Origin of the sequence: Corynebacterium sp., from assembly GCF_030532325.1 — a bacterium.
In the GTDB taxonomy this organism is placed as follows: Bacteria; Actinomycetota; Actinomycetes; order Mycobacteriales; family Mycobacteriaceae; genus Corynebacterium.
Map to the genome: position 1 here is coordinate 1 of NZ_JAUNLS010000004.1, position 55,554 is coordinate 55,554.

The 55,554-nt window shown below is 65.5% G+C and carries 52 protein-coding genes and 1 pseudogene (1 of these 53 only partly in view); 32 read left to right on the forward strand and 21 right to left on the reverse strand.

Translation table 11 applies throughout. The features are described 5' to 3' along the window. Positions 1-265 (reverse strand): annotated as a pseudogene (locus tag Q4E25_RS03260) (HNH endonuclease); the annotation flags it as partial. A gap of 213 nt (positions 266-478) precedes the next feature. Between Q4E25_RS03260 and Q4E25_RS03265 the strand changes: the two are divergent. Together Q4E25_RS03265 and Q4E25_RS03270 are read left to right on the forward strand one after the other, a co-directional pair. Then, on the forward strand, positions 479-1,291 hold the full coding sequence (locus Q4E25_RS03265; protein WP_303153998.1) for a metallophosphoesterase: 813 nt from the start codon (positions 479-481) through the stop codon (positions 1,289-1,291). Beyond that, positions 1,285-1,959: a 4'-phosphopantetheinyl transferase gene (locus tag Q4E25_RS03270; protein WP_303153999.1), complete on the forward strand. Its 675-nt coding sequence runs from the start codon at positions 1,285-1,287 to the stop codon at positions 1,957-1,959. Before Q4E25_RS03265 ends, Q4E25_RS03270 begins: the two co-directional genes overlap by 7 nt. 3 nt (positions 1,960-1,962) lie before the next feature. On the opposite strand, the gene truB is transcribed toward Q4E25_RS03270, so the two are convergent. After that, a complete protein-coding gene (gene truB, locus Q4E25_RS03275) occupies positions 1,963-2,856 on the reverse strand; it encodes a tRNA pseudouridine(55) synthase TruB (RefSeq protein ID WP_303154001.1) in 894 nt (297 codons plus the stop codon). Positions 2,857-2,893: 37 nt separating this feature from the next. Between truB and Q4E25_RS03280 the strand changes: the two genes are divergently transcribed. The 3 genes from Q4E25_RS03280 to Q4E25_RS03290 all read left to right on the forward strand — a co-directional run bounded on the left by Q4E25_RS03280 (position 2,894) and on the right by Q4E25_RS03290 (position 6,751). Further along, positions 2,894-3,919: a bifunctional riboflavin kinase/FAD synthetase gene (locus Q4E25_RS03280; RefSeq protein ID WP_303154004.1), complete on the forward strand. Its 1,026-nt coding sequence runs from the start codon at positions 2,894-2,896 to the stop codon at positions 3,917-3,919. Between the two features lie 132 nt (positions 3,920-4,051). Beyond that, positions 4,052-4,321 (forward strand): 30S ribosomal protein S15, encoded by a 270-nt coding sequence (rpsO, locus tag Q4E25_RS03285; protein WP_303154007.1) that lies wholly within the window; start codon positions 4,052-4,054, stop codon positions 4,319-4,321. Positions 4,322-4,477: 156 nt separating this feature from the next. Then, positions 4,478-6,751 (forward strand): polyribonucleotide nucleotidyltransferase, encoded by a 2,274-nt coding sequence (locus Q4E25_RS03290; protein ID WP_303154009.1) that lies wholly within the window; start codon positions 4,478-4,480, stop codon positions 6,749-6,751. On the opposite strand, the gene Q4E25_RS03295 is transcribed toward Q4E25_RS03290, so the two are convergent. After that, positions 6,748-7,377: a hypothetical protein gene (locus Q4E25_RS03295; protein ID WP_303154010.1), complete on the reverse strand. Its 630-nt coding sequence runs from the start codon at positions 7,375-7,377 to the stop codon at positions 6,748-6,750. The two genes, Q4E25_RS03290 and Q4E25_RS03295, sit on opposite strands and share 4 nt — an antisense overlap. Positions 7,378-7,434: 57 nt before the next feature. On the opposite strand from Q4E25_RS03295, the gene dapB reads away from it, so the two are divergent. The 7 genes from dapB to Q4E25_RS03330 all read left to right on the forward strand — a co-directional run bounded on the left by dapB (position 7,435) and on the right by Q4E25_RS03330 (position 17,374). Continuing rightward, a complete protein-coding gene (dapB, locus tag Q4E25_RS03300; RefSeq protein WP_303154013.1) occupies positions 7,435-8,181 on the forward strand; it encodes a 4-hydroxy-tetrahydrodipicolinate reductase in 747 nt (248 codons plus the stop codon). Next, entirely contained in the window at positions 8,181-8,930 is a 750-nt protein-coding gene (gene thyX / locus Q4E25_RS03305) for an FAD-dependent thymidylate synthase (protein WP_303154015.1), read from the forward strand. The genes dapB and thyX overlap by 1 nt, the downstream gene beginning before the upstream one ends. 61 nt (positions 8,931-8,991) lie before the next feature. Beyond that, positions 8,992-9,900 (forward strand): 4-hydroxy-tetrahydrodipicolinate synthase, encoded by a 909-nt coding sequence (gene dapA / locus Q4E25_RS03310; protein ID WP_303154017.1) that lies wholly within the window; start codon positions 8,992-8,994, stop codon positions 9,898-9,900. A gap of 2 nt (positions 9,901-9,902) precedes the next feature. Next, complete coding sequence (locus Q4E25_RS03315; RefSeq protein WP_303154021.1) at positions 9,903-12,008, forward strand: ribonuclease J; 2,106 nt, start codon at positions 9,903-9,905, stop codon at positions 12,006-12,008. A 30-nt stretch (positions 12,009-12,038) separates the two neighbouring features. Then, positions 12,039-12,677 (forward strand): TIGR03085 family metal-binding protein, encoded by a 639-nt coding sequence (locus tag Q4E25_RS03320; protein WP_303154023.1) that lies wholly within the window; start codon positions 12,039-12,041, stop codon positions 12,675-12,677. 110 nt (positions 12,678-12,787) lie between these two features. Beyond that, entirely contained in the window at positions 12,788-16,027 is a 3,240-nt protein-coding gene (locus tag Q4E25_RS03325) for a DNA translocase FtsK (protein ID WP_303154025.1), read from the forward strand. A gap of 228 nt (positions 16,028-16,255) precedes the next feature. After that, the gene (locus tag Q4E25_RS03330) at positions 16,256-17,374 is read left to right on the forward strand and encodes a TerC family protein (protein WP_303154028.1); all 1,119 of its coding nucleotides are present in this window, start codon (positions 16,256-16,258) and stop codon (positions 17,372-17,374) included. A 23-nt stretch (positions 17,375-17,397) separates the two neighbouring features. Here Q4E25_RS03330 and Q4E25_RS03335 read toward each other — a convergent pair whose 3' ends face one another. Then, on the reverse strand, positions 17,398-17,688 hold the full coding sequence (locus tag Q4E25_RS03335; RefSeq protein ID WP_303154030.1) for a YciI family protein: 291 nt from the start codon (positions 17,686-17,688) through the stop codon (positions 17,398-17,400). An 80-nt stretch (positions 17,689-17,768) separates the two neighbouring features. On the opposite strand from Q4E25_RS03335, the gene pgsA reads away from it, so the two are divergent. The 4 genes from pgsA (at position 17,769) to Q4E25_RS03355 (ending at position 20,190) form a co-directional block, all read left to right on the forward strand. Beyond that, positions 17,769-18,350, forward strand: a complete 582-nt coding sequence (gene pgsA / locus Q4E25_RS03340; RefSeq protein ID WP_303154033.1) for a CDP-diacylglycerol--glycerol-3-phosphate 3-phosphatidyltransferase — start codon at positions 17,769-17,771, stop codon at positions 18,348-18,350. Next, a complete protein-coding gene (locus Q4E25_RS03345; protein ID WP_303154034.1) occupies positions 18,347-18,832 on the forward strand; it encodes a nicotinamide-nucleotide amidohydrolase family protein in 486 nt (161 codons plus the stop codon). Before pgsA ends, Q4E25_RS03345 begins: the two co-directional genes overlap by 4 nt. A 44-nt stretch (positions 18,833-18,876) precedes the next feature. Continuing rightward, a complete protein-coding gene (locus tag Q4E25_RS03350; RefSeq protein ID WP_303154036.1) occupies positions 18,877-19,254 on the forward strand; it encodes a helix-turn-helix domain-containing protein in 378 nt (125 codons plus the stop codon). Between the two features lie 81 nt (positions 19,255-19,335). After that, on the forward strand, positions 19,336-20,190 hold the full coding sequence (locus Q4E25_RS03355) for a PspA/IM30 family protein (protein WP_303154038.1): 855 nt from the start codon (positions 19,336-19,338) through the stop codon (positions 20,188-20,190). Here the strand turns inward: Q4E25_RS03355 and Q4E25_RS03360 are convergent, their stop codons facing one another. The 3 genes from Q4E25_RS03360 to Q4E25_RS03370 are packed head-to-tail and all read right to left on the reverse strand — an operon-like array spanning position 20,191 to position 22,135. Continuing rightward, positions 20,191-20,805 carry an energy-coupling factor transporter transmembrane protein EcfT gene (locus Q4E25_RS03360; protein ID WP_303154039.1) on the reverse strand — a complete coding sequence of 205 codons (615 nt, stop codon included), beginning with the start codon at positions 20,803-20,805 and terminating at the stop codon, positions 20,191-20,193. 10 nt (positions 20,806-20,815) lie between these two features. Further along, the gene (locus Q4E25_RS03365; RefSeq protein ID WP_303154040.1) at positions 20,816-21,508 is read right to left on the reverse strand and encodes an energy-coupling factor ABC transporter ATP-binding protein; all 693 of its coding nucleotides are present in this window, start codon (positions 21,506-21,508) and stop codon (positions 20,816-20,818) included. 3 nt (positions 21,509-21,511) lie between these two features. Then, positions 21,512-22,135: a biotin transporter BioY gene (locus Q4E25_RS03370; protein WP_303154042.1), complete on the reverse strand. Its 624-nt coding sequence runs from the start codon at positions 22,133-22,135 to the stop codon at positions 21,512-21,514. Positions 22,136-22,282: 147 nt separating this feature from the next. Between Q4E25_RS03370 and Q4E25_RS03375 the strand changes: the two genes are divergently transcribed. The 5 genes from Q4E25_RS03375 (at position 22,283) to Q4E25_RS03395 (ending at position 26,850) form a co-directional block, all read left to right on the forward strand. Further along, a complete protein-coding gene (locus Q4E25_RS03375; protein WP_303154355.1) occupies positions 22,283-22,498 on the forward strand; it encodes a DUF3046 domain-containing protein in 216 nt (71 codons plus the stop codon). A 260-nt stretch (positions 22,499-22,758) separates the two neighbouring features. Further along, positions 22,759-23,889: a recombinase RecA gene (recA, locus tag Q4E25_RS03380; RefSeq protein WP_303154045.1), complete on the forward strand. Its 1,131-nt coding sequence runs from the start codon at positions 22,759-22,761 to the stop codon at positions 23,887-23,889. Between the two features lie 26 nt (positions 23,890-23,915). Further along, a complete protein-coding gene (gene recX / locus Q4E25_RS03385) occupies positions 23,916-24,536 on the forward strand; it encodes a recombination regulator RecX (RefSeq protein WP_303154048.1) in 621 nt (206 codons plus the stop codon). A gap of 86 nt (positions 24,537-24,622) precedes the next feature. Beyond that, positions 24,623-26,161, forward strand: coding sequence for a tRNA (N6-isopentenyl adenosine(37)-C2)-methylthiotransferase MiaB (miaB, locus tag Q4E25_RS03390; protein WP_303154357.1), 1,539 nt, complete (start codon positions 24,623-24,625; stop codon positions 26,159-26,161). Between the two features lie 38 nt (positions 26,162-26,199). After that, positions 26,200-26,850: a hypothetical protein gene (locus Q4E25_RS03395; protein ID WP_303154051.1), complete on the forward strand. Its 651-nt coding sequence runs from the start codon at positions 26,200-26,202 to the stop codon at positions 26,848-26,850. Between the two features lie 15 nt (positions 26,851-26,865). Here the strand turns inward: Q4E25_RS03395 and Q4E25_RS03400 are convergent, their stop codons facing one another. From Q4E25_RS03400 to Q4E25_RS03415, 4 genes are all read right to left on the reverse strand, one after another. After that, positions 26,866-28,521, reverse strand: a complete 1,656-nt coding sequence (locus Q4E25_RS03400; RefSeq protein WP_303154053.1) for an alpha-keto acid decarboxylase family protein — start codon at positions 28,519-28,521, stop codon at positions 26,866-26,868. 27 nt (positions 28,522-28,548) lie between these two features. Continuing rightward, a complete protein-coding gene (locus Q4E25_RS03405) occupies positions 28,549-29,136 on the reverse strand; it encodes a TetR/AcrR family transcriptional regulator (RefSeq protein WP_303154055.1) in 588 nt (195 codons plus the stop codon). Positions 29,137-29,254: 118 nt separating this feature from the next. After that, positions 29,255-30,292, reverse strand: coding sequence for a GNAT family N-acetyltransferase (locus Q4E25_RS03410; protein ID WP_303154058.1), 1,038 nt, complete (start codon positions 30,290-30,292; stop codon positions 29,255-29,257). Between the two features lie 53 nt (positions 30,293-30,345). After that, positions 30,346-31,662, reverse strand: coding sequence for a DUF349 domain-containing protein (locus tag Q4E25_RS03415; protein ID WP_303154059.1), 1,317 nt, complete (start codon positions 31,660-31,662; stop codon positions 30,346-30,348). A gap of 129 nt (positions 31,663-31,791) precedes the next feature. On the opposite strand from Q4E25_RS03415, the gene Q4E25_RS03420 reads away from it, so the two are divergent. Genes Q4E25_RS03420 through dapF form a run of 3 tightly spaced genes read left to right on the forward strand, consistent with a single transcriptional unit; the run spans position 31,792 to position 34,179 of the window. Further along, positions 31,792-32,436: a hypothetical protein gene (locus Q4E25_RS03420; protein ID WP_303154061.1), complete on the forward strand. Its 645-nt coding sequence runs from the start codon at positions 31,792-31,794 to the stop codon at positions 32,434-32,436. Then, positions 32,430-33,329: a tRNA (adenosine(37)-N6)-dimethylallyltransferase MiaA gene (gene miaA / locus Q4E25_RS03425; protein WP_303154063.1), complete on the forward strand. Its 900-nt coding sequence runs from the start codon at positions 32,430-32,432 to the stop codon at positions 33,327-33,329. The genes Q4E25_RS03420 and miaA overlap by 7 nt, the downstream gene beginning before the upstream one ends. Before the next feature lie 10 nt (positions 33,330-33,339). Beyond that, positions 33,340-34,179 carry a diaminopimelate epimerase gene (gene dapF, locus Q4E25_RS03430; RefSeq protein ID WP_303154066.1) on the forward strand — a complete coding sequence of 280 codons (840 nt, stop codon included), beginning with the start codon at positions 33,340-33,342 and terminating at the stop codon, positions 34,177-34,179. On the opposite strand, the gene Q4E25_RS03435 is transcribed toward dapF, so the two are convergent. Continuing rightward, positions 34,176-34,700 (reverse strand): hypothetical protein, encoded by a 525-nt coding sequence (locus tag Q4E25_RS03435; RefSeq protein ID WP_303154069.1) that lies wholly within the window; start codon positions 34,698-34,700, stop codon positions 34,176-34,178. The two genes, dapF and Q4E25_RS03435, sit on opposite strands and share 4 nt — an antisense overlap. A gap of 21 nt (positions 34,701-34,721) precedes the next feature. Beyond that, positions 34,722-35,465, reverse strand: a complete 744-nt coding sequence (locus Q4E25_RS03440; protein ID WP_303154359.1) for a hypothetical protein — start codon at positions 35,463-35,465, stop codon at positions 34,722-34,724. Between the two features lie 178 nt (positions 35,466-35,643). Here Q4E25_RS03440 and hflX point away from each other — a divergent pair, with 178 nt between their 5' ends. Continuing rightward, positions 35,644-37,134: a GTPase HflX gene (gene hflX, locus Q4E25_RS03445; protein WP_303154070.1), complete on the forward strand. Its 1,491-nt coding sequence runs from the start codon at positions 35,644-35,646 to the stop codon at positions 37,132-37,134. 63 nt (positions 37,135-37,197) lie between these two features. Then, positions 37,198-38,490 (forward strand): uracil-xanthine permease family protein, encoded by a 1,293-nt coding sequence (locus Q4E25_RS03450; protein WP_303154073.1) that lies wholly within the window; start codon positions 37,198-37,200, stop codon positions 38,488-38,490. A gap of 185 nt (positions 38,491-38,675) precedes the next feature. Here the strand turns inward: Q4E25_RS03450 and Q4E25_RS03455 are convergent, their stop codons facing one another. The 3 genes from Q4E25_RS03455 to Q4E25_RS03465 all read right to left on the reverse strand — a co-directional run bounded on the left by Q4E25_RS03455 (position 38,676) and on the right by Q4E25_RS03465 (position 42,178). Then, the gene (locus Q4E25_RS03455; RefSeq protein ID WP_303154075.1) at positions 38,676-38,945 is read right to left on the reverse strand and encodes an HPr family phosphocarrier protein; all 270 of its coding nucleotides are present in this window, start codon (positions 38,943-38,945) and stop codon (positions 38,676-38,678) included. A gap of 107 nt (positions 38,946-39,052) precedes the next feature. Then, positions 39,053-41,110, reverse strand: a complete 2,058-nt coding sequence (locus Q4E25_RS03460; RefSeq protein WP_303154077.1) for a fructose-specific PTS transporter subunit EIIC — start codon at positions 41,108-41,110, stop codon at positions 39,053-39,055. 105 nt (positions 41,111-41,215) lie between these two features. Next, the gene (locus tag Q4E25_RS03465; RefSeq protein ID WP_303154079.1) at positions 41,216-42,178 is read right to left on the reverse strand and encodes a 1-phosphofructokinase family hexose kinase; all 963 of its coding nucleotides are present in this window, start codon (positions 42,176-42,178) and stop codon (positions 41,216-41,218) included. 283 nt (positions 42,179-42,461) lie between these two features. On the opposite strand from Q4E25_RS03465, the gene ptsP reads away from it, so the two are divergent. After that, entirely contained in the window at positions 42,462-44,147 is a 1,686-nt protein-coding gene (gene ptsP, locus Q4E25_RS03470; protein ID WP_303154081.1) for a phosphoenolpyruvate--protein phosphotransferase, read from the forward strand. A 279-nt stretch (positions 44,148-44,426) separates the two neighbouring features. Here the strand turns inward: ptsP and Q4E25_RS03475 are convergent, their stop codons facing one another. Both Q4E25_RS03475 and lexA read right to left on the reverse strand, forming a co-directional pair. After that, on the reverse strand, positions 44,427-45,212 hold the full coding sequence (locus Q4E25_RS03475) for a DeoR/GlpR family DNA-binding transcription regulator (protein ID WP_303154083.1): 786 nt from the start codon (positions 45,210-45,212) through the stop codon (positions 44,427-44,429). Positions 45,213-45,574: 362 nt separating this feature from the next. Continuing rightward, the gene (lexA, locus tag Q4E25_RS03480; protein ID WP_303154084.1) at positions 45,575-46,282 is read right to left on the reverse strand and encodes a transcriptional repressor LexA; all 708 of its coding nucleotides are present in this window, start codon (positions 46,280-46,282) and stop codon (positions 45,575-45,577) included. Between the two features lie 421 nt (positions 46,283-46,703). Between lexA and Q4E25_RS03485 the strand changes: the two genes are divergently transcribed. Beyond that, a complete protein-coding gene (locus tag Q4E25_RS03485; protein ID WP_303154087.1) occupies positions 46,704-46,946 on the forward strand; it encodes a hypothetical protein in 243 nt (80 codons plus the stop codon). 193 nt (positions 46,947-47,139) lie between these two features. After that, entirely contained in the window at positions 47,140-47,598 is a 459-nt protein-coding gene (gene nrdR, locus Q4E25_RS03490) for a transcriptional regulator NrdR (protein ID WP_303154088.1), read from the forward strand. A gap of 24 nt (positions 47,599-47,622) precedes the next feature. Here nrdR and hrpA read toward each other — a convergent pair whose 3' ends face one another. Further along, positions 47,623-51,519 (reverse strand): ATP-dependent RNA helicase HrpA, encoded by a 3,897-nt coding sequence (hrpA, locus tag Q4E25_RS03495; protein ID WP_303154091.1) that lies wholly within the window; start codon positions 51,517-51,519, stop codon positions 47,623-47,625. Positions 51,520-51,624: 105 nt separating this feature from the next. Here hrpA and Q4E25_RS03500 point away from each other — a divergent pair, with 105 nt between their 5' ends. Continuing rightward, entirely contained in the window at positions 51,625-52,665 is a 1,041-nt protein-coding gene (locus Q4E25_RS03500; RefSeq protein WP_303154093.1) for a hypothetical protein, read from the forward strand. Here Q4E25_RS03500 and Q4E25_RS03505 read toward each other — a convergent pair. Then, positions 52,662-53,627: a hydrogen peroxide-inducible genes activator gene (locus tag Q4E25_RS03505; protein WP_303154096.1), complete on the reverse strand. Its 966-nt coding sequence runs from the start codon at positions 53,625-53,627 to the stop codon at positions 52,662-52,664. The genes Q4E25_RS03500 and Q4E25_RS03505 overlap by 4 nt on opposite strands. Positions 53,628-53,764: 137 nt before the next feature. On the opposite strand from Q4E25_RS03505, the gene Q4E25_RS03510 reads away from it, so the two are divergent. Together Q4E25_RS03510 and Q4E25_RS03515 are read left to right on the forward strand one after the other, a co-directional pair. Further along, the gene (locus Q4E25_RS03510; protein WP_303154099.1) at positions 53,765-54,358 is read left to right on the forward strand and encodes a peroxiredoxin; all 594 of its coding nucleotides are present in this window, start codon (positions 53,765-53,767) and stop codon (positions 54,356-54,358) included. A gap of 59 nt (positions 54,359-54,417) precedes the next feature. Then, positions 54,418-54,942, forward strand: a complete 525-nt coding sequence (locus Q4E25_RS03515) for a carboxymuconolactone decarboxylase family protein (protein ID WP_303154102.1) — start codon at positions 54,418-54,420, stop codon at positions 54,940-54,942. Positions 54,943-55,057: 115 nt separating this feature from the next. Here the strand turns inward: Q4E25_RS03515 and Q4E25_RS03520 are convergent, their stop codons facing one another. After that, positions 55,058-55,554: the 3' portion of a VIT family protein gene (locus Q4E25_RS03520; protein WP_303154104.1), read on the reverse strand. The gene runs 241 nt beyond the window's last position; only the last 497 of its 738 coding nucleotides appear in the window; its start codon lies beyond the right edge, outside the window; the stop codon is at positions 55,058-55,060.

A 55,554-nucleotide genomic window follows, 5' to 3' on the forward strand; every position in this document is an offset into this window, starting at 1 on the left:
CAGCATCCTTGCCCTTGACCTTCTTGGCATAAGACTCAATCAACTTCAGGGTGGATAGGCTGTGGGTGGTGGCCTGGGCTTTGCGCTGCCGCCTGGTAAATTTGGTGGGCCCGAAATACACCTGGGCCAGACGGGCAAGCTCCTCGGCCTCACGCTTACTGCAGCCGGCCTCCTCCAACTGGGCGGCCGATAGCCCGGCTGCCCCCTGGATGATGGCCATGCCCGCGGCCTGCGCGGCGAGATAAGCCTCTAACTGTTCATTCATGACCCCGAGACTAAAAGCCAGCGTCAAGGAAAAATAGGAAGAATTTCTCCGAAAGCCTCGATCTGTGGATAACTCCGCCCGACGCGCCCGCCCAGGGCGCGTTATCCACAGGCCCGCCGGCCCGGGGTGGCGCGCGGGGCGAGCATCCGGTAGAGAACCGGGCTGCCGCGTGTGATAGAAGTTAAGGGATAAATTTCGCGGAAGGAGGACCCCATGGCCACGTTGTGGGCAGTCTCCGATCTGCACGCCGCCGTCCCCGCCAACGCGGAGCGGGTGGACACCCTGCGCCCGCCGGACCCGTCGGACTGGCTGATTGTGGCGGGGGACGTCGCCGAGCGAACCGAGCTGGTCATCTCCACCCTGGCCAAGCTGCGCAACCGCTATGCCAACGTCATCTGGGTCCCCGGCAACCACGAGCTGTTCAGCCGCTCCCAAGACCTGCACCGCGGCCGCGACAAGTACGAGGCTCTGGTACAGGGCTGCCGCGAAATCGGCGTGGTCACCCCGGAGGACCCGTACCCGGTCTTTGGCGGCGTGACCATCGTCCCGCTGTTCACCCTCTACGATTACAGCTTCCGCCCGCCGGGGTTGAGCGTCGATCAGGCGCTGGAACGGGCCAAGATGCGCCAGATCGTCATGACGGATGAGTTCGCCATTGCGCCCTTCGCCGATATCCGCGCCTGGTGCTGGGACCGCCTGGCCTATTCCATCAAAAGGCTCTCGCGCGTCGAGGGCCCCACGGTGCTCATCAACCACTGGCCGCTGGTCCAGGAGCCCACCCTGCGCATGCGCTGGCCGGAAATCGCGCTGTGGTGCGGTACCCGGCACACCCGCTCCTGGCCGCGGCGCTACAACGCCCAGGCGGTGATCTACGGTCACCTGCACATGCCTACGCTGACCAACGTCGATGGGGTGGACCACATCGAGGTCTCCCTGGGCTACCCGCGCGAGTGGGAGGCCCGCAGCCACCCCCAGACCTGGCCCTACCCTGTGCTGAGCACCCGGGGCGGTGAGCGCCCATGCTAGAGCCCGAGCTCTTTCCCGACGCCGCACGCTACTGCTACGTTCGCACCGACGATACCTTCAGCGACCTGCTCAACTACCGCCACCTGGACCCGCAGGAGCAGTCCATCGTCTCCCAGGCCGTCGACGTGCGCAAGGCCGAGTTCGGTGACGCCCGCTGGTGCGCCCACCAGGCGCTCAAGGAGCTCGACTACACCGGTAGCGAGCCCATTCTGCGCGGCGAGCGCGGCATGCCCCTGTGGCCCCAGGGCTACATCGGCTCGATGACGCATACCGAGGGCCTGCGCGCGGCGGTCGTCGCCCCGACCAGCCAGGTCCGTTCCATGGGCCTTGACGCCGAACCCGCTGAGCCGCTGCCAGATCACGTGCTCACGATGATCGCCCGGGCAGGAGAGATGGCCCAGCTAGACCGCCTGGCAGAGCTGGGGCTCAGCTGTCCTGACCGCCTGCTCTTTTGCGCCAAGGAGGCCACCTACAAGGCGTGGTTCCCCATGACGCGGCGCTGGTTGGACTTTGACCAGGCGGAGATCGACCTGCGCTCGGACGGCACCCTCATCTCCTACATCCTGGCCCGGCCCACTCCGGTGCCCTTTATCACGGGCCGGTGGATCGTCCGCGACGGCTACGTCATCGTCTCTACCGTGGTCCCGGCCCTGGACTTCGGGGGCTAAGAGCTACAGCGTCGACGGCCGCGCCACAAAGACCGTGGCCAGGCGCTTGCCTTTCTCCTTGACCAGCGCGATGGAGCGGCCCTGCGGGTCCACGGCGGCGTGGATGCCGCTCAGCCCGCGCGGCTCGAGCCACTTGCCCATGGCCAGCGCCTCGGCCTCCTTTTGGCTGACATGGAGCACCGGGTAGCTGCGCGCCAGCGCCTCGTCCAGGCTAAGGGAGAGCTCGGGTGAGGTTTCGAGGGAGGGAAGCGGGTGGGCGTCGTCAAGCGTGAAGGGCCCCACCTCCGTGCGGCGCAGCGCGGTGAGGTGCCCGCCCACCCCGAGGGCCTCGCCGAGGTCGCGGGCCAGGGAGCGGATGTAGGTGCCCGAGGAGCAGCGCACGGAGACGTCAAGATCCACGAACTCGCCCGCGCGGCGCTCGGCGAGGATGTCGAAGCGGCTTACCGTCACCGGGCGGGCGGGAATCTCCACCTGCTCGCCCTCGCGCACCCGCTGATGCGCGCGCTTGCCGTCGATCTTGATGGCCGAAACCGCCGCCGGGCGCTGCATAATCTCCCCGCTCAGGGCTGCTACCTCGCGGGCAATCGCCTGCGAATCGACCTCCGCGGCGCTGGCGCCCCAGGTGGGCTCGCCTTCGGCGTCGTCGGTGTGCGTGGCCTGGCCGAGCCGGATGGTGGCCTCGTAGGCCTTGGTGGAGGCCACCATGTGCGCCAAGAACTTGGTTCCGCGCTCGATGCCCACCACCAGCACGCCGGTGGCCATGGGGTCGAGGGTGCCGGCGTGGCCTACCTTGCGGGTGTGGAAGTAGCGGCGGAGCTTGCTCACGACGTCGTGGGAAGTCATGCCCTGGGGCTTGTCCACGACGACGAGTCCGGAGCGTGCGAGCGGATCAGTCATGCCCTGCAGTCTAAAGCACGCACCCAGGTGGGATAGCATGGTGCCCGTGGATATTTGGTACGGCATCGACAACGTTCCCGCGGATGTGGGCCCCACCGCGCTGACCATTGGCGTCTTCGACGGGCTGCACCGCGGGCACCAGCAGCTCATCACCCGAGCGGTGGACTTCGCCCGCTCGCACTCGGTGACCTCCGTGATGGTGACCTTCGATCCACACCCGGTCTCCGTCTTCCTGCCGGAGCGCGCCCCGCTGGCCGTGATCACGCTGGAACGCCGCCTGCAGCTGGCGGAGGAGATGGGCATCGACGCCGTCCTCGTCATCGACTTCACCCAGGAGCTGCGCGGGGTGGGCCCGCGCGCCTACGTGGAGGAACTGCTCGTGGCCACACTGCACGCGCGCCACGTGGTGGTGGGGGAGAACTTCACCTTCGGCGCGGGCGCTGCGGGCACGGCCGCCCAGCTGCGCGAGTTCGGCGTGCAAGAGGGCTTCAGCGTTGACGTGGTGCCTTTGCTTGACGACGCCGGCGAGCGCATCTGTTCCACCAACATCCGCGCCGCGCTGGCCGCCGGGGATATTCGCCGCGCCAACTGGGCGCTGGGCCGCCACTTCACGGTGACTGGGCCGGTGGTGCGCGGGGCGGGCCGGGGCGGAAAGGAGTTGGGATTTCCCACCGCCAACCAGTACTTCCCGGAGTCGGTGGCGATTCCCGCCGACGGCGTCTACGCCGGCTGGTTTGTCATCGAGTCCACCGGCGCGCCCGTGGAGGGCAACATGGAGCCAGGCGTGGCCTACGCGGCGGCGATCTCGGTGGGCACCAACCCCACCTTTGGCGACGAGGAGCGCTCGGTGGAGTCCTTTGTGCTGGACCGTGACGCTGACCTCTACGGCCACGAGGCTACGGTGATGTTCGTGGAGCACGTGCGCGACATGGTGAAGTTCAACTCGGTGGAGGAGCTGCTGGAGGCGATGGCGCGGGACGTGGCCACCGCCCGCGATCTGCTGGCTGCCGACGCCAAGACCCAGGGCTGGGACCCGGAGGAGTTCTACCTGCCCGCGCGCTAGTTTTGGGCGCAGGTGCAGGCGAGATGTATAGTGATTGCTTGGCTTGTTTACTGCGGTCCGCAGCAGTTGCAGGCGGCGCCCGGCTGGGGCGCGTTATTTCATGTGGACTGAAACACTATAGGAGTTTATTCCATGGCTTTGAGCACCGAGAAGAAGGCTGAGATCCTCAAGGAGTACGGCCTGCACGAGACCGACACTGGTTCCCCGGAGGCCCAGGTCGCTCTGCTGACTTCCCGCATCAACACCCTGACCGAGCACCTGAAGTCCCACAAGCACGATCACCACTCCCGTCGTGGTCTGCTGCTGATGGTTGGTCGCCGTCGTGGCCTGCTGAAGTACCTGGCTGAGAAGGACATCGATCGTTACCGCGATCTCATCGCTCGCCTGGGCCTGCGCCGCTAATTTCCTAGCCGCTCTTTCACAGGCTTTAAGCCCCGATACCTGCACGGTGTCGGGGCTTGTGGTGTTTTATCTGCTAAAATCGTTCAGCGTTGTCACGTTGATACAGACAGGCGGCACCGATGATCGCCAGTGAAACCTCCAAGGAGATTCCTTTACATGAGCGCCAAAAACGCTGTTGAATACCTTATCGATGAAGATTACGGCGTCACTGAAGCCATCGCCACCCTGGATAACGGGGATTTTGGCACCCGCACCATCCGCTTCGAAACCGGCCAGCTAGCCCGCCAGGCGGGTGGCTCCGTCACCACCTACCTGGATGATGACACCATGCTGCTGGCCACCACCACGGCATCCCGCCAACCGCGCGAGGGCTTTGACTTCTTCCCGCTGACGGTGGACGTCGAGGAGCGTATGTACGCCGCGGGCAAGATCCCCGGCTCCTTCTTCCGCCGCGAGGGCCGCCCCTCCACCGAGGCTATCCTGGCCTGCCGCCTCATCGACCGCCCGCTGCGCCCCACCTTTGTCAAGGGCCTGCGCAACGAGGTGCAGGTGGTCATCACCGTGCTCTCCATGGACCCGGAGGAGTACTACGATGTGGTGGCCATCAACGGCGCCTCCGCCGCCACCCAGCTCTCCGGCCTGCCGGTCTCCGGCCCCGTCGGCGGCGTGCGCATGGCGCTGATCGCCGATGACAAGCACCCCAAGGGCCAGTGGGTGGCCTTCCCCAACCACGAGCAGCACGAGCGCGCGCTGTTTGAAATGGTGGTGGCCGGCCGCATCGTGGAGCGCCGCAAGGGCCGCAACAAGGTCAAGGACGTCGCCATCATGATGGTGGAGGCCGGCGCGGGCACGGACGTCGTCGAGCGCATCAAGCAGGGCGCGCCGGCCCCGCAGGAGTCCACCGTGGCGGAGGGCCTCGAGGCCGCCAAGCCCTTCATCAAGACCCTGTGCGAGGCGCAGGCTGGCCTGGCCGAGCGCGCCGCCAAGGAGACCCAGGAGTTCCCGCTTTTCCCGCCGTACAGCGATGATGTCTTCGCCGCCGTGGAGAAGGCAGCTTCGAAGAAGCTGGAGAAGCTGCTGACCATCCCGGGCAAGCAGGAGCGCGATGACGCCACCAACGAGTACATGGAGCAGATCGAGGCCAAGCTACTCGATGATCTCGATATCGACGACGACGATAAGGACGAGCTCTCCGCCGCCTCCAAGGAGATCCGCAACGCCTACAACGCGGTGATGAAGGAGATTGTGCGCAAGAAGATCCTCACCGAGGGCTTCCGCATCGACGGCCGCGGGGTGACCGATATCCGCGATCTCGGCGTCGAGGTCGAGCTGGTTCCGCGCGCTCACGGCTCCTCGCTCTTCGAGCGCGGTGAGACCCAGATCCTGGGTGTGACCACCCTGGACATGCTCAAGATGGAGCAGCAGATCGACTCGCTGACCCCAGTGACCGGCAAGCGCTACATGCACCACTACAACTTCCCGCCGTATTCCACCGGCGAGACCGGCCGCGTGGGCTCCCCGAAGCGCCGCGAAATCGGCCACGGCGCGCTGGCTGAGCGCGCCCTGCTGCCGGTGATTCCTTCCCGCGAGGAGTTTCCCTACGCCATCCGCCAGGTCTCCGAGGCACTGGGCTCCAACGGCTCGACCTCCATGGGCTCCGTCTGCGCGTCCACGCTTTCGCTGTACAACGCCGGCGTGCCGCTCAAGGCCCCGGTGGCTGGCATCGCCATGGGCCTGGTCTCCGGCGAGGTTGACGGCAAGGAGAAGTTCGTCGCGCTGACCGATATCCTCGGCGCCGAGGATGCCTTCGGCGACATGGACTTCAAGGTGGCCGGCACCTCCGAGTTCATCACCGCGCTGCAGCTGGACACCAAGCTCGACGGCATCCCCTCCAAGGTGCTGGCCGACGCCCTCGCCCAGGCCCGCGACGCCCGCGCGGCCATCTTGGACACCATGGCTGAGGTCATCGAGGGCCCGGATGAGATGTCCGCCCTGGCCCCGAAGATAACCTCGGTGAAGATCCCGGTCAACAAGATCGGCGAGCTCATCGGCCCGAAGGGCAAGACCATCAACGCCATCACCGAGGAGACCGGCGCGGATGTCTCCATCGAGGAGGACGGCACCGTCTACATCTCCGCCGCGACCGGCGAGGCCGCCGACGCCGCCATCGAGCGCGTCAACGGCATCGCCAACCCGCAGCTGCCGAAGGTGGGCGAGCGCTTCCTCGGCACCGTGGTCAAGACGGTGGCCTTCGGCGCCTTCGTCTCGCTGACCCCGGGCCGCGACGGCCTGATCCACATCTCCAACCTCGGCGGTGACGAGCGCATCGAGAAGGTGGAGGACGTGGTCCACGTGGGCGACAAGATCCAGGTGGAGATCGCCGACATCGACAATCGCGGCAAGATCTCCCTGGTCCCCGTCGAGGACTAATTCGGCAGATCAACCACGAGGCGGGTGGGCTTTTCGAGCACACTCACCGCGTGGGGAGCCTTAGCGTGAAGCCCGATCACAAACTGTGATTGGGCTTCAAACGTTGAGGTGTAGACCACCCCGACCACGTTGCCCGCACCGGGGAAGGTTTGTGGCGTGATGAACGCTGCTTCTTTTTCCGGGGTCGAGGGCCAGGGGGTACCCTCCACGCCGAGCACCAGCGCGGTGCTGCCGGGGTAGTCCACGGGGTGGCCCGAGCCCTGTGCGGCGGGGGAGTCAGTGTACTGGGTGTAGAAGCCCGGCGTGCCCTGGCCGGTGAATTCGATGACCACGCGGTCGAAGCCCTCGTGGTGGCCCACGCGGACGTCGACAGGCACCAGGTCCGCTGGCTCGCCCACGTTAAGAGGCTGGTCCTGCATGCTGGCGGTGCCCAGCATGGCGGCCGGCTTCGCCTCGGAGCTCGGCGCTGTGTTCTGTGGGGGCGTCGTCTGCGTGGTCGCCGCGCTTGATTCCGTGTGCGGGTCGCTGGTGGGGGCCGTGGTCAGCGGCGCGGGGGAGGAGTTCTCGGTGGAGGCGCAGCCGCTTAAGAGCAGGACGGCCGCGGCGAGGGGGAGATATGAACGCATAGTTCCAGCCTATCGGTAGGCTTAATACTTTGAAGGCGAATGATTAAGGAGCAGTCAATGACATTCAAGGTAGGAGTGCTCGGCGCGCAGGGGCGCGTGGGACAGGCCATCGTGGAAGGCGTCAACGCCGCCGAAGACATGGAACTCGTGGCGGAGATCAGCCGCGGGGACTCCCTGCAGACTCTGGTGGACAACGGCGCTGAGATCATCGTGGACTTCACCCAGCCCAGTGCCGTGATGGATAACCTCGAGTTCTGCATCGGCCACGGCATCCACTGCGTGGTGGGCACCACCGGCTTCGATACCGAGCGCCTGGCCCAGGTGGAGGAGTGGACCAAGGCCGAGGGGGCAGGCAACGTGCTCATCGCCCCGAACTTTGCCATCTCCGCCGTGCTCACCATGGTTTTTGCCGCGCAGGCCGCCAAGTGCTTTGAGACCGCCGAGGTCATCGAATTCCACCACCCAACCAAGCTCGACGCCCCCTCCGGCACCGCGGTACACACCGCCCAAGGCATCGCCGCCGCCCGCAAGGAGGCAGGCCTCGGGGAGATGCCGGATGCCACCGAGCAGTCCCTCGACGGCGCGCGCGGCGCCAACGTCGACGGCGTGCCGGTCCACGCGGTGCGCACCCGCGGCATGGTGGCCCACGAGGAGGTCATCTTTGGCGCTGAGGGCCAGTCGCTGACCATCCGCCAGGATTCCTATGACCGTTCTTCCTTCACCCCCGGCGTGCTGGTGGGCGTGCGTCAGATTGCGGATCACCCCGGCCTGACCGTGGGCTTGGAAAGTTTCCTGGGGCTCTAATGGCACGACCAAGCGATTTGGACGTCCAGCTCATTGCTTCCACCGCCTTCCACGCGCCCAGCGGGGTGGACTGGCAGGCGGATGAGGCGGCGTCGGACGGCGAGGCACTCGTCGAGTTCGCGGGGCGGGCCTGCTACGAGTCCTTCGACAAACCGAACCCGCGCACAGCCAGCAACCAGGCCTACCTGCGCCACATCATCGAAGTGGGCCACGACGCCCTGCTCGAGCACGCCACGGCCACCCTCTACATCCGGGGGCTGTCGCGCTCGGCCAGCCACGAGCTGGTGCGCCACCGCCACTTTTCCTTCTCGCAGCTCTCGCAGCGCTACGTGCACCCGGAGGAGACCCACGTGGTGCTGCCTGCGCTCATCGCGCAGGACGAGCAGCTCACCCGCTTGACCATGCAGGCCGTCGACGAGACCCGCTTTGTGTACAACGAGTTGCTCAGCGCTTTGGAGTCCAAGCTGGAGGATGAGCCTAACGCCCTGCTGCGTAAGAAGCAGGCCCGGCAGGCCGCCCGCGCGGTGCTGCCCAACTTGACGGAGACGCGCATCGTGGTCACCGGCAACTACCGCGCCTGGCGCCACTTCATCGGCGCGCGGGCCACGGAGCACGCGGACACCGAGATGCGCGAGCTGGCGGTGGCCTGCCTGGAGCTGCTGCGCGAGCAGTCGCCGGTTCTCTTCGACGATTTCCACATCACCACCCTGGAGGATGGCACCCGGATGGCCTCGAGCCCCTACGCCTAAGCCAAGCGCCACGCGGCCCCGATGCGCGGTTTTGCCCCAACAGCGGGTAACCTTGACGGCTATGAGCACAGGTATGACAGCACAGACAGGTGTCGACACCTTCGGGCGCATCGGCGTTGCCATGGTCACTCCCTTTGACCGTGAAGGCGCGCTGGACGTTGCGGTTGGTCGCCGTCTGGCGGCTCATTTGGTGGACAATGGTGTCGACTCACTCATCCTGGGAGGAACCACGGGTGAATCGCCCACGACCTCCCTGGAGGAGAAGCTCGAACTCTTGACCGCCGTGAAGGAAGAAGTAGGGGACCGCGCCAAGATCTGCGCGGGTGCGGGCACCAACAACACCGCCTCAACCATCGAGATGACTCAGGCCAGCGCCCAGGCGGGCGCGGACAGCCTCCTCGTGGTGACCCCGTACTACTCCAAGCCCTCCCAGGACGGTGTCTACGCACACTTCAAGGCTGTCGCCGAAGCGGTAGATCTGCCGATCTGCCTCTACGATATCCCTGGCCGCTCGGGCATTCCGATTGCGACGGAGACCATCCGCCGCCTTGCGGAGCTGCCGAACATCACGGCCGTCAAGGACGCCAAGGGCGATCTGGGCGCGGCCGCAGAACTTATCCAGGACACCGGCCTGGCGTGGTATTCCGGTGATGATCCCCTCAACCTGCCGTGGCTCAGCCTCGGCGCCTCCGGGTTCATCTCCGTGGTTGGCCACGCCGCGCCGCGCGCCCTGGCTGATCTCTACGTCGCCTTCGACGAAGGCGATCTTGCCCGCGCAAGGGAGATCAACGCACGAACTTTGACCCCGCTGATCCAGGCGCAGGCGCGTCTGGGTGGGGCAACACTAGCTAAAGCTGCTCTGCGTCTGCAGGGCATTGACGTTGGAGATCCTCGCCTGCCAGTAACCGCGGCCACCGCGGAGCAGGTGGAGGAACTCCGCCACGATATGGAAAAGGCTGGAGTCCTTTAAGAATGACTGAACCTCGTAACCGTTCCCGCAAGGTGACCCGCAAGGCGGGCCCGCCCGCGGAGACTGAGACCGCCTCGGTGGAGGCGGCTTCGCCGGTTTTCCAGGCGCCGACCCAGTCTGCGTCCACCGGTGAGAATGAATCCCGCTCCTCCAATGGCGGCGGCGACGCGAAGAATGACGCCGGCTCGAATGAGGGCGGCAACCAGCGCCGCGGCCGTTCCCGCGGCTCCCGCGGCGGCCGTGGCCGTGGCTCCCGCGGCGGGCACAACAACGGCGGCAATAACGGCAATAACAACGGCAATAACGGCCGTAACCGCAACAACAACCGCGGCCGCCGCAACGTGCCGAAGTCCATGCAGGGCGCGGATCTGACCAAGCGCCTGCCGGAACCCCCGAAGCAGCCGAAGGATGCCCTGCGCATCTACGCCCTCGGCGGCATCTCGGAGATCGGCCGCAACATGACGGTCTTCGAATACCAGGATGACTTGCTCATCATCGACTGCGGCGTGCTCTTCCCCTCCTCGGGCGAGCCCGGCGTGGATCTGATCCTCCCGGACTTTGGGCCGATTGAGAAGAAGATTCACAAGGTCAAGGCGCTCGTGGTCACCCACGCCCACGAGGACCACATCGGCGCGATTCCGTGGCTGCTCAAGCTGCGCCCGGACATCCCGATCGTCGCTTCGCGCTTTACCATCGCGCTCATCGCGGCCAAGTGCAAGGAGCACCGCCAGAAGCCGAAGTTCGTTGAGGTCAACGAGAAGTCCGATGTGAACTACGGCCCGTTCCGCGTCCGCTTCTGGGCGGTCAACCACTCCGTGCCGGACGCTCTGGGCATCATGCTGGGTACCCCGGCGGGCAACATCATCCACACTGGCGACATCAAGTTGGACCAGACCCCGCTGGATAACCGCCCCACTGATCTGCCGGCGCTGTCGCGCTACGGCGACGAGGGCGTGGACCTCATGCTCTGCGATTCCACCAACGCCAACATCCCGGGCGTCTCCGCCTCTGAGGGTGATATCCCGGCCACCTTCCGCCGCCTGGTGTCCAACGCGAAGCAGCGCGTCATCATCGCCTCCTTCGCCTCGAACGTCTACCGCGTGCAGGCGGCTATCGACGCCGCCGTGGCCGCCGGCCGCAAGGTGGCCTTCAACGGCCGCTCCATGATGCGCAACATGGAGATCGCGGAAAAGATGGGCTTCCTCAAGGTCCCGCGCGGCACCATCGTGCCCATCGATGAGGCCGCAAAGATGGCTCCGCACAAGGTCGTTCTCATCACCACCGGTACCCAGGGCGAGCCGATGGCGGCGCTGTCGCGCATGGCCCGCCGCGAGCACCGCCAGATCACCGTGCGCGATGGCGATCTCATCGTCTTCTCTTCCTCGCTCATCCCGGGCAACGAGGAGGCCGTCTTTGGCGTCATTAACATGCTGGCGCAGATCGGCGCCGAGGTGGTCACCAACAAGGAGGCCAAGGTTCACGCCTCCGGCCACGGCTACGGCGGCGAGCTGCTCTTCCTCTACAACGCTGCCCGCCCGCGCAACGCCATGCCGGTGCACGGCGAGTGGCGCCACCTGCGCGCCAACAAGGAGCTGGCCATCTCCACCGGCGTGGACCGCGACCGTGTGGTGCTGGCACAGAACGGCGTCGTGGTGGATCTGCGCAACGGCCGCGCGGAGGTCGTCGGCCAGATGCCGGTGGGTAACCTCTACGTCGACGGCGTCTCCATGGGTGATGTGGACGCCGATACCCTGGCGGACCGCACCAACCTCGGTGCCGGCGGCGTGGTGTCCATCACCTGCGTGATTGATAACCGCACCTCCCGCCTGTTGGAGCACCCGACGGTGGCCACCACCGGCTTTGCCGATGATGACCGCGGCGTGGTGCCCGAGGTGGCCAAGCTGGTGGAAAACACCATGAACGATCTCGCCGCTGAGGGTGAGAATGATACCTACCGCATGGTGCAGAAGCTGCGCCGTAAGGTGGCCAAGCTCATGGATTCCAAGTACAAGCGTGAGCCGGTCATCCTGCCGACCATCGTTCCCACCAACTCCGGCCCGCTGGTTGTGGACGATGACGAAGTCGAGGCTGCCCGCGAGTCGCTCTAACCCGCCGTAGCGTTCCTGCACCCCAGTTGTATGCTGGGGTGCATGTCGTTTTCTTCTGCTGAACGCGCACGCCTTGTTGCGCTTTTCCACGAACTAGGGCCGGATGCCCCCACGCTGTGTGAGGGCTGGACCACCCGCGATCTTGCCGCCCACCTCTGGGTGCGGGAAAACCGCCCCGACGCCGCGGGCGGCATGTTTATTTCCAAGCTGGCCCCGCGCCTGGAGGCCGCGACCGAGCAGGCGCTGCGCCGCGACTATGACGAGCTGGTGGACGCGTGGGGGAGGGGAGCGTCCAAGGCCAACCCCATGCGCTACCTCGACTCCGTGATTAACAAGGCCGAGCACTTTGTCCACCTCGAGGACGTGCGCCGCGCCAACGGCCAGGAGGAGGAGCGCGAGCTCTCCCGGGCCGCGCAGGAGGAGCTCTTCAAGGCGTTGAAGCTGGCCGCCCCGCGCTTCTTTGCCAAGTCCACCCAGCCGGTGGTGCTCTACCCGGAGGGCTTCGAGCGCATTGTCACCGCGGACAAGAACGGGGTGGCCGATAAGGGCGGCGCCGTCGTACGCGTGCACGGCTCGGCCCCGGAGCTGCTGCTCTGGGCTTTCGGCCGCGACGCCGCCCACGTGGAGATCGTGGGCGATGCAAACGCCGTCGTTAGGTCAAGCGTCTAGCCTGGATTGAGCGGCTCAACGGCGAGAAACCTGCGTGTGTGCGGAAAAATCGCCAACGAAACGCGTGTGGCGGATGTGAATAATGTGGTTATGCCACTAGAGTAGCCACTATGTCTGTCAAGAATGCTCCGTCTCGCGGCGGCCGGTCCTCCGCGCGCACCGCGCACCGATCGCGCCCCTCCGGCCGCTCCACGCCCGCCCGGGCGAGCTCGTCCGTTACCCGCGCTGCCGAGACCTCCACGGAGAGGACCGGCAGCGCATTTCGTGCTGTTGGCCGCGGGCTGGGTACCATGTTCGACGCCACCGCGCGGGGAGTCGGCAGCGTTACCCGCGGGGTGGCTGGGCTGAGGCCGAGCACTGACAATGAGGTAGATAACAACGACGATCTCTACGCCGACGACAATGTAAGGGAGCCAGGGGCAATTTCTGCACGAGGCGAATCAACCAAGAAGAAGAGCAAGGTAACCCGCGCTAAGGACGTCGAGCCCGCAGCGGAGCCAAAGCCCACTATCTCCAACCCGGATGCCGTGGCCCTGGTGCTCATCGGCATCGCCATCATCCTGGCCTGCGCTGTGTGGTTCCAGGTGGCCGGCATCATCGGCGTGTACCTCACCAACGCCGTACGCTATGTCATCGGCGCTGGCGCCTATGTGCTGCCCGTCGCGCTGGTGGCGGTGGCCATCGCGCTCATGATGGACGTCACCGGGCCTTCGGGCAAGTTCCAGCCGCGCGTGGTGGGCGGCACCGCGCTCATCATCGTGTGCATGCTGGGGCTTATCCACATCTTTGCCGGCGAGCCCGCGCTGACCTGGCAGAACAACGCCGCCGGTGAGGCGGGTGGGGCTATCGGCTTTGCAGTGGGCACCCTGCTCGTGGCCGCTTTCTCCGCCTACGTGGCCGTGCCGCTGCTTTTTCTGCTCATCGTCTACGGCGCGCTCAACGTAACCGGCATTACGTTGCGCCAGGCCTATGACTTCATCGCCGGTGAGGTGGATAACCTCATGGCCGGGCTGCGCGAGCGCAAGGCAGGGGATGTGGATAGCGGCGCCGCCCTTGACGACGACTACGGTCACGTCAGCGACAACATCGACGCCATCGCGGAGGGCACCCCGCGCCCGAAGCGTTCGCCGCGTCCGCGTCGCACGCCGGCATCCCGTCCGCGCCGCCTGCCCACCCCGATGGAGAACTACCCGGCCGACGGCGAGGCCACCGTCTCCTTCGACTCCTCCACAGCCAAGGCTTCTGCGTCCGCGCCAACTCCGGAGCCGACACCCGAGCCCGAGGCCTTGCTTGACGACGCCGGCCAGCCCACCACCGAGCTGACCACCCCGGTCCAGCACGGCCGCCCTGCCCAGAGCGCGGAACCAGCCCGCGAGCTCGACGACACCGACGAGTTCCCCGTCGTGCCGGAGGAGGCACCTGCGCCCAAGCGCCAGCCGCGCCGCTCCACCCGGGGAACCGCGGTGGGCGGCGCCGCCGGTGCGGCCCTCGGCGCTGCCGCGGCGGGCATGACTGCGGGGGCGGCCCAAGCGGCGTCGGCAAGCGCAGCAGCCCCGGCCAAGCAGGCCGTAGACGCTGCCGGTGACGTGGTCTCCGCGGCCCACGCCGAGGCCGTGCGGCTCTTCCAGCAGCGCTCCGGGCGCGACGCCACCACCGGCAAGGTCATCGACGAAGCCCCAACGGCGCCCGCGGCGGAGAATTCCGCCGAACCCGCCGCGCTGGATACCGTGGCCGGCGGTGGCTACGACGTGCCCACCACCGACCTGCTCACCCCGGGCAAGCCTGCCAAGGGGCACACCGAGACCAACGACCGCATCATCGAGGCCATCACCGAGGTCTTTGCCGAGTTCAAGGTCGACGCCCAGGTCACCGGCTTTAGCCGTGGCCCGACAGTCACCCGCTACGAGATCGAGCTGGGCCCAGGCGTGAAGGTCTCCAAGATCACCAACCTGCAGTCCAACCTGGCCTACGCCGTGGCGACGGATAACCTGCGCCTGCTCACCCCGATCCCGGGCAAGTCTGCCGTGGGCATCGAGGTGCCCAACGCCGACCGCGAGATGGTGCGCCTGCGCGACGTGCTCGACGCCCCGGCACTGGTACAGGACGCGGACCCGATGCTCATCGGGCTGGGCAAGGACATCGAGGGCGACTTCACCTGCTATTCGCTCCAGAAGATGCCGCACCTGCTGGTGGCCGGCGCCACCGGCTCCGGTAAGTCTGCGTTTGTCAACTCGATGCTGGTCTCGCTGCTCACCCGCGCCACCCCGGAGGAGGTGCGCCTCATCCTGGTGGATCCCAAGATGGTGGAGCTGACCCCCTACGAGGGCATCCCGCACCTCATTACCCCGATCATCACGCAGCCGAAGAAGGCAGCGGCCGCCCTGCAATGGCTGGTCGAGGAGATGGAGCAGCGCTACGCCGACATGCGCTCGGCCCGCGTGCGCAAGATCGAGGACTACAACCGCAAGGTGCGTTCCGGGGAGTACCAGGCCCCGGCCGGCTCCCAGCGCGAGGTGCGCCCGTACCCGTACATCGTCTGTGTGGTTGACGAGCTGGCGGACCTCATGATGACCGCACCGAAGGAGATTGAGGACTCCATCGTGCGCATCACACAAAAGGCCCGCGCGGCCGGCATCCACCTGGTGCTGGCCACCCAGCGCCCGTCCGTGGACGTGGTCACGGGCCTGATCAAGACCAACGTGCCCTCGCGTCTGGCCTTTGCCACCTCCTCGCTCACGGACTCGCGCGTCATCCTGGACCAGGGTGGCGCGGAGAAGCTCATCGGCATGGGCGACGCCCTCTTCATCCCCGCCGGCGGGCGCCCGGTGCGCATGCAGGGTGCCTTCGTCACCGACGAGGAGATCCAGGCCGTCGTCGAGGCCGCCAAGGCCCAGGCCTCGCCGAACTACACCGAGGGCGTGACCGACGATAAGACCTCGGATGCCAAGAAGGAGATCGACGAGGAGATCGGCAAGGACATGGATGATCTCCTCGAGGCCGTCGAGCTGGTGGTTACCTCCCAGCTCGGCTCGACCTCCATGCTGCAGCGCAAGCTGCGCATCGGCTTTGCCAAGGCCGGCCGACTCATGGATCTGATGGAATCCCGCGGCGTGGTGGGCCCCTCGGAGGGCTCCAAGGCCCGCGAGGTACTGGTCAAGCCGGAGGAGCTGGACACCATCATCTGGATGATCAAGGGCGCGGACCCCGCCGAGGCGCCGAAGGAAATCCAGGAGGGCATGGAAGGCTCGGAAGACTCGTCGGCTATCGGGGAAGCTGACGGGGAGGGGATCGCCGGCGAGGAGACCAAGGTGATCGACGCCACCTACAACCCATCGTCTGGCGCGTTCTAGGCCGGCCTGCCCCGTCGCCCGGGGCCGGGCTTTGTTGTGTATGATGAACGGGTCTAGGAGGGGAGTACCCCATTACACGGCGCTGATCGTCAGCACGGAAGCCCGGCAGTGGCAGAGTAAGTCGCAGCCAGGATCCCGGTCGCGTCGGCCCGCCCCGGCAGTTGCGTCGGCGCGGGTGGGGGAGACCTCCGGTCCCTTGTGCAACTTCGACCGGAGGATAATTTCACTATGCATGTGCCTCTCTGGATCTGGGCCATCACCATCGTGGTGGTTCTTGGGTTCTTCATCTTTGACTTTTACTCTCACGTCCGCTCCCCGCACGAGCCCTCCATCAAGGAATCAGCCGGCTGGACGCTGTTCTACATGGGCCTCGCCGTGGTCTTCGGCGGCATCGTCTGGGTGCTGTGGGATCACGAGCATGCCGCACAGTTCTACACCGGCTGGGTGACGGAGCTCGCGCTGAGCGTGGATAACCTCTTTGTCTTCTCGCTCATCATGGGCTCGTTTAAGATCCCGCGCCGCTACCAGCAGAAGGTGCTGCTCATCGGCATCGTGCTGGCGCTGGTCTTCCGCCTCATCTTCATCATGCTGGGCGCGGCCATCATCGCGGCGTGGTCCGACGTGTTCTATCTCTTTGCCATCTTCCTGCTCTACACCGCGGTTAAGCTCATCGTCGACGAGGCCCGCGGCGCGGAGGAGACAGACCCCAACGACATGCTAGTGGTTAAGTGGCTGCGCAAGGTCATTCACGTCACCCCGCGTTACCACGGCGATAAGCTCACGCACCGCGAGGAGACCGGCCCCAAGGCTGGCAAGCTGGCGCTCACCCCGCTGTTTGTGGCGCTGGCGGCCATTGGGCTTATCGACGTCATGTTTGCCTTCGACTCCATCCCGGCCATCTACGGCATCACGGCGGAGCCCTTCCTGGTGTTTAGCACTAACGCTTTTGCCCTGATGGGTCTGCGCCAGATGTTCTTCCTGCTTGACGGCCTGCTCGACCGCATTGTTTACCTGCCCTACGGCCTGGGCATCATCCTCTTCTTCATCGGCGTGAAGCTGCTCTTCCACGCCCTGCATGAGAACAACCTGCCGTTCATCAACGGCGGCGAGGACATCACCGGCGTGCCGGAGATCTCCACTATTGGCTCACTGCTGGTCATCGTCGGCGTGCTCGTGGTCACGGTGCTGCTCTCCCTGCTGCGGGATAAGCGCGATAGGGCCCAGGGCGGTATCTCCGTGAGCCACAACCACTACGATTGGGATGACTTTGGCAACAAGATCGTCCGCGACAAGAAGGGCGAGTACCTAGGCAAGGCCGCGGAGCTACCCAAGTCCCAACTCCCATAAAAAGGGACTGCTCGCTAGCAGTCTTAGAAGGAGTTGATGACCGGATTCCACTCGCGGAAGGAGCGCGCGGTGACTGCGCCTGCGGTGTAGAAGGGATCCTGGTCCATGATCTCGATGACGCGGGAGACAGCGGTGTCCTCGTCATCGAATTGGAGGACGATGAGCGCGCCTCCCTTGGAATCAGTCAAGGGGCCAGATCCGAGGATCTGGCCTTTGTCCTTGAGCCCGCCGATGAACTCGCGGTGCGCGGGGCGCGCCTTGGCGATGACCGGGTTCTCGGGCTTGTAGTCATAAGTCACTGCGAAGTATTTCATGGGCCCATCCTAGGCGCCCGGCCGCGGGCGGAGGGGGAGTTTCCTGCATTTCAGGGGAGGGAACCGGTAGTATGTGACAGGTGAATGACTCTCAGGCTCCGGATCAGCGTACCTCCTCCCAGACCCCGCCGCGGGCGGTGTCGAACTGGAATCTGCCGAATGTCCTGACCAGTCTGCGCATCCTCTTCATCCCCGTCTTCGTATGGCTGGTGCTGGCCCAGCACGAGTGGTGGGCCTTCGGCTGCTTCGTGGCGTTGATGATCACCGATAAGCTCGACGGGGACATCGCCCGTGCACGCGGCTTGATCACCGACTTTGGCAAGATTGCCGATCCGATCGCCGATAAGGCCCTCATGACGGCCGCCTTCATCAGCCTCAACATCATTGGCGCGCTGCCGGTGTGGATCACCGTGGTCATCCTGGTCCGAGAGTTTGGCATCACCCTGTGGCGCATGCTGCTGCTGCGTCAGGGCAAGGTGGTTCCGGCCTCCAAGGGCGGCAAGGCCAAGACCGCCCTACAGACGCTGGCCGTGGCGCTCTACCTGTGCCCGCTGCCGAGCTGGATGGACATCCCCTCCTTCATCGTGATGTTGGCGGCCGTGGTGCTCACTGTGGTCACCGGCGTGCAGTACCTCATCGACGGCAAGAAGCAGAACCAGTGAGCTCGCGTCAAGAACCCCAACAGGTCTTTGAGGCGCTGCGCGAGCGCGGCGAAACCCTCGCCTTCTGTGAGTCACTCACCGCCGGCCTGGCCGCGGCGACGATGGCCAGCGTTCCTGGTGTCTCGACAGTCTTGCGCGGCGGCCTGGTCACCTACGCCACCGAGGTCAAGGCGCATTTTCTCCACTCCTCGGTGGACAAGCTCGAAGCCCAGGGGGTGGTCTCCGTAGCTACGGCTGCGATGATGGCCCAGGCCGCGGCTCGCGAGACCCAGGCCGACTGGGGGATAGGGCTGACCGGGGTGGCCGGCCCGGACGTGCAGGAGGCAAAACCCGCGGGCACGGTGTGCATCGGCATCGTGGGCCCAGGCGTCAGCGCTCGCGGCGAGCTCTACCACCTGCCGGCCGGTTCCCGGCAGCAGGTGCGTGAGGAGGCCGTCGCCGCGGCCTTGAGCCTGCTGCTATCAACTTTGGAAAATTTTTGAGTGTTCCGGGAACAATAGCGGGTGCTGGGCCGTTGAACCCAGTGATGAACACTTCAGTAGCACTTCTTGACAAGCCGTTGGCGCCGCGGGCAACTGGGGCGCCGTCGGGTGCGGGGACGTCGACAAGCCGGCGCGCACCGGAGCCACTGTTGCGTGAAGCCCTCGGCATTACCCTGCGCGCCTTCCGCGCCGATAAGGGCGTGACCCTGCGCGAGCTCGCCGGTGTCGCCCGCGTATCCCCGGGCTACCTCTCCGAGCTGGAGCGCGGACGCAAGGAGGTTTCCTCCGAGCTTCTTGCCTCCGTGTGCCACGCACTCGACGTCAGCGTCTCAGACGTCCTCATTGAGGCCGCCGGTTACATGGCGCTGCCGTCGATGGATGAGGAACTCGCCTCCACCGCCCCGGCCGCGTCTGAGCTCTAGCGAACCCCGGCGTTGCGGCGGGGCTTCGCTACTATGAACCCGTAGAGAAATCACACGAAACCACATGAGGAAGGCCCTGATATGGCGAATCCATTCGTAAAGGCATGGAAGTACCTGATGGCACTCTTCGATTCTAAGATCGAAGAGAACGCTGATCCGAAGGTCCAGATCGAGCAGGCTATCGAGGAAGCACAGCGCCAGCACCAAGAGCTTTCCCAGCAGGCGGCAGCGGTCATTGGTAACCAGCGCCAGCTGGAGATGCAGCTCAACCGTCGCCTGAGCGAGATTGAGAAGCTGCAGCAGAACACCCGCAACGCCATCAACTTGGCGGATAAGGCTCGCGCGGAGGGCAACGAGCAGAAGGCCGTGGAGTACGAGAACGCCGCTGAGGCCTTCGCCGCACAGCTGGTCACTGCAGAGCAGTCCGTGGAGGACACCAAGAAGCTGCACGATCAGGCCCTGCAGCAGGCAGAGCAGGCTAAGAAGGCCGTCGAGCGCAACAGCATGGCCCTGCGCGAGAAGGTCAACGAGCGTTCCAAGCTGCTCTCCCAGCTGGAGCAGGCCAAGATGCAGGAGAAGGTCTCGGAGTCCCTCAACTCCATGAACCAGCTCACCGCCAATAACTCCACGCCCTCGCTGGACGCTGTGCGCGACAAGATTGAGCGCCGCTACTCCAAGGCCCTGGGCCAGGCGGAGCTGGCGGAAAACTCGGTGTCCAACCGCATGCACGAGATCGAGCAGGCCGGCGTGCAGCTGGCCGGCCACTCCCGCCTGGAGCAGATTCGCGCTGAGATGAACTCCCCGAAGGCCGTGGAAGGCAAGTCCCAGCAGGCCATCGGTGGCGCTCAGGGCTCCGGCTCTGCCGCTGACCAGGCTGCGCAGCCCGCGGCTGACGACGCCGTCCAGGCCCGCCTGCGTGAACTGCGCGGCGAGTAATTAGTCTCCGACTCCCCGCGCTTGCAGGGCCTCTCCCATGGCCCGCGCGCGGCGGATAGCACGGATGATAACGGGCGTGCCGAGCGCTGTGAGTGAGAAACCGGCGCCGCGCGCCTTGCGGGCATCCATCACCTCGGTGACGGTGCCCAGCATGAGGGGGAGCAACCGGATGGTCAGTGACATGGCCAGGGTGATGTTTTCTACCGGAACCCCGAGGCGGCGCAAGGGGGACAGGACCCGCTCAAAGGAGTCCATCATTTCTGCGACCTGCGTGGTCAGCGTGAGAAGTACCGCCGCCATGACGGCCGCGTAGACGGTGAGAAAAAGCACCACGGCGCTGCGCAAATCGTTCTGCCACCACTGGAAGGCGGCGAGCAGAATAAGCAGGAACAGCGGCGGGTAAAGCTGCCCCCACGCCACCGCAAGCGGGATGCGCGCCACCACAAAGAGCACGGCCACGCCAAAAACACAGACCCCAGCCCACAGCGGGGAGTCCACCCACACCGTGGTGCCCACGATGAACGCGATGAGCGCGAGAAACTTCACAGCCGCCGGCAGGCGGTGGATCGGGGTATCGGCTTCCACGTAGAAGCCCAGCGGAATGTTGTGTGGCATGGGGCTATCTCTAGAGCGGGCGCGAGGCCATGAGCTCGGTGTAGTAGGGGACGACCTCGGCGGGCGAGCCGTCGGCAGCGATGCGGTGCTCGTCGATGCACAGCACTCTGTCGAAGTCCGAGACGAAGTCGAGATCGTGGGTGACCACGATGAGCTGCTGCTCCAGCGCGGCGAATTCGCGGCGGATACGGTCGCGGTTACGCAGATCCAGCAGCGTGGTGGGCTCGTCGGCGATGATGAGCGTGGGTTCCATGACCACCACGGCCGCCAACGCCAAGAGCTGCTTCTGCCCGCCGGAAAGCGTGTGCGGGGACTGCTCGGCGTGGGGGCCAAGGTCAAAGCGTTCCAGCATGGCGTCGACACGCGCGGTGCGCTCCGCCTTGGACAGTTTGAGGCGGCGCAGTGAGAAGGCGATATCATCGCGCACGTTCGGCATGATGATCTGGTTCTCGGCATCGGAGAAGACAAAGCCGATTTTGCGGCGCACCTCCTTGCCGTGGGTTGCCACGTCCTGCCCGTCCACCAGCACTTGGCCCTCGGTGGGCTCACTTAGGCCGTTGATGAGCCGGGTGAGTGTGGACTTTCCGCCGCCGTTGGCACCAATGATGCCGATGCGCTGCTCGCGGAGATCCAGCGAGATGTTCTCTAGGACGGGCGCGTCCTCAAAGGCCACGCTCACGCCGCGGAACTCGATGTGTGGCACGGTTTAGACAGTGCCTTCCGTGATGGTGGTGGCAGGGGAGGTGGCAGTGCCGGACGCCTGCATCTTGGCGCGGCGGCCCATAAGATCCGGGAAGGCCGCGTGCACTGCCAGCGCGATGCCCACCATGACAGCGACCTTGATGAGGTCCGGAACCAGGAAAGGCACCTGTGAGGCAGCCGCTGCGCCTAGGCTCATACCTGCGCGGGCCATAAGGCCGAGGGAGCCGCAGGCGTACTGGACCAGCAGGCCGACGACGCCAGCCACCGCCAGTATGGCGGCCATGGCGCCCTTGGCGCGCGGGGCGCGGTAGGCAAGGAGACCAGCCACGGCGGGGGAAATGATGTAGCCCACGAGGTAGCCCACCGTGGGGCCGGCAATAGCACTTAGGGCGCTGCGGCCGCCGGCCAGGATGGGCAGGCCGATGAGGCCAAGCACGATGAGGAGAACTCCGGTGTACAGTCCGCGGCGCCCGCCCAGGACGAGTCCAGCGAGGATGATGACGGCGTTTTGCATCACGATGGGCACGCCAGCCACTGGGCTGGGGATGGAGACGAACGCAAAGACGATGATGAGGGCGGTGAAGACGGCTACGTAGGCGATGTCAGCCGCGACAGAGTTCTTTTTCATGCACAGCAGAATAGCGGCAAGGGTAACTGTGCAGCAAATGAGGCATTTTGAACGGTGTTCACCAGGGTGTTCATCGGTGCGCTTTCCGCCGTGATGCCATCAGGCCTGGTGTGGGCTCAGCAGCGAGAGGAAGCTAGACTGTCCGGCATGCGCTTGACGGAGTATCACCAGCTGATCGTCGACGAGTTCGGGGAGGCTGAAGGTAAGTGGATTAGCCATTCGCATGTCCTGGCTGACTTTGGTGCGACGGCCGACGAGCTTATCGAACGCGGCGTCGATCCCGCGCGGGTGTGGATCGGACTGTGTAACGACTTTGATGTGCCGGAGAAGCGCCGGCTCGGGGTGGACTATCCCTCGTTGTAGGTGTTGCTCTAGGTGTTCCCGTGGGGTGGTAGCGGGCCTGAAGGAGTGACACGCCCACCGTTGCTGCCATTTCGAACGTTTGTGTGTAGAGTGTGGGGTGGTGTCGGCGCCGGGACTAGTGTGGTGCCCGGTGCCGGAAGTTCCGTGGCCGAATTTTGGCACCCGCGGGTGTGCGCGGGAACCGGCAGGCCCGCGGGACAGTCTAAAAGGACGCACGGATTACCCCGGTTAACTTTTTAGAAGCAACGATAGGAAAAGACATGGCAACAAAGAAGAAGGCAACCGCCGCCAGCAAGGGAGATGACCGCCAAAAGGCGCTGGACGCCGCGATGGCGATGATTGAGAAGGACTTTGGCAAGGGTGCTGTCATGCGCCTGGGTGATGATGATCGCCCGCCAATCCGCGCGATTTCCTCCGGCAACACCGCGATTGACATCGCGCTGGGCATCGGCGGATTCCCGCGCGGGCGCATCGTGGAGATCTACGGCCCGGAGTCCTCGGGTAAAACTACCGTGGCGTTGCACGCGATTGCCTCCGCGCAGAAGGAGGGCGGCATCGCCGCCTTCATCGACGCCGAGCACGCCCTCGACCCCGAGTACGCCCGTCTGCTGGGCGTGGACACCGATAACCTGCTGGTTTCCCAGCCGGATACCGGCGAGCAGGCACTCGAGATCGCGGACATGCTGGTGCGCTCCGGGGCCATTGACATCATCGTGATCGACTCGGTGGCGGCCCTGACGCCCAAGGCTGAGATCGAGGGCGAGATGGGTGACAGCCACGTGGGCCTGCAGGCCCGCCTGATGTCCCAGGCCCTGCGCAAGATGACCGGCGCGCTCTACAACTCCGGCACCACTGCCATCTTCATTAACCAGCTGCGTGAGAAGATCGGCGTCATGTTCGGCTCCCCGGAGACCACCACTGGTGGTAAGGCGCTGAAGTTTTACGCCTCGGTGCGCTGCGATATTCGCCGCATTCAGACGCTCAAGGATGGCCAGGACGCTATTGGTAACCGCACCAAGATGAAGGTGGTCAAGAACAAGGTCTCCCCCCCGTTCAAGATCGCTGAGTTCGACATCATGTACGGTGAGGGCATTTCGCGCGAATCCTCCATCATCGACCTCGGCGTGCAGCACGGCTTCATCAAGAAGTCCGGTTCCTGGTTCACCTACGAGGGTGACCAGCTGGGGCAGGGCAAGGAGAAGGCCCGCAACTTCCTCAAGGAGAACCCGGACCTGGCCAATGAGATCGAGAAGAAGATCTTCACCAAGCTGGGCATCGGCGCTGCGGCCGCCGAGGGCGAGGACGTAGCCATGGACGTGCCGGGCGCGGAGGATCCGCTCACCGATGACGCAGTGGACCTGGTGCCCAACGTCGACTTCGATGACGATTAGAGCTGACGATAAGAGATTGTGAGTAGATGAGTCACCACCGGCAGCCTTCCGCGGAGAAGGTGGAGAAGCTGCGCCGCGCGCTGGAGGAGTATGAATCCGGCGCCGCGGGAGGCGGGCTTTTCGACGTCACCGCGGAAGAGTCCAAGGCCAAGGTGCGGGCCCGCGCGTTGTTGCTGCTGGATCAACGCGCGCGCTCGCGCCACGAGCTTTATGAGCGGCTCGTGGGGCTCGAGTTTGAGCCGCAGGTGGTGGAGGCGGTACTTGATGACCTCGCCGGGGTGGGCTTGATCAACGATGAGGCTTTCGCCCACGAGTGGGTGCGCCAGCGCCACGTGCGCCGCGGCAAGTCGGCCCGCGTGCTTGACCGCGAGTTGCGCCAGAAGGGCGTCGGCGAGCAGGAGCGCGCGGAGGCCCTCGAGCAGGTGACCGAGGAATCCGAGGAATCCATCGCCCGCGGGCTGGCGGAAAAGAAGGCCCGCTCCGTCAAGGCCGTGCCGGCCGATCGCCACGAGCGGGACAAGGCCTTGCGGCGCATCGTCGGGGTGCTGGCCCGCCGGGGATTTCCCGAGGGCATGGCGCTGCGCCTCGGGCGTGAGGCGCTTGATGCCCGCCTGGCCGAGCTGGAGGCCCAAGCGGAAGTAGAGTAGGGGCCTAAGCTGGGTGCTTGTGCAGCTCGGGGGCGTTTATGAGTTGAGCTGCGCTGCCGATACAATGGCCCGACGTGAACACCCCCGTGACTGAAACCCCAACCCCCGCTGCACGCACCTACGAGGTGCGCACGTTTGGCTGCCAGATGAACGTGCACGATTCCGAGCGCATCTCCGGATTGCTGGAGGAGGCCGGTTACGTCGCGGCTGGCGAGTCCGAACCCGACCTTGTGGTCTTTAACACGTGTGCGGTGCGTGAGAACGCAGCCAAGCGCCTCTACGGCACGCTGGGCTCGCTGAAGAAGACCAAGGAAAACCACCCCGGCATGCAGATCGCCGTGGGCGGCTGCCTGGCGCAAAAAGACAAAGAAGACGTACTGAGCAACGCGCCCTGGGTGGACGCGGTCTTCGGTACCCACAACATCTCCGCGCTGCCGGCGCTGCTGGAACGCGCGCGCCACAACGATGAAGCCCAGGTGGAGATCGTCGACGCGCTCGAAGCTTTCCCCTCCGTCCTGCCGGCCAAGCGCGAGTCCGCCTACGCCGGCTGGGTCTCGGTCTCTGTGGGCTGCAACAACACCTGCACGTTCTGCATCGTGCCCTCCCTGCGCGGCAAGGAGGAGGACCGCCGCCCCGGCGATATCCTCGCCGAGGTCACCGCGCTGGTGGATCAGGGTGTGTCCGAGGTGACCCTGCTGGGCCAGAACGTCAACGCTTACGGTGTGAACTTCGCCGACCCGGACCTGCCGCGCGATCGCTTCGCCTTTTCCAAGCTGTTGCGCGAGGTCGGCGCCATCGAGGGCCTGGAGCGCCTGCGTTTTACCTCCCCGCACCCAGCGGAGTTCACCTCCGATGTGATCGACGCGATGGCCGAGACCCCGGCGGTGTGCCCCCAGCTGCACATGCCGCTGCAGTCCGGCTCGGACCGCATCCTCAAGGCGATGCGCCGTTCCTACCGTTCGAAGAAGTTCCTCGCTATCCTCGACGAGGTACGCGAGAAGATGCCGCACGCGGCGATCACCACCGATATCATCGTGGGCTTCCCCGGCGAGACCGAGGAGGATTTCGAGGCCACCATGGAGGTGGTGCGTCGCGCGCGCTTTAGCTCCGCGTTTACCTTCCAGTATTCGCCGCGCCCCGGCACCCCGGCCGCGACAATGGAGGAGCAGGTGCCCAAGCACGTGGTCCAGGAGCGCTTCGAGCGGCTCGTGGCGCTGCAGGATTCCATCCAGGCGGAAGAAAACGCCAAGCTGGTGGGCACGGACGTTGAGTTGCTGGTGCAGGCCGAGGGCGGCCGCAAGGCCAATGAGACTCACCGCCTGACCGGGCGTGCCCGCGACGGGCGCCTGGTCCACTTCGCCCCGGTGCGCGTGGCCGAAGACGGCTCTCGCGAGGACATCTCCGCGGAGATTCGTCCTGGTGACGTCGTTCACACTACCGTCACGGACTCCGGTTCCTTCTTCCTCGTGGCGGATGCTGGGGTCACCGAGCACCGCCGCACCAAGGCCGGCGACATGTCTGCGGAGGGCCGCACTCCAACCACCGCGCCGATTGGCGTGGGCCTGGGCCTGCCCGGTGTGGGCAAGCCGGCCGCACCCGCCGGTGGAGATGCCTGCGGCTGCTAAGTTCCTTCTGCCGCCGCAGCGGGGTAGGCTGCGAAGACATGGATAAAGCGCAGCAAGCAGCACAGGAAGCGGTAAAGGCCGAACGTAAATCCGCGCAGACCATCGAGCTGGGCGGGCACCGCATCACGCTTATTGTCTCGGTGGTGGCCTTCGTGGCTTTTCTTATCCTTCCCTATGCGGGGGATGCGCACGGCTGGGAGGACCTCATGCTGGGTACCACGTCCGAGGGCGTGGACATCTCCATCATGGAGGTCATCTCCGCGTGGTTCGCCCTCGTGGGCGTGGGCGTGCTTACCACCGCGGTGATTATCTTCCGCCGCACCAACCTGGCGCTGGTGGCGTGGATGCTCACCACCATTTCCTTCTTCCTCAACTTGTGGGGTTTCTGGTTCCGCCGCGCTTCTGCTGACGGTCCCTCCATCGGCTGGGCCCTGGGTATGCTGGCCAGCCTGCTGGCTTTTGTGGTCTACAGCCAGGTTGCGCTGCGCCGCAGCCCCGAGCAACTCGCCGCGCAGCAGCGTGTGCGCGAGACCGCGGGCGAGCTGGATCAGATCGGCGTGCTGCAGTCGGAGGCCGCGACGAGCCTGCCGGCTGAGGAGAACCCGCTGCTTGTCGACGACCGCCGGGCCCGCGCCGCGCAGCGCCACCACGAGCCCAGAGCGCAGCGCCAGGACGAGCCTGGGGCCTAGCGGGCTCGGGCGCTCCTAGAGGGTCTCGGCGATGGCGCGCAGGGTCTCCGGGATGTCCATCTGCTGGGTGTGCACCTCGATGAGGACGAACTTGTCTTGGGCCTGGAGGGTCTGTGTAAGGGCGCTGTCAAGCTCGGCGGAGGTGTGGACGTCGAAGGTCATGGCCTTGTCGGGGCTGCCGCCGAAGAAGTCGATGGCGTGCTGCCAGTTCCACGGGGCGATGTCGTTGTACTCGGCGTTTTCGCCGTGGATGGCGCGCTCGACGGTGTAGCCGTTGTTTTCCACCAGGATCATCACTACCGGCAGGCCCTGGCGCAGGATGGTGCCCACCTCCTGGGCGGACATCTGCGCGGAGCCGTCGCCGATGAGCAAGATGGGGCGGCGGGAGCGGTCTGCCAGGCCGGCGCCGAGGGCGGCGGGCAGGGTGTAGCCGATGGAGCCCCACATGGGCTGGCCGATGAACTGGGAGTTCTCCGGCAGGCGCATGGCGGACATGCCGAAGAGGGAGGTGCCCTGCTCGGCGATGACATTGGTGGGGTTGGTCAGCGCGTTGATGACCTGGGCCCACAGCTCCTCCTCGGTCAAGGGTTTATCGGAGAGCGTGACCTCGGTCTTCACGGGGGCGGCCGGGGTGAAGTCGACGCCGTGAACGTCGTTGTTTTTCACCACGCGCTCGATGATCTCCAGCGCGCGATCCATGGTGATGGGGGCGAAGAGCTCCTCGCCCACAGAGGCTTCCATGCGGCCCACGTTGACGCGGGTGGACTCGTCGATGTTGTGGCTAAAGCCTGCGGTGGTGTTGTCGGTGAACTGCACGCCGACGGTGATGGAGACGTCGGCGCCCTCGACGGCGTCGATGATGCTCTGCTTGGAAGCGGCGCCGGCGTAGACGCCCACGAAGTTGGGGTTGTCCTCGTTGGCCAGGGACTTGCCCCAGCTCAGGGTAGCGAAGGGCAGGCCGGTGTTGTCCAGGAAGGAGTTGAAGTTCTCGCGGTAGCCGTAGCGGTGCACGAGGTAATCGGCCAGCACGGAGACGGTTTTGCCGGAGAGGTTCTTCTCCAGTGCCTTCTCGAAGGCCTTTTCCGCCTCCGGGTTGGAGCTGATCTCGATGGTGCGCAGCGGCGCGCTCGGCGGGAAGGCGGGGGCCTTGGCAACGTCATGGGCGAGCATGATGTAGCCGGGCTTGCGGGTGTGCATGACGGTGCGCAGGACGCGGTCGATCTCGAAGGTGGCGGTGGCGACCTCGAGGTCGGTCACGGCCGAGGAGATCTCGGCGGACATGCGGTAGAAGTGCTTGAAGTCGCCGTCGCCCAGCGAGTGGTGCAGCGCGTTGCCGGCCTTCTGCAGCGGCTTGGCTGGAGCGCCCACGATGTGCACTACCGGGGCGGACTCGGTGTAGGCTCCGGCGATGCCGTTGAGCGCGGAGAGCTCGCCCACGCCGAAGGTGGTCAGCAGGGCGCCGATGCCGCGCAGGCGGGCGTAGGCGTCGGCGGCGTAGGCGGCGTTGAGCTCGTTGGAGTTGCCCACCCAGGTGATGTCCTCTTTGTGCTCCAGGACGGTGTCGAGGAAGTGCAGGTTGTAATCGCCCGGCACGCCGAAGAGCTCGCTGACGCCCAACTCGTGGAGGCGGTCCAGCAGGTAATCGCCAACTGTGTAGTTCTCGTGTGACATGGGGTGGAGTCCTTTCTGTACTGAGGTCTAATGGGTGTCCTGACCACTGCTGGCCGGGGCGTTGTTGATGTCGGTGATGTGTCCGAAGAGCCCGCCGTAGATGGGGGTGCGGATGGAGGCGGACCAGTCCTCGTCCACCTCGTCGAGGCGCAGCGAGGTGGAGGCCGTCATGAGGAAGCCGTAGCCCAAGAATGCCTTGATGGCGACGTCATCAGCGCCGGTGGCGGCGTGGATGGTGCGCCAGATCGTGGCGAAGCCCGCCCTGGTGTGCTCGCGGATCTCCTCGTCGGTGGCGGAGGCGATGCCGTGCAGCTGGAGGCGGAGCATAGTGTGGTCTTCCAGCATGGACATGTACTTCGGTCCCATGCGGTCGAATGCCTCGGTGCCGGTGGTTCCCGCGGCGGCGTTGTGAAGCCCCTCGGCCATGCGCTCGAAGGCGACATCGAGGAGCTCGAGGAAGAGTGCCTTTTTGGTTCCAAAGATGCGGAAGACGTAGGCCTGGCTGATGCCTGCCCGCTCGGCGATTTCGTCGATGCTTGCGTTGGCTGGGCCGTGGGCGGCGAATTCTTCCGCGGCGATGCGCAGGAGCTGGGCCCTGCGTTCCTGACTGCTCATTCTCGAACTCACGCTTTGTAAGTTAGTGGTTACTTACTTGTCTGTCAAGCGGAGCTCAGGTACAGCTCAAGTACAACCCAAGAGCAGCTCAAGCGCGCTACGCGCCTGGATATGGAAACTAGGAGAGCTTTTGCCAGCCGGTGGTGCGGGACAGCTCCTCGGCTCCGAGGCGTGCTGCCAGGGCGGCCGCGGCGGGGTCCTGGGCGGGGTAGGAGACGTAGGCGGTGTCCACCGCTGGCCAGGCGTGGCGCGCGGCTTCCAGCGCAGTGGAGAGCAGCGCCGTGGCGTGGCCGCGCCCGCGGTGCGCGGGCAGCACGTAGACCAGGCCCAGCTCGCAGAGGTTGGCGGCATCGGAATCAAAGCGGATGACCTCCGCCAGGCCCACCACGTGGCCCTCCTTGTCGCGGGCCAGGGCGGTCAGCAGCGTGCCGCCGCGATCATGCAGCCGCGCCCCGGCGTCGCGGAAGCGCTGCTCGTCCCACTCGATGGTGTCCAACACCAGCCCGCCGCGCGGGTAGTGGGCGGAGGAAGAACTGAGAACCCCGAGCAGATCCGGCAGATCCCGCGGGTCCAGGCGCATGTTGGACACCACGTCGCAGCTGGCGGGGCCGGGGGCCTCGGCAGGAATGGCGAACTCCGCTTGGGCCTCGGTAAACGCTGCCTCAAATCCGGCCGCGGGTAGGGCGGCGGGTGCCGTTCCGGTGACCCAGATCTGGCGGATGGGGCGGGAGAGGGAGGAAGAAAGGGCGTCGACAAGAGCGAGCGCTGCCTCCCACGGGGCCTGGGGAAGGGGCTCGCCGGGCAGGGGAGCCACGGAGGCATCCAGGGTGATGTGGGCCTCGATGACGCCGGTATCCTCCAGCAGCGGCAGGGAGACGAGCACCCAGGCTGCGACGTCGAGGAGATCGCCTGCCACCAGCGTGGGGTAGCCCAGCTCGCCGAGCGGGCGCGGGGCATTGCGCGCGGCCAGCGCAAAGAGGTGGGCGTGTGACTCCGCGGAGCCCTCGAGGCGCTTGGTCACGTGCAGGGCGGAGACGCCCGAATGTGCCGAGCCGGTGATGTCCTGGATGGCCAGGGTGGCAGAAAACACGTAAGCCGCGACGGCCTCCTCATGATCGGGAGAGCCGGCGCGGCCGACAATTAATGGGGTGAGCACGTATAAGAACCTAGCAGGTGGCTAGCGCTGTACACGTCTAGCCCTGCGCTGTCTTAGCCCTGCACCGCCTTCGCGGCAACATCGGCGAACTCCTGCCACTGCGCTGCTTGGGCGCGCAGGTCCTCGGCCTTCTTGGTGTTGCCCTTGGCCTCGGCGTCCTCGGCCTGCGCGGTGTACTCGTCGGCCTTGGCCTGGAACTGAGCCGCGCGGGCCTGGGCCTCGGGGTCGGTGCGGCGCCACTCGCTTTCTTCTGCCTGGGCCACGCGTTGCTCCAGGGCCTCGATCTTGGCCTCGTACTCGCGGACCTGGTTGCGCGGGACGAAGCCGATCTCCTCCCACTTTTCCTGCAGCTCGCGCAGCTTGGCGCGTGCGCCGTCGATGGACTTGGAGGGATCGATGAGCGGATCGTACTCGCTGAGCAGGGCGTCCTTGGCGGCGGCGTTCTCCGCGAATTCCTTATCGCGCTCGTCGTTGACGGCGTTGCGGGCGTCGAAGAAGTGATCCTGGGCGGCGCGGAACTGTGCCCAGAGCTTATCGTCCACCTCACGCGGGGCGCGGCCGGCGGCCTTCCACTCCGTCATGAGGTCGCGGTAGGCGCGGGCGGTCTCGCCCCAGTTGGTGGAGTCCTTGAGCGCCTCGGCGCGCTCCACCAGCTCCTCCTTCTTGCGGCGGGCGGCCGCGCGAGTGCGGTCAAGCTCAGCAAAGTGCGAGCCGCGGCGGCGGTTGAAAGAATCGCGGGCGCGGGAGTAGCGCTTCCACAGGGCGTCATCCGTCTTGCGGTCGATGCCGCGGATCTGCTTCCACTCCTCCAGGATGGCGCGGATGCGGTCACCGGCGGCCTTCCACTCGGTGGAGTTGGCAGCGATCTCCTCGGCCTCCGCGGCGAGCTTCTCCTTGGCGGCGATGGCCTCGCTGCGGCGGCGGGCCTTGTCTGCCTCAGCCTGCTCGCCGGCCTCTACGGAGTGCTCGATGACTGCACCCAGACGCTTGTCCAGGGCGGCGAGGTCTCCGATGACTGCCGCGGTGCTCAGGCCCTCGCGCAGCTCAGCAGCGGTGGCCTTGATGGACTGCGCCTCGCTCGGGTGGGCCTTGAGGCGGGATTCCAGAAGCTCAATTTCGGTAGAGAGATCGTCGTAGCGCGCACCATAGTGGGCCAGGCCCTCGGCCGCGGTGCCTGCCTGCCACTCGCCGATCTTGCGCTCGCCCTCGGGGGCGGTGACAAAAACGGAGCCATCCTCATCCACGCGCCCCCACTTGGCGGGGTCATTTTTCGGGGCATGTGCCACCGGCACAACGGTGTGTGCGCCTGGGCGGGGGCCGGGAACCGGGCCCTTCTTGGGCATTGCGCCGGGAGTGGGGATGGAAGACATAGGAACCACCTTGTTATCGAAGATGAACGCCGCGCGACACGGCTGCCGAAACTTTGCCCATAACACTACCGTTTCCACCCCTAGCACGCGTGTGAACGACAAAAGTGGGGCCTTATAGGATGGGAGGTGATGTATAACCTTGTCGTCATTCCCGGCTCGCCGGCGCTGGCGGAGCCTCTTGCTTCCCACGACGCCGCCTCCCGCGGCCTGCTGCGCGCGGCCACTGAGCTGATCTCGGAGATATGCTCGGGCAGCTCCTTGGAGAACGGCTCCGAGAACAGCTCCGGCGCCGAGCGCATGCCCGTGGACATCGTCTGCTCCTGGGATAAGCGCTGGTACACCTCCTGCGAGGGAAGCCTGCGTGCCTGGGGCGCACCCAGCGTGGAGGTGGGCCAGGGCCACCACCTGCCGGAGATCATGGCCCGCTACGTGCTCGCCGAGTCCGCCGTGGGCGCGCAGGTGGAGCAGGTGCGAGACACACTCGCCCCGTTGCGAGACGGCGTGCTCACCGTGGTGGTCGTCGACGGCAGCGCGGGGTTGACCCAGCGCGCGCCGCTAGCGATGATCGATTCCGCCCAGGAGGCCCACCTGTGGTGCGAGGCCCTGCTCTCCGGTACCGCCCAGGGCTGCGACGAGGAGAAGCTGCGCGCCGCCGGCGTGTTGGAGACCTCCCTGTGGGCGCAGCTGGCCGCGCTCAACCCCGTGGCCTGTGAGCTGCGGGCCGCCGATTCCACCCTCGGGGTGGGGCGCTACGTTGCGGGGTGGCAATGCTAGCGCCTATCGCGGTGGTGGGGCCCACCGCCTCGGGAAAGTCGGCCCTCGGCGTGGCCCTTGCCCACGAGCTCGACGGCGAGGTGGTCAACGTTGACTCCATGCAGCTTTACCGCGGCATGGATATTGGTACCGCCAAGCTAAGTATGGAGGAGCGCGAGGGCATTCCGCACCATCAGCTCGACGTCTGGGAGGTCACGGAGACCGCCTCGGTGGCGCGCTACCAGGCCGATGCGGTGGCCGACGTCAACGATATCCTGGCTCGCGGCAAGACCCCCATCTTGGTGGGCGGGTCGATGCTCTATGTGCAGGCGCTTGTCGACGACTGGCGGTTCCCGCCCACCGATCCCACCGTGCGCGCCAAGTACGAGGCGCGCCGCCAGGAGATCGGCATCGAGGCGCTGCACGCCGAGCTGGCAGAAATCGACCCGGCGGCCGCGGCCATCATCGAGGACAAGGACCCGCGGCGCACCGTGCGCGCGCTGGAGGTCATCGAGCTAACCGGTCAGCCCTTCAATGCCAGTCAGCCGCCTAAGGACGCCCCGCCGCGCTGGGGAACCCGTCTGCTGGGCCTGCGCACGCAGTCCCCGTGGCTCAACCCGCGCATCGAGCTGCGCAGCAGGCTCATGTTTGAGCGTGGGCTCGTGGAGGAAGTGGAGCGCCTGCAGGCCCAGGGCCTGGTGGAGGACTCCACCGCCGGGCGGGCCATCGGCTACGCCCAGGTCTTTCAGGCCCAGCGTGGGGAGCTGACCTGGGAGGAAGCCGTGGAACGCACCATCACTGGCACGCGCCGTTACGTGCGCCGCCAGCGCTCCTGGTTTAACCGGGATAAGCGCATCAGCTGGCTGGATGCGGCCGGGGATACGTTTGCCCAGGCAATGCAAGCGCTGCAGTAGAGTAGCGGGCATGAAGTTTGCCAAGGGTCACGGAACAGAAAACGACTTTGTCATCCTCAACGCCGAGGACGTCGATGGGCAGCTAAGCCCCGAGCGCGTCGCGGCCCTGTGTGATCGCCGCGCGGGCATCGGTGGTGACGGCCTGCTGCGCGTCATCCGCGCCGGGGAGCTTGCCGCTGAGGGGGAAACGCTGGCCCCGGGCATCGACGCCCAGGACTGGTTCATGGATTACCGCAACGCCGACGGCTCCGTGGCGGAGATGTGCGGCAATGGCACCCGGGTCTTCGCCCACTGGCTGCGCTCCCGCGGCATGGTGGACAGCGATAGCTTCACCGTGGGTACCCGGGCAGGCGCCAAAGCGGTGACCGTTCACTCCTGCACGCCGGAGGAGGCCGTGGTCAGCGTGGAGATGGGTCCAGCCACGGTCACCGGTGTGTCCACCGCCCGGATGTCCGGGCGCAACTTCGCGGGCCTGGGCGTGGACATGGGCAACCCCCACCTGGCCGCGGTGGTGCCGGGTTTGAGCGCCGAGGAGCTGGCGCAGCTGGACTTCGAGCTGCCGGAGATCGATACCGATTTCTTCCCCGCGGGCGTGAACTTTGAGGTGCTCACCCCGCTCAGGGAAGGCAGCGTGCACATGCGCGTCTTCGAGCGCGGGGTGGGGGAGACTCGCTCCTGCGGCACGGGCACGGTGGCGGCGGCCTGCGCCGCGCTTGCCGACGCCGAACAGGGCGAAGGCCGGGTGCGCGTCATCGTGCCCGGCGGCGAGGTAGAGGTGGAGATTGTCGAGGGCGGATCCCGCCTTACCGGCCCCTCGCGCATCGTGGCCACCGGCGAGACCAGCCTCTAGTCCTTGGAGTAGCCCGGCCCCAGCGTCTTGGCCACCCGCCGGGCCGCCAGCCAGGATTCCTTGAGTTGATCCGCGCGCTCATCGGCAATCTTGAGCAGAGACTCCAGCTCCTTGGTCTCGATGTCGCTGCGATGCAGGCGGGCGGAGAGCCGGCGCAGGAAGCGCTCGGCGCCGTGGGCCTCGTAGTGGAAGGCGGCGATGGCGGGTTCGGTGCAGTCGGCGTCGGCAAGCGCGGGGCGATGCAACGTGCGATCCGCCAGGTTATCGGGGTCCTCGCTGCTGATGAAGGCCTCGTACTGGGAGAGAATGTCGGTGATATCCTCCACAGTCAACGCGATGGAGGTCCGCAGGGCGGTGTGCTCGGACTGATCGGGGCGGGAGGTGGCCAGCAGCCACATCGCCCAGGCCACCAGGATGGCAATAAACAGCCCCGGCAGCTTGAGCGTCATGATGAGCAGCACGGCCGCAGACAGCGCCACACACAGGGCGAAGATGCGGCGCTGGTTCGCGGAAAAGATCATGGATTTCTCCCCCTAATCGCGTTAGTGTCCGCCGCATCCCCCGGAACCGCAGGCGCAGCCGCCGCCGGAACCACAGCCTCCGGTGGGCAGCTCGATGGAGGCGGTGAGCATCGCCGTGCCGGCCAGCACCTCGCCCTTGGTGGGCAGCTCGCCGAAGTTCTCCGGCAGGCAGAGATCGAAGGGGAACGCGCCGTCCATGACCATGTGCATGAACTTCTCTCCGGTGAGCTGGTTGGTGCGCCACTCGGCCTCCATCACGCGGGCGGCAAAGCGGCAGCCCGGGGTGGGCACGGTGGCCCCGGAGTTGGCGTTGATGACGGCCGCGCCCTCGGATTCGAAGGCGGCGGGGAACTCCTGGAACTCCGCCTCGTAGGCTGCGCTGTTGGGGTAGCGGGCAACGCTGAGGCCCATGGCAGTTAGCCCCACCTGCTGCCACTGCTGGGTTTCCTCGTCCGCCAGTAGCGGGCCCTGGGCCAGGTTAGCGGTGGCCTGGGCCAGCACGGTGCCGAAGGGATCGAGGATGTCGAGGAAGGCGAGCACGTCGTTGTACATGCTCACGTGGGCAAAGCCCTGGGTGACGGCCTGGAAGCCAATGAAGGTGGCAAAGGGCTCGACGGCCAGGATGTTGATCTGCGCGCCGGAGACGTCGGCGAACTGGATGAGCTGGCCGCCGCGGACCTCGCCGGTGACGGTGAGCTGATCCGTGGAAATCGCTGCCTCCACTGCGTCTTGCCAGCGCGGGAAGTTGAGGCCAATCGCGGCCATCTCCGCGTTGTGGGTGCCGGTTGCTTCGGTTCCGGTTACGTCAGGGGAGGTCTGGTTCGCACTCATGCGCACTATTGTATCCCTTGGCGCGGGAAGTCTAAAAAGGCTGCGAGCCCGCGGGTGTGCGTGTTCGTGGATTGTCCAGGACGGCCCGCGACGTGCAAGAATAAGAAGCAATATGACGAAACCAACACACGAAGAACTTCTGGCCCAAGCGTTTCGGGATAACGCACCCCACAACCGGGCCGCGGGAGAGCCGGACGCCGCCGCTGCTGAGACCCCGACCGTTGGCGAGTTCGATCTCGCAGAACGCAACGCCTTCCGCCGGGTGTCCACCACCATTCGCGCGGAAGACACCACCGACGGCTACGAGGTGGAGTACCGCAAACTGCGACTGGAGCAGGTCGTGCTCGTGGGCGTGTGGACAGAGGGCACCGTTGCCGAGGTAGAAGCCACCATGGCGGAGCTGGCCGCGCTCACCGAGACCGCCGGCGCGGAGGTCGTGGAGGCCCTCTACCAAAAGCGCGATAAGCCCGACCCGGGCACCTACGTGGGCTCCGGCAAGGTCAAGGAGCTCAAGGAGATCGTCGAGGCCACCGGCGCGGATACCGTGGTCTGCGATGGTGAACTGACTCCGGGCCAGCTCTCCGCCCTTGAGCGCGAGCTCAACACCAAGGTCATTGACCGCACCATGCTGATCCTGGACATCTTTGCCCAGCACGCCAAGTCCAAGGAGGGCAAGGCCCAGGTCTCACTGGCGCAGCTGGAGTACCTCTACACCCACACCCGTGGTTGGGGCGGTAACCTCTCGCGCCAGGCGGGCGGCCGCGCCGGTTCCAACGGCGGCGTGGGCCTGCGTGGCCCGGGCGAGACCAAGATCGAGACGGACCGTCGTCGCATCCGCACCCAGATGGCTATCCTCCGCAAGGAGCTGCGGGCCATGAAGACCGCGCGCGAGGTCAAGCGCTCGAAGCGCCAGGCCTCCTCGATCCCGCAGATCGCCATCGCCGGCTACACCAACGCGGGCAAGTCCTCGCTCATCAACGCCATGACCGGCGCCGGCGTGCTGGTGGAGGACGCGCTGTTTGCCACCCTGGATCCCACCACCCGCCGAGCGGAGCTGGCCGATGGCCGCCAGGTGGTCTTCACCGATACCGTCGGCTTCGTGCGTCACCTACCCACGCAGCTGGTGGAGGCCTTCAAGTCCACCCTGGAGGAGGTTCTGGCCGCCGACATTATGCTGCATGTGGTGGACGGCTCGGATCCCTTCCCGCTCAAGCAGATCGAGGCGGTAAACAAGGTCATCTATGACATCGTCAAGGAGACCGGGGAGAAGGCCCCGCCGGAGATCATCGTCATCAACAAGATCGACGCCGCCGATCCCCTCGTGCTGGCGGAGCTGCGCCACGTGCTCGACCGCGACAACGTGGTCTACGTTTCCGCGCGCACCGGGGAGGGTATCGACGAGCTCATCACGCGCGTGGAGCTCTTCCTCAACGCGCGCGACGTCCACGTCCAGTTGCTGGTTCCCTTCACCCGCGGGGACGTAGTCTCCCGCGTGCACGCCCAAGGCACGGTGCACAGCGAGGAGTACACCGAGCAGGGCACGCGTGTCGACGTCCGCCTGCCCACCGCCTTGGCCGAGGAGCTCAAGGAGTTTCGCGTTTAGCCGCGGGCGCGCTCTGGGCTCCGCTTAGGTATTTGCCCCGGCCGTGGTTCATAATGGGGGTTCGTGAGTACATTTGGCTGGACCGTCCACGGCGACGGGAAAACGATTAAACCTGGCGCTGTTGTCGCACCTGAGGAACGACTGAGCTGGGGCCGTACCATCGGCATTGGCATGCAGCACGTGGTGGCCATGTTTGGCGCCACCCTGCTGGTTCCCACTCTGACCGGCTTCCCGGTCAATACCACGCTGCTCTTTTCCGGCGTGGGCACCATTCTCTTCCTGCTGATCACCCGCAACCGCCTGCCCTCTTACCTGGGCTCCTCCTTTGCTTTCATCGCGCCGCTGGCGGCCTCGCAGCAGTACGGTATCGGCGTGCAGGCGGGCTCGGTGCTGGCCACCGGCGTGGTGCTCATGCTCATCGGCTTTGCCGTCAAGGCCGCCGGCCGCAAGGTGCTCGACGCGGTCATGCCGCCCGCGGTCACCGGCGCCATCGTCGCACTCATCGGCCTGAACCTGGCACCCAACGCCGCCGGTAACTACTCCAGCCAGCCGCTGGTGGCCACGGTGACGCTCGCGGTGATTCTGCTGGCCACCGTGGCCGGGCGCGGAATGATCTCGCGCCTGTCCATCCTCCTGGGCGTCATCGTGGGCTGGGTCTTCGCGGCGTTGACCGGCAACCTGGCCGAGGGCGCGATGGAGACCGTGCGCCAGGCTGAGTGGATTGGCTTGCCGCAGTTCCATGCGCCCGAATTCCACGTCTCCGCCATCGCCGCGGCGCTGCCGGTGCTCGTGGTGCTCATCGCGGAAAACGTTGGCCACGTCAAGGCGGTCTCTGAGATGACCAAGCGTGATCTCGATGACCTGGCCGGTGACGCGCTGATTGCCGACGGCCTCGCGACCACCCTGGCCGGCGGCTTCGGTGGCTCCGGTACCACCACCTACGCGGAAAACATCGGCGTGATGGCGGCCACCAAGGTCTATTCCACCGCGGCCTACTGGGTGGCGGCCTTGACCGCGATTGCGCTGGCCTTCATCCCGAAGTTCGGCGCGCTCATCTTCACCATCCCCACCGGCGTGCTGGGCGGCGCCTGCGTGGTGCTCTACGGACTCATCGGTATGCTGGGCGTGCGCATCTGGATGGATAACAAGGTCAACTTCAACAACCCGGTCAACCTCACCGCTGCCGCGGTGGCGCTCATCGCCGGCATTGGTAACCTCACTCTCGACGTCTTTGGCGTGACCCTGGAGGGCATCGCCTGGGGCTCGGTGGGCATCATTGTGCTCTACCCGGTGATGAAGAAGCTGTATGACACCGTGGGCGAGGGACAGAACGCCCGCTACTACAGCCCTCGTTAGATCACCCCATAATTCGCCCACGGGGCTGCTGATTCCTCAAGCCTAGGCCCGGTGGTTCCCTGAGGGATTTGAAGGGGAAGGAAAAAGGCTCCCGCCGTCTCCCCGCGCAGTGCGCGAGGGGAGGGGCGGGAGCCTTGTCGTGTGCTCCACGCTGTGTTGTGAAAGCGCTGTGGAAGCGGTGCTTCTTAGGAAGCGTCCAGGTCCTGCTCGATCAGGCTGGCGATCTTCTCCACGGCCTCGGCGTTCTCGGAGGTGACGGTGACCTCATCGCCCTGCTCGGCGCCCAGCGCCATGATCATCAGGGAGGAGGCGGCGTCGGTCTCATCGTCATCTTCTTCGCCGACGAGGTTGAGGAAGATGTCCTCATCGAACTCGGATGCGGCGTCAGCGATGATGGATGCTGGGCGAGCGTGCAGGCCAACGGAGGAGCCTACCTTGACGGTCTTAGATGCCATGAAAATCTATCCTTTCATTTACACACGACGCGGCCAGTCCACCGTGGACGAGTCCGCTGTGGACCAGCCGAGTCATTTTCGCGCCTTTCAGTGTACGCGTATTCGCTCTAGGCGGCAGCTGTGCCAGCCGGAGCCTGCGCGCGGGCGGCTGCTTCCTCCACCGTGGTGTTGGGCCAGAACTGCTTCATCGCGATGACGGCCGCGGCCGAGACCACCACGCCTGCGGCGATGGCCACGATGTAGCCCCAGATCGGGTCGATGGCAAAGAAGACAAAGATGCCGCCGTGCGGGGCGCGGGAGCCCACGCCGAGCGCCATGGAGATAGCGCCGGTGACGGCGCCGCCAGCCATCATGGAGGGGATGACGCGCAACGGATCCGCGGCGGCGAAGGGGATAGCACCCTCGGAGACGAAGGACAGGCCCAGCAGCCAGGCAGACTTGCCGTTTTCCTGCTCCGCCGGGGTAAACAGGTTCTTGCGCAGGAAGGTGGCAATGGACAGCGCAATCGGCGGGACCATGCCGGAGGCCATGACCGCGGCCATGATGTGCATGGAAGCTTCGTCGCCGGTGGATAGCCCCGCGGTGGCAAAGAGGTAGGCGGCCTTGTTCACCGGGCCACCCAGATCGAAGCACATCATGAGGCCGAGGATGATGCCCAGCAGCACGGCCGAGGAGCCGGACATGGAGGACAGCCAGTTCTGCAGCCCCTCCATGAGGGCGGCCAGCGGCGCGCCGAGCAGCAGGTACATGAGCAGGCCGGTAATCAGGGAGGCGAGCAGCGGGATGATCACTACGGGCATGAGCGAGCCAATCCAGCGCGGGACCTTCCATTTGCCAATCCACATCGCCACCAGGCCCGCGATGAGGCCGGTGACCAGGCCGCCGATGAAGCCGGCGCCGACGCTCACGGCAATGGCACCGCCGGCAAAGCCCGGCGCGATGCCTGGGCGCCCAGCCAGGGCGAAAGCGATGTAGCCGGAGAGCGCGGCGACGATGAAGCCCATGGCGGCTTGGCCGATGGCGAAGAGCACCGCGCCGATGTAGAGCAGGAAGCCGGAACGCTCGAAGGTCATGAGCTCGCCGTCGACATCGACCTGGTTGCCCGGAAGGTTGCTCAGGGAGTGGTTGGAGACGATTGCTTCCCAGCCGTTGGCCATGTCGTATCCGCCGAAGAGGAAGCCCAGGGCCAGCAGCAGGCCGCCGGCGGCGACGAAGGGAACCATGTAGGACACGCCGGTCATGATGGCCTGCTGGATGCGCTTGCCCCAGCTCAGCCCGTGGCCCTCGGAGTCGGAGACGTCGCTTGACGACGCCGCTCCTGCCGCGCCCTCGACCGTGCGGGCCTGGGGGTTGTGGGCGGCGGCGATGGCCTCGTCGAGCATGGCGTTCGGCTCGTTGATGGCGCGCTTGACGCCGGATTCGATAACCGGCTTGCCGGAGAAGCGTTCGCGGTCGCGCACACCGACGTCGGTGGCGAAGATGACGGCGTCAGCATCCGCGATGGTGGCGGAATCAAGGGACTCGTTGTTGGAGGAGCCCTGGGTCTCCACGGTGAGCGAGACGTCCGTGCGCTCGCCGGCGGCCTGGGTGAGGGCGTCGGCAGCCATGTAGGTGTGGGCGATGCTGGTGGGGCAGGCCGTGACCGCGACGATGGACACGGGTGCGGCGTGCTCGGCGGAAGGCTTTGTGGCTTGGGTGCTGCTCTTCTTCTCCGCGGTGACCACGCCGAGAACTTGCTCGACTATCTCCTCGGCGCTGTCTGCTGTGCGCAGAGCCTCGAGGAAGTCCTTGCGCACCAACGCGCGGGCGAGCTTGGAGAGGATCTTCAGGTGGGCCTTGCCGCCGTCGGCAGGTGCGGCGATGAGAAAGACCAGCTCGGCATCGCCGTCGGGGCCGGAGAAGTCGACGCCGCGCGACAGGCGCGCAAACGCCAGGGTGGGTTCGCTTACTGCTGCGGAGCGGCAGTGCGGGATGGCGACGTTGCCGGGCACGCCGGTGCCTGCTTTGGCCTCGCGCTCAATGGCGGGCTGGGCTAGGCCGTCGACGGAGTCCGCGCGGCCGGCGGCGTGTACCAGGCCGGCCAGTTGGGTGATGACAGACTCGGTGCTTGCGCCAAAGTCGGCGTCAAGCGTCACCAGGTCTGTGGTGATGAGTGGGGATGCCATGACATCGAGCTCCTAGATAGAAAGGGTTGAAGAAAGAAGCCGGTAGACGGTGGACGATAAACGGGTGGACGATAAACGGTAGAGCGGGAAGAAGGGCGGATGCGCCTACATCTGGCGCACGCGGGTGGCCTCGGTATGGATTTGCTCCGGGGTGGGAAGCTGCGTGCCCGGCAGGGCGGCAGCAGCGGAGCCGTAGGCCACGGCGTTGCGCAGAGCCTCGCCGCAGGCGCTGCCGGTGCTGCGCGCCATGATGTAGCCGGCGAGTGCGGAATCGCCCGCGCCCACGGTGGAGACCACGGCCGTCGGCGGCGGGGTGGCAATCCAGGCCTCATCGGCGGTGACGAGCGCAGCACCTGCGCCGCCCAGGGTGACGAGCACCTCGTTGACGCCGCGCTGGGCTACCTCGCGGGCGGCTTCCACGACGTTGCTGTAGTCACCGCGCGCGGCTTCCTCCTCGAGGGCGTAGCCGTCCCGGCCGGTCAGCTGGCCCAGCTCGAAGCCGTTGGGCTTGATGAGATCGGGCGCGGCGGTGGCGAGGTTTTCGCCGAGGGCGACCATGGGGGCGTCGGAGGTGTCCACGGCGATCTTGGTGTGCGGCGCGGCGGTGCGCAGCTCGCGCACCAGCAGGCAGTACCATTCGGCGGGAACGCCCACCGGCAGGGAGCCGGCGAAGACAATCCACGAGGCCTGCGGCGCAAGCTCGGTAATGCGATGGGCCAATGCGGCCTGGGCGTCGGGGCTGAGCGTGGGGCCGGGGCCGTTGAGCTTAGTGGTGCGGCCGTCGGGCTCTGTCAAAGTGGTGTTGATGCGCACGGGGTCAGTCATCGGCACGGCCTCGTAGGGGATGGACGCGATGTCCATGAGGCTAAGGAAGTAATCGCCGTGCGCGGAGGGTAGTAGGGCCAGGGACTCGGTGCCAGCCAGGGACATCGCGTGGGTGACGTTGACCCCCTTTCCGCCGGCTACCTGGAATGCGCGATCGGCGCGGTGGACGGTGCCGGGGTTGATGGTTTCGTGCAAGGTAATGGTGGCGTCGACGCTGGGGTTGGGTGTTACAGAGAGGATCATCGCTTCTTTAGTTCCCCTTTCGCGGTGAGCTACGTGCCTGTGTTGAGGTGCGTATATTGAGTTACGTAGAGAAGTCCAACAAGATGAGCAGTGGCCTGCGCTGATGGTCAGTCTATCCGTGCGGCCTATCTGTGCAGATCTGCACAAAATGTTGCTTAATGTTGATTCTTGCCCGATTGTGTCCGGAAGTCAATGCATGGGCTGTGGTTTTCATTGCTTTTTCCGGAAACATGTGATGATCTTGTCAGAGAATAGAACCCACTTCGCGCAAAGGATTTGTGTCATGGACAATGCAACCCCCTCCACAATTAAAGGCACTGGCGTCGTCGCAGGCGTAGCTTATGCCGAGGCCGTTTGGGTTCGGCCGCGCCCCGAGCTGCCCACCGCTGGTGAGGTCGTCGCCGAAGAACTCCGCGATCAGGAATACGACCGCTTTCTTGAAGCCGTAGACGTCGTGGCCTCCCGCCTCGAGCAGCGCGCCGCAGGCGCCGAGGGCCAGGCCGCTGAGGTGCTCAATGCCACCGCCGGCATGGTCAAGGACCGCGGCTGGCACAAGGCCGTGCGCAAGAACATCCGCGCCGGGCACAACGCCGAGTATGCCACCGTGGGCGCCACCGACAAGTTTGTCACCATGTTCGAGGCCGCGGGCGGCGTTATGGCTGAGCGCACCACTGACCTCAAGGACGTGCGTGACCGCGTCATCGCCCAGCTGCGTGGCGAGCAGGAGCCGGGCCTTCCCATGGTGGAGGGCGAGGCCGTGCTCTTCGCTGACGATCTCGCCCCGGCGGATACCGCCACCCTGGATACCAACCACATCAAGGCCCTGGTCACTGAGCTCGGCGGCCCGACCAGCCACACCGCGATTATCGCCCGCCAGCTGGACATCCCGTGCATCGTGGCGGTAGGCCCCAGCATTCGCGGAATCGAGCCGGGCACCGTGGTCTTCGTCGACGCCTCCCTAGGCACCGTGAGCCTGGATGCCGATCCGGAGGAATCCCGCACGGCGGTGGAGGACTACCGCGAGAAGGCAGCCCGCGTGGCGCAGTGGCGCGGCCCAGCGCAGACTAAGGACGGCCACCGCGTGCAGCTGCTGGCCAACGTCGCTGACGGCAACGCAGCCCGCCTGGCGGCCGATTCTGAGGCTGAGGGCGTTGGCCTTTACCGCACCGAGCTCTCCTTCCTCTCCGCCAGTGAGGAACCCACCGTGGACGAGCAGGCGCGTATCTACGCCAAGGTTTTCAAGGCCTTCCCGGAGTCCAAGGTTGTGGTGCGTACCCTCGATGCCGGCTCTGATAAGCCGATTTCCTACGCCACGCTGTCTGACGAGGAAAACCCCGCCCTGGGCGTGCGCGGCCTGCGCGTTGCTCGCGACAACGAGGCGCTGCTGACCCGCCAGCTGGACGCTATTGCCCAGGCTAGCGCCGACCGCGGTGAGGAGGCTCCCACCTGGGTGATGGCGCCGATGGTGGCCACCGCTGTGGAGGCCAAGTGGTTTGCTGAGCTGTGCCGCGAGCGCGGTCTGACGGCCGGGGCCATGATTGAGGTGCCTGCCGCGGCGCTCATGGCCGATACCATCATGCCGCACTTGGATTTCGTGTCCATCGGTACCAACGACCTGACCCAGTACACCATGGCTGCTGACCGCCTGTCCCCGCAGCTGGCTTACCTGACGGATCCGTGGCAGCCGGCCGTGCTGCGCCTCATTCAGCACACCTGCGTGGTGGGCCGCGACAACAACGTCCCGGTGGGTGTGTGCGGTGAGGCTGCTGCTGACCCGATGCTGGCTTGCGTGCTCACCGGCCTGGGTGTGACGTCGCTCTCGGCTGCCTCTACCGCAGTCGCGGGTGTGGGCGCTCAGCTGGCGGAAGTAACTTTCGAGCAGTGCGAGAAGATGGCCGAGGCCGCCATCAACGCCGAGAGCCCGGAGGAGGCCCGCGCAGCCGTGATCGCGCTGCTGGAGACCTTCTAATGCTGGACTGACTCAGTCCCGGTTCGGCTCAAGTCTGGATTGGCCTGGAGACGCGAAGAGCCCGCCTGTGCGCGGGCTCTTTGTCCTACCGACGTGGGGCGCGCGGCGCAGGTGGCTGGACACCGGGACGGTGCGGTGGTTTGGGGGGAATGGGGAGCGGCTCGGGGGGTATGGGGAACCGCTGGGCGGGGAAGGGGAACCGCTGGGCGCGGGCATACATGCGGTGATGCCCTCAATCGAACTTTCCCGTTTTCACTAAGTGGCCAAGAAGCGCGGGTGCTACTTCTCGCTGGCGATGATCACCTCGACGTCGCGCTCGCGCAGGGCCTCCACGAAGGACTCGGGGGCCGCGGAGTCGGTGATGACCACATCGATGTCGGCAAGCGAGGCGAAGCTGACCAGGTAGTCGTTGCCCAGCTTGGAAGAATCGCACAGCACCACCACCTTGTGCGCGTTGGTGACAAAGGCCGACTTGATGGCCGCCTCCTGGGAGTCGGCCGTGGAGAGGCCGTGATCCAGCGTGAGGGCGTTGGTGCCGATGAACGCCACATCCGCGCGCATGAGAGCCATGGTGCGCAGGGCGGTATCGCCCACGACTGCCTGGGTGATAGCGCGGACGGTGCCGCCGAGCAGCTGGACATCCGTCACCCCGTTATTGGCTAAGGAGAGCGCGATGGGCAGACTGTTGGACACGATGTTGAACTGGCCGGCGGAGTATTGCTGCCCAATGAGATCGGCCAGCGCGTTGGTGGTGGTGCCGGCGTCGAGGAAGATGCTGCCGCCGCCTTCCGGTAGCTGGTTGAGCGCGGCGCGCGCGATGGCCATCTTGGCGCCTGTGGCGGAGCGCTGGCGCGTATCGAGGGTGAACTCAGCGGTTTGGAAAGACTGTGAGGCCACAGCGCCGCCATGCACGCGGTGTACAACGCCCTCGCGATCGAGCACGGCTAGATCGCGGCGAATGGTTTCCGCAGTGACGTCGAAGCGCTCCGAAAGCTCCGTCACGTTCACGCGGCCCTCGACCGCGGTTAGCGAAGCAATCTGCCGACGGCGCTCTTCTGCGTACATAGTCATTTCCTCCAAAGAAACAGGGGGTATCAGCGCTCGTCCATGCGCGGGGGTAGACCCAGGGAAAGAACGGATAAGCGTGAATGTGTATATGTCCCCATTGTCCCATCGGGGAGACACAAATCGGGCGCAATCAAACGATCTCACACACAATAAAAACTTTCCGCGCGCTCGTTTTAATTGCTGTACTGCGGATTTGCAAGCAATGTGATGTTCACCGCGATCGGGCTGCGGGCACTGTGAGACACACAACCGGGGGTAGAAAACAACAGCGCGCCACCAACAAGGAGGTGGCGCGTAGGGAAAACTGCAGGGAATACGGAATCCTCTGCTTGGAATCCGGCAGTGAAGGACCGTGGAAATTAGAGCTTGCGGAAGACGGAGATGACCTTGCCCATGATCTCTGCGTCATCGCCCTTAATAGGCGAGTAGGCCTCATTGTGGGGCAACAGCCACACACCTGAGGAATCACGGTGGAATTCCTTGACGGTGGCCTCGTCGCCGTCCAGCAGCGCGGCCACAAATTCGCCCTCTTCCGCGACGGACTGGGAGCGGATGATAACCCAGTCGCCGTTGAGAATGCCTGCGTCAATCATGGAGTCACCGACCACCTGGAGCATGTACAGATCGCCGTTGCCAACGACATCCTGCGGCATGGGGAAGTAGGTGTCCACGTTTTCCTCGGCGGTAATGGGCGAGCCGGCAGCGATGCGGCCGACCACCGGGATGTAGGAGACGGTGGAAGCCTCCTCCGGAACCTCCGGATCTTGGTTCTTGGGGCGAGCCTTGCGGCCCGGCTTCTTGGAGTCGGTGTCCTTGGGCAGGTGGCGCACGTCCACGGCGCGCGGCTTGTTGGGATCGCGGCGCAGGAAGCCCTTTTCTTCCAGCTGCTTGAGCTGGTAGGCCACGGACGAGGTGGACTGCAGCCCGGCGGCGTCACCGATCTCGCGGATGCTTGGCGGGTAGCCGCGCAGCATGACGGCGTCATGGATTACTTCAAGGATGCGGCGCTGACGGGGTGATAGGGATGCGACATCGGGGCTGCCATTCGTGGCGGGCTTGCGTGGCATGGGGCCTCCTGTGGGCGAAACTACGGAACACTTCCATTCTTAGCATGAAAAGAAAAACTGTTCGAGAGATTCTGCGTATCTGTGGACAAATTTTCGAAACGGTGTTATAAATCGAACATACCAACTAAATCGAACGAGTGGTCGAGTGTTCTGTTCGAGTGTGTCGCCGGTCCATTTTAGGATGCGGATAGCCGCTGAAGAACATGCGCCTCACCATGTCGCCAACAAATCATTGACTGAAAGGAGCCCTGTCGTGGCTATCGCTCTGAACTCCACTGATTTTCGTTCTTCCTCCGTTTCCCGTCAGGGTGCCGGGCGTGCCCGCGTTGTCCCGCCGGCGGCCGTGTGGGAGCCTTCCGCTCGGGCTCCGCGTGCTCACCGCCCTGGGGTAGTAGTGCCTGGTGTTCGAACTCTACGTGATGTGAATCGAACGGATGCGCATACGCTGCCGCAGGCCGATTCCGGCTATCCATGGCGCGCGGAGCGTTCTTCGGGTGGTGGTTCTCAGTCGGCCCGGCGCTCGAACACGTCGAACTACCTCCTGGGCGCAGTCTTTGGCGCAGCCGTCTTCCTTGGCACCGTTTTCACCGGGCTGAGCGCGGATGAGGAAGCCCCGGTGGCGCCGAGCTCCGATGCGGTGACCGTGGCCAGCACTGCGTACTAGTCAGGTGCTAGCCAGGTACTACACGCCTGGCCGCGCGGCCCTAAAACCCGGGCGCTGGGGCATTCAGCGCTCGGTATAACTCAATATCGCCTCTTCAATAATGGGCAGTACACTGTTGGTGTTGATCGCCGCGCCTTGCGCCTCACGATCTTCCCCTGTGGGGCGCGGATGACGCAAAGAAAGGACCCGAACGGTGTACTGCCCGTTTTGTCACAATGAGCAATCGCGAGTCATTGACTCCCGCGTGGTGGACGCCGGAAGCTCCATTCGCCGCCGGCGTGAGTGCACCTCCTGCCGGGGCAGGTTCACCACTATCGAGAAGGCGGTGCTCTACGTGGTCAAGCGCAACGGGCTCTCGGAGCCCTTCAGCCGGGACAAGCTCATTCGCGGTGTGCAGCGCGCATGCCAGGGCCGTGACGTGAGCGAGGACGCACTGAAGAAGCTGGCCCAAGAAGTAGAAGAAACCGTGCGCAGCCACGGATCCCCCCAGGTCAACGCCAATGACGTAGGTTTGGCCATCCTGGAGCCCCTGCGCGACCTGGACGAGGTGGCCTACCTGCGCTTCGCCTCGGTGTACAAGTCCTTCGAGAGCGCGGACGACTTCGAATCCGAGATCCGCCTCATGCGCCGCCGTGACCGCGAGGATTTCTAGAGCGCTCTGCTCTGCGACTTGTAGCTAACGCAGTTTGTCCACGGCCTTCTGGATGCGCCGCAGGGAGACCGCGTGCGCGGTGCCGAGGCGCTGCGCGAAGAGCGAGACGCGCAGCTCCTCGATCATCCAATAGATCTCCTTGACCTCACGGGTCTTGTCGCGCCCCGCGGGCAGCGTGCGCAGGCGATTGCTCAGGTAGGCCTTGGCCTCCTCCACGTCCGCTTGGCGGTCGGCGTCCTTGTTCGGATCGAGGTTCATATCCTCCAAGCGGATGCGGGCCGCGGCGAGATAGCGCGGCAGGTGCCGCAGGTGCGCCATCCCGTGGGTGGTGATCGCGTGCGGCGGCAGCAGGAAGTCCAGTTGGGCCTGAATATCGTCGATGGCCGGACCCTCCCACTGGGCAAGCTCCGCCTTGAGGTTGGAGTACTCCACCAGCCCGGGAGCAATTGCTACCACCGACTGCCGCACGCGGCCGGGGACTTGTGGGGCGATCTCCTTGCGCAGCGCCTCAAAGGCCGCGGGAGTGCGCACCGGCCCGCCCATCTCAATGAGGATGTCGCGGATCGCGGCCACGCGGGCGTCGTTGACGAGTCCCTCGGCGCCGCCGTGCGGGTAGGAATCCACGGCCACGCGCTGCTGCAGGGGGAGCCCCTTGATCATCTGCTGCTTGTTCACGGTGATCTGCCGCAGCAGCAGGGTGAGCGTGGTGGTGAGCATGGAGGCGTCGGCAGCGGCCTTGGTGGGGTGCACCTTGAGCGCCACGCCGTCCTTGGTAGCCACCAGGCCGGGGTAGGCGGTGACCTCGTGGCCGTCGACCACGGTGGTGACCTCCTCCTGGATTTCGCCCAGCGTATCCTCGCTCCACTCCTTGACCGCGCGCGACTCCGACTTGCGCCCGGCCTTGGACACCGAGGAAGTGATGTGGCCGGCCTGGCGCTTGACCAGGGCGGCGAGGTCGCGGTCGGAGTCGATGATCTCGCCGCGCTTGTCGACGGCCGCGAAGTTCATCCGCAGGTGGGCAGGCAGCGCCGAGGGTCTAAAGTCGGAGGCGTTGATACCGTGGCCGCCCATCTCCCGGAGGACGTCGGCAAGCTGCTGTGTGAGCGAGCCCTCGTAGGGGATGAGGCGGGGGAGTGCGCGCTCGGCGAACTCCGGGGCCGGCACAACAGTGCGGCGCAGAGCCTTCGGCAGGGTGCGGATGAGCTCAGTGACCAGCTCCAAGCGCAGCCCCGGCACCAGCCAGTCGAAGCCCTCGGTGTCGAGGCCCGCCAGCAGCGGAACCGGGACCATGAGGGTGACGCCGTCGAGGGGATTGCCCGGCTCAAACTTATAAGCGAGGTCGTAATCAATGCTGCCCTTGAGCCACCGGTCCGGGAAGGCCTCCTCGGTGACCTCGTGGGAGTCCTCGATGAGCTTATCGGGATCGAAGTCCAGCACGTGCTTGTCGCGCTGCTTCTTCCACCAGGAATCGAAGTGGCGGGCCGTGGTTACCGACGCCGGAATGCGCTGGTCGTAGAAGTCGAAGAGCGTGTCTTCGTCCACCACGAGGCCGCGGCGGCGGGCCTTTTCCTCGTATTCGCCGGCCTCCTCGAGCTTGCGGCGGTTGTCGTGGAAGAAGTGGTGGTGAGTGCTCCACTCGCCCTCGATGAGCGCGTGGCGGATGAACATGTCGCGCGCGGCCACGGGGTCGACGCGGTGGTAGGGAACCGATCGATCCGCCACGATGGTCACTCCGTACAGGGTGGAGCGCTGCGTGGCCATGGCCGCACCGCGCTTGCGCGACCACACGGGGTCCGAGTAGTTGTGCTTGAGCAGGTTGGCGCCCAGCTCCTCCACCCAGGCGGGATCGATGGCGGCGACGTCGCGCGCCCACAGCCGGGAGGTCTCCACCAGCTCGGCGGCCATGAGGAATGCCGGCGGCTTCTTGGCCAGGGCGGAGCCGGGGAAGATGAGGAAGTGGGTGTTGCGCGCGCCAATGAACTCTTTGGAGTTGCCGTCGCGCGCACCGATGTTGGAGAGCAGCCCGGACAGTAGGCTCATGTGAATGTCATCTGCGCGGCGCTCGGTGGCCTCTTTGACGCCCCACTTGAGCTGCTTGGCCACATCTTTGAGTTGGCGCACCAGGTCAAACCACTCGCGGATGCGCATGTAGTGCAGGAACTCTTTCTTCATGCGCTTGCGGAAGGCGTTGCCGCTGAGCTCCTCGCGGTTCTCGGTGACGTAGTCCCACAGCTTGAGCATGGAGATGTAGTCTGAGGACTTGTCCTTGAAGCGGGCATGGGTCTGATCCGCCTGGGCCTGGAAGTCCAGGGGACGCTCGCGCACGTCCTGAATGGTCATCGCGGCCACGATGACGATGACGTCCTCGAGGCAGCCCAGCCTCGCGGCCTCGACGAGCATGCGGCTCATGCGGGGATCCACGGGGATGCGGGCGAGGTGCCGACCGACGTCGGTGAGCACCGGCAGCCCGTTCTTCTCCTTGCCCTCCGGATTGAGGGCGCCGAGCTCGTGGAGCAGGAGTAGGCCGTCGCGCACGGCCTTGGGCTCGGGGGCCTGGACGAAGGGGAACTCGGAGATATCGCCCAGCCGCAGCGAGATCATCTGCAGGATGACGCTGGCGAGGTTGGTGCGCAAAATTTCCGGGTCGGTGAACTCCGGGCGGGAGGCGAAGTCCTGCTCGCTGTAGAGGCGGATGGCGATGCCATCGGCCACGCGGCCGCAGCGGCCGGAGCGCTGATTGGCGCTGGCCTGGGAGATCGGCTCGATGGGCAGGCGCTGGACCTTGGTGCGGGTGGAGTAGCGCGAGATGCGCGCGGTTCCGGTGTCCACCACGTAGCGGATGCCCGGAACGGTCAGCGAGGTCTCCGCGATGTTGGTGGAGAGCACGATGCGCCTGCCGCGGTGCGGGGAGAAGACGCGGTGCTGCTCCTGGTTGGAGAGGCGGCTAAAGAGCGGGGTGACCTCCACACCCCGCCAGCGCTTGGCCTCGATCGCCTCCATCGCGTCGCGAATGTCGCGCTCGCCGGGGAAGAAGCAGAGGATGTCGCCCTCGCCCTCGGCCATGAGCTCCTCGATGGCCTCCACCAGGCCGTCGAGGGGATCCTGGTCCACCACCTTTCCGCCAGCCTCGAACTCGAGGGGGCGGTAACGGATCTCCACCGGGTAGGTGCGCCCGGAGACCTCGATGATGGGCGCGGGCTTTCCGTCGGCGCCAGCGAAGTGCCGGGCAAAACTCTCCGGATCGATGGTGGCGGAGGTGATGATCACCTTGAGATCCGGGCGCTTGGGCAGCAGGCGCTTGAGGTAGCCCAGCAGGAAGTCGATATTGAGGGAGCGCTCGTGGGCCTCGTCGATGATGATGGTGTCGTAGGCGTTGAGGAAGCGATCCTTTTGCATCTCCGCCAGCAGGATGCCGTCCGTCATGAGCTTGACGGCCGTGGTTTGCGAGACGCGGTCATCGAAGCGGATGGCGTAGCCCACGGATTCCCCGATGTCCTGGCCTAGTTCCTCGGCGATGCGCTCTGCCACGGTGCGCGCGGCCAGACGGCGGGGCTGGGTGTGCCCGATGAGCCCGCGGCGCCCGCGGCCAAGCTCCAGACAGATCTTGGGGATCTGCGTGGTCTTACCGGAGCCGGTCTCGCCGGCGATGATGACCACCTGGTTGTCGCGGATGGCCTCGGCGATGTCTTCGCGGCGGCCGGTGACCGGCAGCTGCTCGGGGTATTCGATGGGCGGCACGTGCTCGTCGATGGCGCTGACGCGGGCGGCTGCGGCCTGCAGATCCTCGTTGATGGCGCCCAGTGCATGAGGGGAGCGGGCTTTGCGCAGGCGGCGTCGGAAAGTGTGGACGCTAGCCAGCGGAATCGTGTCGAGCTGGGCGAGGAGATCCTCGCGGGTGGGGGTGGCGGTTGAGTCAGACATAGCTGGAACGAAAGTTTACTAGGGGTGCCGAGGAGGCGAGAGCGTTGGTAGTGTTCTGGATACGCAAGTTTCGAAGAAGTTGAAAAGAATAGTGGGGAGAAATTAATGACAAACCCATTTGGATCGAACCCGGGCGATAACGGCGGCAACCGCGATGACCGCGATAACGCCTTCGGGTCGAGCAACGGCGGCGGCCTGCCGCGCTACGAGCCCACCAGCCACCCGGAGGATCAGGCCGGCTTTGGCAGCAACTCCTACGGCGGCAACTACTCCGGGTACGGAAACTACTCCGCACAGGATTCCTCGCTGCCGGGCTACGCGGGTGCCAACGATTACAGCGCAAGCAATGGCGGCGCGCCCACCGCGGAAGCGGGCCCGGCCTATACCGGGAAGGTCAGCGCTCTGTACGCGCTGAAGTGGGGATTTGTCAACGCCGTGCGCAATCCGGTGCTGTGGCTGTTGGGGGCCATTGCGCTCTTTGCGGTGCAGTACCTGCCGATACTTGTTGTACAGATTGCCACCGGGTTTGATGAGAACTCCTCCGCCCCGACCGTCGCACAGGGCATCATGACCATCGTCAGCGTTGTGCTGGGCATCGCCATCTACCGTCTGGCGCTCTTCCAGGTCGATGATCCGCGCACCTCGTGGTCCTACCTGTTTAAGAACGTGCGCTGGGGTAGCACGCTGGTGGTCAGCATCATCGTCGGCGTCGTTACCGGCATCCTTGCCCTCATTGCTGTCTTTATTGGCTTCGCCATCTTCGGCGGGACCGTGGGCTTTGAGGTGCTCAACAACCCTGACGGCATGAGCGACGAACAGATCTTCGGCATGCTGGGCACCATCTTTGGCGTCATTGCCGTCCTGGCGCTGGTGAGCTTCCTGCTCAGCCCGTTGTGGTTCTTCATGACGTGGATGGCCGCGGACGGTGCGTCCGTGGGTGAGGCCATCTCCCGCGGCTTCAAACTGGGCACGCAGAACTACGCGCAGGTCCTGCTTTACAGCTTCCTGCTGGGCGCGATGTCCCTGGCCAGCATCATCACCTTCGGCCTGGCGCTCATCGTCGTGGCGCCGGCCGGGCAGCTGGCCGCGGCGCATCTGCTGCGCCAGGCCAAGGGCGCTTACGCCCCTGAGGTGACCAGCCGCTAGCTGGCAGCGGCGCCGCTGAGAGCGCGGGAGCGCTCCACAGCGGAGTTGAATGCGGCGGTGACCAATCCGCCGAACTCGCGGAATTCTTCCGCACGCGCCGCCGAGGAGCGGAAGACTAAACCGACTTCCCGCTCGGCGGTGACATCGGGGGCAAAGCGCGCCACAGTGAGCTCGGGGTGGGTGCACTCGGTGGCGATGGCTGATTCCGGCACCAGCGTGGTGCCCAGCCCGCCCATGACCAGCTGCAAAATGGTGGTCAGAGAGGAGGCGCGGGTGATCGCGTTGGTGGCATCGGAGGGGTTGATTTTCGCCTGGCGGCACAGGTCGAGGACCTGGTCGCGCAAACAGTGGCCGTCGTCCAGCAGCAACAGCTCCATGTTGTTGAGCTGGGAGAGTGTGAGATCGGTGCGCCCGGCCAAGGGGTGCTCGGGGTCGGTGACCACCGCGAAGCGCTCCTTATAGAGGGGGACCTCGATCATCCCGGGGCTCTCCGAGGGCAGCGCGATGATGGCGAGATCGATCTGGCCGTCGCGCAGTTTCTGCAGGAGGTGCTCGGTTTGCTCCTCCACAAAACGCGGCTCGAGGTCCGGGTAGGACTCGCTGATGGAGCCCAGCAGTGTGGGCAGGATGTAGGGCGCGATAGTGGGGATGACGCCGATGGTCAGGGGTCCGGTAAGCACGCCGTCGGCTCCGCGGGCGCGGGAAAGGAAGGCGTCGGCGGCCTCAAGGGTGACCTTGGCGTAGGGCAGGAGTGCCTCGCCGGTGGCGGTGACGATGACCCGGCGGGTGGAGCGCTCGATGAGCTGAACGCCGAGCCCCTGCTCGAGGGCGACGAGCGCCTGGGAGAGGGAGGGCTGGGAAATGCCCAGCTTCGAGGCGGCGGTGCCGAAGTGCTTGTTCTCCGCGATGGTGACAAAGGTGCGCAGTTGGGCCAGAGTTGGTCGGTACTCTTTATTGTGCATGCTTATAACTTTAACACGTATAAAAAGTATTTCCTATTGACTTGTGGTGGATCTATTGGCATAATTGAAAATGCCTGGTGAGAAGCCAGCATGTAGATGCTATACCGACCCTCGTTAGCAAGGAGATGAGTCAATCAATGCCTATCATGACCGTTGGTGAGAAGTTCCCGGAGTTTGAGCTCACCGCACTCAAGGGCGGCGACCTGCACGACGTCAACGCAAACCAGCCGGAAGACTACTTCGAGACCGTGTCCCTGGATAAGTACGAGGGCAAGTGGAAGGTAGTGTTCTTCTACCCGAAGGACTTCACCTTTGTTTGCCCCACCGAGATTGCTGCATTCGGCAAGCTGGATGAGGAGTTCCAGGACCGCGATACCCAGATTCTGGGCGGCTCCGTTGACAACGAGTTCGCTCACTTCAACTGGCGCGCAACCCACCCGGAGCTCAAGGAGATCCCGTTCCCGATGTTCTCCGACATCCGCCACGACCTCATCCGCGCCCTGGGCGTAGAGAACGCTGACGGCGTTGCTGACCGCGCTACCTTCATCATCGATCCGGACGGAATCATCCAGTTCGTCTCCGTTACCCCGGACGCTGTGGGCCGCAATGTTGACGAGGTCCTGCGTGTCCTCGACGCCCTGCAGTCCGAAGAGGTGTGCGCTTGCAACTGGGAGGCTAATGACCCGACCAAGAACATCGACAAGATGGAAGTTGTGCAGTCGGCCCTCTAAGGCGACAAGCTCTCGAGCTTCCCAATCCCAGAACCCAAGCCCTTGTCAAGGAGGACTGAATGTCTATCGATAATCTGAAGTCGGCCCTGCCGGAGTACGCCAAGGATCAGAAGCTGAACATTGGCAGCCTGACCCGCAGCACCGAGCTCAACGAGGAGCAGCTGTGGGGCTCCCTGCTGACTGCTGCAGCCGCGACCCGCAACGACACCGTGCTGTCCGAAATCATCGATGAGGCAAAGGAGCACCTGTCTGAGGAGGCCGTCGAAGCAGCCCTGGGTGCCGCAACCGTCATGGCGATGAACAACGTCGCCTACCGCGCTAAGGGTTGGCTCGGTGATGACTACGCACAGGTCAAGTTCGGCCTGCGCATGAACATCATCTCCAAGCCGGGCGTGGACAAGGCCAACTTCGAGCTGTGGAATACCGTGGCTTCCGCGGTCAACGGCTGCGAGCACTGCCTCAAGGCACACGCTCAGACCCTTCAGGAGGAGGGCCTGACCAAGGAGCAGATCTGGGAAGGCATCAAGATTGGCGCCGTCGTCCAGGCTGTTGCTCAGGCCATCCAGGTGGAGGCCGCACGCTAAACGCGTTGCTTGGCGACGTCCCCAGGCCCGCCCCACGATGGACCTCGTGGAGCGGGCCTTTCTCTGCGTTTTCTGGTGCTTACGGTGCTGGCCGTACCCACCCGGTGCTGTTGTGCTAGCCCAGCGCTACGCCAAACGCGGCGCCGATGCCGTAGGTGACCGCCAGGCCGGCCGCGCCGCCGATGACCAGGCGCAGCACCGCGCGCCCCGGGTTGGTATCGGCCAGGCGCGCCGAGACGTAGCCAGTCAGCGCCAGAGTGGCGATGGTGACGAGGGAAACCACGATCGCCGCGGCGTTATCGGGCGCGAGGAAGATGGAGAGCATCGGCAGTGCCGCGCCCGCAAGGAAGGAGACCGCGGACCAGAACGCCGCGTGCCAGGGGTTGGTGAGGTCCTCGCCATCGATGCCCAGCTCCAGGCGCAGGTGCGCGTCGAGCGGGTTGGTGTCGGTGATCTCCTGGGCCGCCTTCGCCGCAGTCTGGTGGGTCATGCCGTAGCCGGCCAGCAGGGAGGTCAGCTCCGCCATCTCCTGCTCCGGCATCTCCTTAAGCTCCTGGTTCTCCTTGGCGATGAGCATGCGCTCCGAATCGCGCTGGGCGGAAACGGAAACGT

Bases quoted from the DNA above. Each gene is read 5' to 3' on its own strand.
- Q4E25_RS03295 (WP_303154010.1), bottom strand. From the start codon at position 7,377: ATGCGTTCATATCTCCCCCTCGCCGCGGCCGTCCTGCTCTTAAGCGGC.
- lexA (WP_303154084.1), bottom strand. From the start codon at position 46,282: ATGCCACGCAAGCCCGCCACGAATGGCAGCCCCGATGTCGCATCCCTA.
- rpsO (WP_303154007.1), top strand. From the start codon at position 4,052: ATGGCTTTGAGCACCGAGAAGAAGGCTGAGATCCTCAAGGAGTACGGC.
- Q4E25_RS03335 (WP_303154030.1), bottom strand. From the start codon at position 17,688: ATGAAATACTTCGCAGTGACTTATGACTACAAGCCCGAGAACCCGGTC.
- Q4E25_RS03475 (WP_303154083.1), bottom strand. From the start codon at position 45,212: ATGTACGCAGAAGAGCGCCGTCGGCAGATTGCTTCGCTAACCGCGGTC.
- thyX (WP_303154015.1), top strand. From the start codon at position 8,181: ATGGCACGACCAAGCGATTTGGACGTCCAGCTCATTGCTTCCACCGCC.
- Q4E25_RS03440 (WP_303154359.1), bottom strand. From the start codon at position 35,465: ATGGCCGCGATTGGCCTCAACTTCCCGCGCTGGCAAGACGCAGTGGAG.
- Q4E25_RS03280 (WP_303154004.1), top strand. From the start codon at position 2,894: ATGGTGCCCGTGGATATTTGGTACGGCATCGACAACGTTCCCGCGGAT.
- Q4E25_RS03395 (WP_303154051.1), top strand. From the start codon at position 26,200: ATGGATAAAGCGCAGCAAGCAGCACAGGAAGCGGTAAAGGCCGAACGT.
- Q4E25_RS03375 (WP_303154355.1), top strand. From the start codon at position 22,283: ATGCGCTTGACGGAGTATCACCAGCTGATCGTCGACGAGTTCGGGGAG.
- Q4E25_RS03350 (WP_303154036.1), top strand. From the start codon at position 18,877: ATGAACACTTCAGTAGCACTTCTTGACAAGCCGTTGGCGCCGCGGGCA.
- recX (WP_303154048.1), top strand. From the start codon at position 23,916: ATGAGTCACCACCGGCAGCCTTCCGCGGAGAAGGTGGAGAAGCTGCGC.
- Q4E25_RS03360 (WP_303154039.1), bottom strand. From the start codon at position 20,805: ATGCCACACAACATTCCGCTGGGCTTCTACGTGGAAGCCGATACCCCG.
- hrpA (WP_303154091.1), bottom strand. From the start codon at position 51,519: ATGTCTGACTCAACCGCCACCCCCACCCGCGAGGATCTCCTCGCCCAG.
- Q4E25_RS03420 (WP_303154061.1), top strand. From the start codon at position 31,792: ATGTATAACCTTGTCGTCATTCCCGGCTCGCCGGCGCTGGCGGAGCCT.
- Q4E25_RS03270 (WP_303153999.1), top strand. From the start codon at position 1,285: ATGCTAGAGCCCGAGCTCTTTCCCGACGCCGCACGCTACTGCTACGTT.
- miaA (WP_303154063.1), top strand. From the start codon at position 32,430: ATGCTAGCGCCTATCGCGGTGGTGGGGCCCACCGCCTCGGGAAAGTCG.
- Q4E25_RS03315 (WP_303154021.1), top strand. From the start codon at position 9,903: ATGACTGAACCTCGTAACCGTTCCCGCAAGGTGACCCGCAAGGCGGGC.
- dapA (WP_303154017.1), top strand. From the start codon at position 8,992: ATGAGCACAGGTATGACAGCACAGACAGGTGTCGACACCTTCGGGCGC.
- Q4E25_RS03400 (WP_303154053.1), bottom strand. From the start codon at position 28,521: ATGTCACACGAGAACTACACAGTTGGCGATTACCTGCTGGACCGCCTC.
- Q4E25_RS03500 (WP_303154093.1), top strand. From the start codon at position 51,625: ATGACAAACCCATTTGGATCGAACCCGGGCGATAACGGCGGCAACCGC.
- dapF (WP_303154066.1), top strand. From the start codon at position 33,340: ATGAAGTTTGCCAAGGGTCACGGAACAGAAAACGACTTTGTCATCCTC.
- Q4E25_RS03320 (WP_303154023.1), top strand. From the start codon at position 12,039: ATGCTGGGGTGCATGTCGTTTTCTTCTGCTGAACGCGCACGCCTTGTT.
- Q4E25_RS03370 (WP_303154042.1), bottom strand. From the start codon at position 22,135: ATGAAAAAGAACTCTGTCGCGGCTGACATCGCCTACGTAGCCGTCTTC.
- Q4E25_RS03265 (WP_303153998.1), top strand. From the start codon at position 479: ATGGCCACGTTGTGGGCAGTCTCCGATCTGCACGCCGCCGTCCCCGCC.
- dapB (WP_303154013.1), top strand. From the start codon at position 7,435: ATGACATTCAAGGTAGGAGTGCTCGGCGCGCAGGGGCGCGTGGGACAG.
- truB (WP_303154001.1), bottom strand. From the start codon at position 2,856: ATGACTGATCCGCTCGCACGCTCCGGACTCGTCGTCGTGGACAAGCCC.
- Q4E25_RS03290 (WP_303154009.1), top strand. From the start codon at position 4,478: ATGAGCGCCAAAAACGCTGTTGAATACCTTATCGATGAAGATTACGGC.
- recA (WP_303154045.1), top strand. From the start codon at position 22,759: ATGGCAACAAAGAAGAAGGCAACCGCCGCCAGCAAGGGAGATGACCGC.
- Q4E25_RS03460 (WP_303154077.1), bottom strand. From the start codon at position 41,110: ATGGCATCCCCACTCATCACCACAGACCTGGTGACGCTTGACGCCGAC.
- ptsP (WP_303154081.1), top strand. From the start codon at position 42,462: ATGGACAATGCAACCCCCTCCACAATTAAAGGCACTGGCGTCGTCGCA.
- Q4E25_RS03325 (WP_303154025.1), top strand. From the start codon at position 12,788: ATGTCTGTCAAGAATGCTCCGTCTCGCGGCGGCCGGTCCTCCGCGCGC.
- Q4E25_RS03435 (WP_303154069.1), bottom strand. From the start codon at position 34,700: ATGATCTTTTCCGCGAACCAGCGCCGCATCTTCGCCCTGTGTGTGGCG.
- Q4E25_RS03455 (WP_303154075.1), bottom strand. From the start codon at position 38,945: ATGGCATCTAAGACCGTCAAGGTAGGCTCCTCCGTTGGCCTGCACGCT.
- Q4E25_RS03515 (WP_303154102.1), top strand. From the start codon at position 54,418: ATGTCTATCGATAATCTGAAGTCGGCCCTGCCGGAGTACGCCAAGGAT.
- Q4E25_RS03405 (WP_303154055.1), bottom strand. From the start codon at position 29,136: ATGAGCAGTCAGGAACGCAGGGCCCAGCTCCTGCGCATCGCCGCGGAA.
- Q4E25_RS03465 (WP_303154079.1), bottom strand. From the start codon at position 42,178: ATGATCCTCTCTGTAACACCCAACCCCAGCGTCGACGCCACCATTACC.
- Q4E25_RS03505 (WP_303154096.1), bottom strand. From the start codon at position 53,627: ATGCACAATAAAGAGTACCGACCAACTCTGGCCCAACTGCGCACCTTT.
- Q4E25_RS03355 (WP_303154038.1), top strand. From the start codon at position 19,336: ATGGCGAATCCATTCGTAAAGGCATGGAAGTACCTGATGGCACTCTTC.
- Q4E25_RS03510 (WP_303154099.1), top strand. From the start codon at position 53,765: ATGCCTATCATGACCGTTGGTGAGAAGTTCCCGGAGTTTGAGCTCACC.
- hflX (WP_303154070.1), top strand. From the start codon at position 35,644: ATGACGAAACCAACACACGAAGAACTTCTGGCCCAAGCGTTTCGGGAT.
- Q4E25_RS03330 (WP_303154028.1), top strand. From the start codon at position 16,256: ATGCATGTGCCTCTCTGGATCTGGGCCATCACCATCGTGGTGGTTCTT.
- Q4E25_RS03415 (WP_303154059.1), bottom strand. From the start codon at position 31,662: ATGTCTTCCATCCCCACTCCCGGCGCAATGCCCAAGAAGGGCCCGGTT.